At 65.0% G+C, this 57,671-nt stretch carries 46 protein-coding genes (2 of these 46 running past the window's edge); 19 read left to right on the top strand and 27 right to left on the bottom strand.

What is annotated here, in order from left to right:
- The 4 genes from AC07P1_RS19865 to AC07P1_RS19880 form a co-directional block, all read left to right on the top strand.
- Positions 1-336: the final stretch of an FAD-dependent monooxygenase gene (locus tag AC07P1_RS19865; RefSeq protein WP_494697428.1), read on the top strand. Its footprint begins 1,260 nt before the window's first position; 336 of the gene's 1,596 nt are visible here — the last part of the coding sequence; its start codon lies beyond the left edge, outside the window; its stop codon occupies positions 334-336.
- A 150-nt stretch (positions 337-486) separates the two neighbouring features.
- Complete coding sequence (locus AC07P1_RS19870) at positions 487-2,364, top strand: DUF885 domain-containing protein (protein WP_494697429.1); 1,878 nt, start codon at positions 487-489, stop codon at positions 2,362-2,364.
- Positions 2,365-2,372: 8 nt separating this feature from the next.
- The gene (locus AC07P1_RS19875; protein WP_494697430.1) at positions 2,373-3,632 is read left to right on the top strand and encodes a D-amino acid dehydrogenase; all 1,260 of its coding nucleotides are present in this window, start codon (positions 2,373-2,375) and stop codon (positions 3,630-3,632) included.
- Positions 3,633-3,673: 41 nt separating this feature from the next.
- On the top strand, positions 3,674-4,654 hold the full coding sequence (locus AC07P1_RS19880; protein ID WP_494697431.1) for a tetratricopeptide repeat protein: 981 nt from the start codon (positions 3,674-3,676) through the stop codon (positions 4,652-4,654).
- Positions 4,655-4,715: 61 nt separating this feature from the next.
- On the opposite strand, the gene AC07P1_RS19885 is transcribed toward AC07P1_RS19880, so the two are convergent.
- Complete coding sequence (locus AC07P1_RS19885) at positions 4,716-5,714, bottom strand: LysR family transcriptional regulator (RefSeq protein WP_494697432.1); 999 nt, start codon at positions 5,712-5,714, stop codon at positions 4,716-4,718.
- A 263-nt stretch (positions 5,715-5,977) separates the two neighbouring features.
- Between AC07P1_RS19885 and AC07P1_RS19890 the strand changes: the two genes are divergently transcribed.
- A complete protein-coding gene (locus AC07P1_RS19890) occupies positions 5,978-6,610 on the top strand; it encodes a response regulator (RefSeq protein WP_494697433.1) in 633 nt (210 codons plus the stop codon).
- Here the strand turns inward: AC07P1_RS19890 and AC07P1_RS19895 are convergent.
- The 6 genes from AC07P1_RS19895 to AC07P1_RS19920 form a co-directional block, all read right to left on the bottom strand.
- Positions 6,607-8,550, bottom strand: coding sequence for a diguanylate cyclase (locus tag AC07P1_RS19895; protein WP_494697434.1), 1,944 nt, complete (start codon positions 8,548-8,550; stop codon positions 6,607-6,609). The genes AC07P1_RS19890 and AC07P1_RS19895 overlap by 4 nt on opposite strands.
- A gap of 13 nt (positions 8,551-8,563) precedes the next feature.
- Entirely contained in the window at positions 8,564-10,690 is a 2,127-nt protein-coding gene (locus AC07P1_RS19900; protein WP_494697435.1) for an EAL domain-containing protein, read from the bottom strand.
- A 250-nt stretch (positions 10,691-10,940) separates the two neighbouring features.
- Positions 10,941-11,597 (bottom strand): YoaK family protein, encoded by a 657-nt coding sequence (locus AC07P1_RS19905; protein ID WP_494697436.1) that lies wholly within the window; start codon positions 11,595-11,597, stop codon positions 10,941-10,943.
- On the bottom strand, positions 11,584-11,994 hold the full coding sequence (locus AC07P1_RS19910; RefSeq protein ID WP_494697437.1) for a DoxX family protein: 411 nt from the start codon (positions 11,992-11,994) through the stop codon (positions 11,584-11,586). The genes AC07P1_RS19905 and AC07P1_RS19910 overlap by 14 nt, the downstream gene beginning before the upstream one ends.
- Before the next feature lie 2 nt (positions 11,995-11,996).
- Positions 11,997-13,937, bottom strand: coding sequence for an amidohydrolase (locus tag AC07P1_RS19915; protein ID WP_494697438.1), 1,941 nt, complete (start codon positions 13,935-13,937; stop codon positions 11,997-11,999).
- Positions 13,937-14,212, bottom strand: coding sequence for a DUF1427 family protein (locus tag AC07P1_RS19920; RefSeq protein ID WP_494697439.1), 276 nt, complete (start codon positions 14,210-14,212; stop codon positions 13,937-13,939). The genes AC07P1_RS19915 and AC07P1_RS19920 overlap by 1 nt, the downstream gene beginning before the upstream one ends.
- Before the next feature lie 231 nt (positions 14,213-14,443).
- Between AC07P1_RS19920 and AC07P1_RS19925 the strand changes: the two genes are divergently transcribed.
- The 5 genes from AC07P1_RS19925 (at position 14,444) to AC07P1_RS19945 (ending at position 20,130) form a co-directional block, all read left to right on the top strand.
- Complete coding sequence (locus AC07P1_RS19925) at positions 14,444-14,851, top strand: hypothetical protein (RefSeq protein WP_494697440.1); 408 nt, start codon at positions 14,444-14,446, stop codon at positions 14,849-14,851.
- Between the two features lie 26 nt (positions 14,852-14,877).
- Entirely contained in the window at positions 14,878-15,579 is a 702-nt protein-coding gene (locus tag AC07P1_RS19930; RefSeq protein ID WP_494697441.1) for a response regulator transcription factor, read from the top strand.
- A gap of 99 nt (positions 15,580-15,678) precedes the next feature.
- The gene (locus AC07P1_RS19935; protein ID WP_494697442.1) at positions 15,679-16,005 is read left to right on the top strand and encodes a hypothetical protein; all 327 of its coding nucleotides are present in this window, start codon (positions 15,679-15,681) and stop codon (positions 16,003-16,005) included.
- A gap of 150 nt (positions 16,006-16,155) precedes the next feature.
- Positions 16,156-18,327 carry a TonB-dependent receptor gene (locus AC07P1_RS19940; RefSeq protein WP_494697443.1) on the top strand — a complete coding sequence of 724 codons (2,172 nt, stop codon included), beginning with the start codon at positions 16,156-16,158 and terminating at the stop codon, positions 18,325-18,327.
- Between the two features lie 345 nt (positions 18,328-18,672).
- Positions 18,673-20,130, top strand: a complete 1,458-nt coding sequence (locus AC07P1_RS19945) for a serine hydrolase domain-containing protein (protein ID WP_494697444.1) — start codon at positions 18,673-18,675, stop codon at positions 20,128-20,130.
- Between the two features lie 6 nt (positions 20,131-20,136).
- Here the strand turns inward: AC07P1_RS19945 and AC07P1_RS19950 are convergent, their stop codons facing one another.
- The 5 genes from AC07P1_RS19950 to AC07P1_RS19970 all read right to left on the bottom strand — a co-directional run bounded on the left by AC07P1_RS19950 (position 20,137) and on the right by AC07P1_RS19970 (position 27,545).
- Positions 20,137-20,577, bottom strand: coding sequence for a hypothetical protein (locus AC07P1_RS19950; protein ID WP_494697445.1), 441 nt, complete (start codon positions 20,575-20,577; stop codon positions 20,137-20,139).
- Between the two features lie 25 nt (positions 20,578-20,602).
- Positions 20,603-21,649 carry a GGDEF domain-containing protein gene (locus AC07P1_RS19955; protein WP_494697446.1) on the bottom strand — a complete coding sequence of 349 codons (1,047 nt, stop codon included), beginning with the start codon at positions 21,647-21,649 and terminating at the stop codon, positions 20,603-20,605.
- A 37-nt stretch (positions 21,650-21,686) separates the two neighbouring features.
- Entirely contained in the window at positions 21,687-24,764 is a 3,078-nt protein-coding gene (locus AC07P1_RS19960) for an efflux RND transporter permease subunit (protein ID WP_494697447.1), read from the bottom strand.
- Between the two features lie 13 nt (positions 24,765-24,777).
- Complete coding sequence (locus AC07P1_RS19965; protein WP_494697448.1) at positions 24,778-25,926, bottom strand: efflux RND transporter periplasmic adaptor subunit; 1,149 nt, start codon at positions 25,924-25,926, stop codon at positions 24,778-24,780.
- A gap of 71 nt (positions 25,927-25,997) precedes the next feature.
- Positions 25,998-27,545: an efflux transporter outer membrane subunit gene (locus AC07P1_RS19970; RefSeq protein ID WP_494697449.1), complete on the bottom strand. Its 1,548-nt coding sequence runs from the start codon at positions 27,543-27,545 to the stop codon at positions 25,998-26,000.
- Positions 27,546-27,758: 213 nt separating this feature from the next.
- Between AC07P1_RS19970 and AC07P1_RS19975 the strand changes: the two genes are divergently transcribed.
- Complete coding sequence (locus AC07P1_RS19975; protein ID WP_494697450.1) at positions 27,759-29,054, top strand: glycoside hydrolase family 6 protein; 1,296 nt, start codon at positions 27,759-27,761, stop codon at positions 29,052-29,054.
- A 91-nt stretch (positions 29,055-29,145) separates the two neighbouring features.
- Here AC07P1_RS19975 and AC07P1_RS19980 read toward each other — a convergent pair whose 3' ends face one another.
- Positions 29,146-29,766, bottom strand: coding sequence for an EF-hand domain-containing protein (locus AC07P1_RS19980; RefSeq protein ID WP_494697451.1), 621 nt, complete (start codon positions 29,764-29,766; stop codon positions 29,146-29,148).
- 443 nt (positions 29,767-30,209) lie between these two features.
- Between AC07P1_RS19980 and AC07P1_RS19985 the strand changes: the two genes are divergently transcribed.
- Both AC07P1_RS19985 and AC07P1_RS19990 read left to right on the top strand, forming a co-directional pair.
- Positions 30,210-30,824 carry a PEP-CTERM sorting domain-containing protein gene (locus tag AC07P1_RS19985; protein WP_494697452.1) on the top strand — a complete coding sequence of 205 codons (615 nt, stop codon included), beginning with the start codon at positions 30,210-30,212 and terminating at the stop codon, positions 30,822-30,824.
- A gap of 28 nt (positions 30,825-30,852) precedes the next feature.
- A complete protein-coding gene (locus AC07P1_RS19990; protein ID WP_494697453.1) occupies positions 30,853-34,449 on the top strand; it encodes a pectinesterase family protein in 3,597 nt (1,198 codons plus the stop codon).
- Positions 34,450-34,452: 3 nt separating this feature from the next.
- On the opposite strand, the gene pcaD is transcribed toward AC07P1_RS19990, so the two are convergent.
- The 8 genes from pcaD to AC07P1_RS20030 form a co-directional block, all read right to left on the bottom strand.
- Positions 34,453-35,217 (bottom strand): 3-oxoadipate enol-lactonase, encoded by a 765-nt coding sequence (pcaD, locus tag AC07P1_RS19995; protein ID WP_494697454.1) that lies wholly within the window; start codon positions 35,215-35,217, stop codon positions 34,453-34,455.
- 3 nt (positions 35,218-35,220) lie between these two features.
- Positions 35,221-36,006 carry a 1,6-dihydroxycyclohexa-2,4-diene-1-carboxylate dehydrogenase gene (locus tag AC07P1_RS20000; protein ID WP_494697455.1) on the bottom strand — a complete coding sequence of 262 codons (786 nt, stop codon included), beginning with the start codon at positions 36,004-36,006 and terminating at the stop codon, positions 35,221-35,223.
- Positions 36,003-37,028 (bottom strand): benzoate 1,2-dioxygenase electron transfer component BenC, encoded by a 1,026-nt coding sequence (gene benC, locus AC07P1_RS20005; RefSeq protein ID WP_494697456.1) that lies wholly within the window; start codon positions 37,026-37,028, stop codon positions 36,003-36,005. Before benC ends, AC07P1_RS20000 begins: the two co-directional genes overlap by 4 nt.
- A gap of 15 nt (positions 37,029-37,043) precedes the next feature.
- Positions 37,044-37,523, bottom strand: a complete 480-nt coding sequence (gene benB, locus AC07P1_RS20010; protein ID WP_494697457.1) for a benzoate 1,2-dioxygenase small subunit — start codon at positions 37,521-37,523, stop codon at positions 37,044-37,046.
- On the bottom strand, positions 37,520-38,890 hold the full coding sequence (benA, locus tag AC07P1_RS20015; protein ID WP_494697458.1) for a benzoate 1,2-dioxygenase large subunit: 1,371 nt from the start codon (positions 38,888-38,890) through the stop codon (positions 37,520-37,522). The genes benB and benA overlap by 4 nt, the downstream gene beginning before the upstream one ends.
- Positions 38,891-38,904: 14 nt before the next feature.
- Entirely contained in the window at positions 38,905-39,825 is a 921-nt protein-coding gene (gene catA / locus AC07P1_RS20020) for a catechol 1,2-dioxygenase (protein ID WP_494697459.1), read from the bottom strand.
- A gap of 30 nt (positions 39,826-39,855) precedes the next feature.
- Positions 39,856-40,146: a muconolactone Delta-isomerase gene (gene catC, locus AC07P1_RS20025; protein WP_494697460.1), complete on the bottom strand. Its 291-nt coding sequence runs from the start codon at positions 40,144-40,146 to the stop codon at positions 39,856-39,858.
- A 129-nt stretch (positions 40,147-40,275) separates the two neighbouring features.
- The gene (locus AC07P1_RS20030; RefSeq protein WP_494697461.1) at positions 40,276-41,385 is read right to left on the bottom strand and encodes a muconate/chloromuconate family cycloisomerase; all 1,110 of its coding nucleotides are present in this window, start codon (positions 41,383-41,385) and stop codon (positions 40,276-40,278) included.
- 113 nt (positions 41,386-41,498) lie between these two features.
- Between AC07P1_RS20030 and AC07P1_RS20035 the strand changes: the two genes are divergently transcribed.
- Both AC07P1_RS20035 and AC07P1_RS20040 read left to right on the top strand, forming a co-directional pair.
- Positions 41,499-42,413 (top strand): LysR substrate-binding domain-containing protein, encoded by a 915-nt coding sequence (locus tag AC07P1_RS20035; RefSeq protein WP_494697462.1) that lies wholly within the window; start codon positions 41,499-41,501, stop codon positions 42,411-42,413.
- 105 nt (positions 42,414-42,518) lie between these two features.
- The gene (locus AC07P1_RS20040; RefSeq protein WP_494697463.1) at positions 42,519-44,192 is read left to right on the top strand and encodes an alkaline phosphatase family protein; all 1,674 of its coding nucleotides are present in this window, start codon (positions 42,519-42,521) and stop codon (positions 44,190-44,192) included.
- A 61-nt stretch (positions 44,193-44,253) separates the two neighbouring features.
- Here AC07P1_RS20040 and AC07P1_RS20045 read toward each other — a convergent pair whose 3' ends face one another.
- Positions 44,254-44,622 (bottom strand): response regulator, encoded by a 369-nt coding sequence (locus AC07P1_RS20045; protein ID WP_494697464.1) that lies wholly within the window; start codon positions 44,620-44,622, stop codon positions 44,254-44,256.
- 166 nt (positions 44,623-44,788) lie between these two features.
- Between AC07P1_RS20045 and AC07P1_RS20050 the strand changes: the two genes are divergently transcribed.
- The 4 genes from AC07P1_RS20050 (at position 44,789) to AC07P1_RS20065 (ending at position 51,382) form a co-directional block, all read left to right on the top strand.
- Positions 44,789-46,321, top strand: coding sequence for a carboxylesterase/lipase family protein (locus tag AC07P1_RS20050; protein WP_494697465.1), 1,533 nt, complete (start codon positions 44,789-44,791; stop codon positions 46,319-46,321).
- 144 nt (positions 46,322-46,465) lie between these two features.
- Positions 46,466-48,850: a M1 family metallopeptidase gene (locus AC07P1_RS20055; RefSeq protein WP_494697466.1), complete on the top strand. Its 2,385-nt coding sequence runs from the start codon at positions 46,466-46,468 to the stop codon at positions 48,848-48,850.
- The gene (locus AC07P1_RS20060; RefSeq protein WP_494697467.1) at positions 48,847-49,353 is read left to right on the top strand and encodes a DUF6702 family protein; all 507 of its coding nucleotides are present in this window, start codon (positions 48,847-48,849) and stop codon (positions 49,351-49,353) included. The genes AC07P1_RS20055 and AC07P1_RS20060 overlap by 4 nt, the downstream gene beginning before the upstream one ends.
- Positions 49,295-51,382 (top strand): TonB-dependent receptor, encoded by a 2,088-nt coding sequence (locus tag AC07P1_RS20065; RefSeq protein ID WP_494697468.1) that lies wholly within the window; start codon positions 49,295-49,297, stop codon positions 51,380-51,382. The genes AC07P1_RS20060 and AC07P1_RS20065 overlap by 59 nt, the downstream gene beginning before the upstream one ends.
- Here the strand turns inward: AC07P1_RS20065 and AC07P1_RS20070 are convergent, their stop codons facing one another.
- The 5 genes from AC07P1_RS20070 to AC07P1_RS20090 all read right to left on the bottom strand — a co-directional run.
- The gene (locus AC07P1_RS20070) at positions 51,383-52,408 is read right to left on the bottom strand and encodes an aldo/keto reductase (RefSeq protein ID WP_494697469.1); all 1,026 of its coding nucleotides are present in this window, start codon (positions 52,406-52,408) and stop codon (positions 51,383-51,385) included.
- A 172-nt stretch (positions 52,409-52,580) separates the two neighbouring features.
- Positions 52,581-54,296 (bottom strand): methyl-accepting chemotaxis protein, encoded by a 1,716-nt coding sequence (locus AC07P1_RS20075; RefSeq protein WP_494697470.1) that lies wholly within the window; start codon positions 54,294-54,296, stop codon positions 52,581-52,583.
- A 179-nt stretch (positions 54,297-54,475) separates the two neighbouring features.
- Positions 54,476-56,095 (bottom strand): rhodanese-related sulfurtransferase, encoded by a 1,620-nt coding sequence (locus AC07P1_RS20080; protein ID WP_494697471.1) that lies wholly within the window; start codon positions 56,093-56,095, stop codon positions 54,476-54,478.
- 32 nt (positions 56,096-56,127) lie between these two features.
- Positions 56,128-56,709, bottom strand: coding sequence for a cysteine dioxygenase family protein (locus AC07P1_RS20085; RefSeq protein ID WP_494697472.1), 582 nt, complete (start codon positions 56,707-56,709; stop codon positions 56,128-56,130).
- Between the two features lie 14 nt (positions 56,710-56,723).
- A protein-coding gene (locus AC07P1_RS20090) for an LLM class flavin-dependent oxidoreductase (protein WP_494697473.1) crosses the window boundary here: on the bottom strand, positions 56,724-57,671 show its 3' portion. 393 nt of this gene lie beyond the right edge of the window; the window shows 948 of its 1,341 coding nt (coding positions 394-1,341); its start codon lies off the right edge, out of view; its stop codon occupies positions 56,724-56,726.

Consider the following 57,671-nt stretch of genomic DNA (forward strand, 5'->3'; position numbering starts at 1 on the left):
TTCGCCCCGCTGCGCAGCCTGGGCTGGCAACTGCACGTCTACGGCGAAACCGATCCCTTGCTCGCCGCCGCGGCCCAGCTGCTGCACCTGCCGCTGCACGCCTGGCCGTGGACCGAGGCCGCCAGCGAGGCCGGCCTGCTGGAGGACGCGGCCTACCTGATCCGTCCGGACATGCACGTGGCGCTGGCGCTGCCGCGCCAGGAACTGGACGCGCTGCGCGAGTTGATCGCCCGCTTCCAGCTGACTTTCCCGGCCGATCCGGACGCGTCCGCGCCGTCGCCGGCGCGCCCGCATTCCATGTCGGACCCGTCCCCGGAATCGCCGCCCCTGTATTAAATCGGCCTTAACCGGCACACAATACTCATTGACAATTTTCCGGCTGACGCGCTATGGTCAGCGTCGCGCCGGCTGCCGACCGATGAGTATCGTTGAAAACTCTCGTCCGCGGATTCGGCCCGCATTACCAACAAACAATAAAAGGAAGTCATGAGCAACAAGTCCCAGAACTTCACACGCCGCGACCTGCTGCTGTCCGCCCTTTCCGCCACTGCCGTCGGCGCCCTGCCCCTGCTGCCCGGCATGGCGCGCGCGCAGACCGCCACCCCGGCCGCCGGCGACGCCCCGTTCACCAAACTGATCGATAATTTCGCAGAGGAAATCCTGCGCTTGTCGCCAACCACCGCCACCTCGCTGGGCCTGGACAAGGGCGAGCGCGCCGGCCTGAAATCGCAGCTGGAAAACGTCAGCCGCTCCGGCGACGCCGCCTGGGCCGGCCAGGTCAAGTCCATGCTCAAGCGCCTGTCCGGCATCGACCGCGCCAAGCTGGGCGCCGACGCGCAAATCCGCTACGACACCATCCGCTACGCCGCCAACGAGGGCCTGGAGGGCTTGCGCTTCTCCTTCGGCGGCGCCGCCGCCGGCTTCAATGGCGGCACCTCGCCCTTCCCCGTCACGCAGCAGGACGGCGCGGTCACGCGCATCCCGGAATTCCTGCACTCGCAGCACCAGATCGGCGACGCCGCCGACGCCGAGGCCTATCTGGACCGCGTCACCGGCATGGCGCGCATGCTGGACCAGGAAAGCACCCGCATCGCCGACCAGGCCGGGCGCGGCATCCTGCCGCCGAACTTCATCGCCCGCGCCGCGCTGGCCCAGTTGCAGGACTACCGCAAGACCGCGATCGCGCAGCAAAAGCTGGTCACCTCGCTGACCGAGCGCACGCAAAAGCTGGGCATCGCCGGCGACTGGAACGCGCGCGTCACGGCGCTGGTCGAAACCCAGGTCTACCCGGCGCTCGAGCGCCAGATCGCCACCTTCACGCGCGCCGCGTCCAAGGCCACCGACGTCGCCGGCGTGCACCGCCTGCCGGACGGCGCGGCCTACTACGATTGGGCGCTGCGCCTCGGCACCTCCACCAACCTCAGTCCGCGCGAAGTCCACGCGGTCGGCCTGGAACAGAACAAGATGCTGCAGTCGCGCATCGACGCCATCCTCAAGGCCCAGGGCATCACGCAAGGCACCGTCGGCGCGCGCCTGCTGGCGCTGTCGAAGGACCCGAAACGCTTCTACGCCGACAACGACAAGGGCCGCGAGGAGCTGATCGCCTATTGCAACGACCGCGTCGACGCGGTGCGCGCGCTGATGCCGAAAATCTCCAACATGACCCTGAAGGCGCCGCTGGAAGTGCGGCGGGTGCCGGTCGATATCGAGTCGGGCGCGCCGCTCGGCTACATGAACTTCGCCGCGCTGGACGGCTCGCGCCCGGCGATCTATTACATCAACCTGAAGTCGACCACCCTGTGGCCGAAGTCCGAGATCGCCACCTTGACCGCGCACGAGGGCTTGCCGGGCCACGCCTGGCAAGGCGCCTACCTGGCCGAACACCACGACGAGCTGCCGCTGATCTCCTCGCTGATCGGCTTCAACGCCTTCATCGAGGGCTGGGCGCTGTACGCCGAGCAGTTGGTCGACGAATTCGGCCTGTACGTCAACGATCCGTTCAGCCAGATCGGCTACCTGCAGGCGCAACAGTTCCGCGCCTGCCGCCTGGTGGTCGACACCGGCATGCACGCGATGAAGTGGACGCGCGAACAGGCGATCCGTTTCCTGGTCGAGAGCACCGGCCGCGGCGAACAAGCCATGACCAGCGAAATCGACCGCTACACGGTGTCGCCCGGCCAAGCCTGCGGCTACAAGGTGGGCCACAACGAGATCCTGCGCCAGCGCGAACGCGCAAAGGCGGCGCTGGGGCCGAGGTTCGACCTGCCCGGCTTCAACGACGCGCTGGTGCAAAGCTGCGGCGTGCCGCTGACGGTGCTGCCGACGGTGATCGACCGCTACATCGCCGGCCTGAAAAAAGCCTGACACGCGCAATGAAGACCATCGCAGTCATCGGCGGCGGCATCACCGGGGTCACCACCGCCTACGCGCTGGCCCGGCGCGGCCTGCGCGTGACCTTGCTCGAGCGCCACCGCTATGCGGCGATGGAGACTTCGTTCGCCAACGGCGGCCAGCTGTCGGCCTCCAACGCGGAGGTGTGGAACCACGGCGCCACCGTGGCCAAGGGCTTGAAGTGGATGCTGCGCAAGGACGCGCCGCTGCTGCTCAACCCCAAACCCAGCTGGCACAAGCTGTCCTGGCTGGCGGAATTCATCGCCGCCATGCCGGACTACCGGGAAAACACCGTCGCCATCGCCAAACTGGCGGTGGCGGCGCGCGAGCATCTGTTTAGCTGGGCCGAGGAGGAGCGCATCGACTTCGACCTCAAACGCGCCGGCATCCTGCACATCTACCGCGACCGCGCCGACTTCGACCACGGCGAGGACGTCTCGCTGCTGCTGGCCCGGGGCGGCGTGCGCCGGCGCACCGTCACGCCGGAAGAGATGCGCGCGATCGAGCCCACGCTGGCGGGCGACTACTACGCCGGCCACTACACCGAGAGCGACAGCTCCGGCGACATCCACAAATTCACCACCGGGCTGGCGCAGGCGGCGCAACGGCTCGGCGTGCGCCTGCGCTTCGGCCAGCAGGTGGTGGGCCTGAGCGCGGACGCGCGTGGCGCCTGCGTCACCGTGCTGCAGGACGGCGTGCCGGACATCGGCGTCTACGACGGCGTGGTGGTCTGCGCCGGCACCGCCAGCCGCGAACTGGCGGCCATGCTGGGCGACCGGGTCAACGTTTACCCGGTCAAGGGCTATTCGATCACGGTCCACCTGGACGATGACACCAGCCGCGCCGCCGCCCCCACCGTGAGCCTGGAGGACGACGCCGCCAAGCTGGTCACCAGCCGGCTGGGCGAGGACCGCTTCCGCGTGGCCGGCACGGCCGAATTCAACGGTTTCAACCGCGACATCCGCGCCGACCGCATCGCCCCGCTGATCGACTGGGTGCGGCAGCGTTTCCCCGGCGTCTCCACGCGCAACATCACGCCTTGGGCGGGACTGCGGCCGATGATGCCCAATCTGATGCCGCGCGTCGGCCAGGGCAAGCTTCCTTGCGTTTTCTACAATACCGGCCACGGCCACCTGGGTTGGACGTTGTCGGCGGCGACGGCCGACATGATCGCCGCCACCGTCGAGGCCAATCTGCGCTCTGTGGCGCAGCGCACCGCCGTTCCCTTGAAAATGGCCTAAACTGCCATCATTATCAGAGTAGTTCCCACTGGAGATAGACCATGAAGGCAAAATCCTTAGCAAGCATCACTTTGCTGGCCGGCGCGTTGGCGCTGGGGGCACCGGTCCTTGCGGCTGCTCCCACCGTACACGATGTTTATCTCGCCGCCGAAGCGGGCAAGTTCACCGAGGCGCAGGCGATGATGGACCAGGTGCTCAAGGAGCATCCGAACAGCGCCAAAGCCCACTTCGTCGAAGCCGAACTGCTGGCCAAGCAAGGCAAGTTCGCGGCCGCGCAAAAGTCGCTGGAAACGGCCGAGCGCCTGTCGCCGGGCCTGCCGAAGGTCGACGCCACCGCCGTCAGCAAACTGCGCGCCGTGATCGCCGCCGGCGACGCCAAGACGAAGGAAAATTACACGCAGCACAAACCGGCGGCCGAGAAGAGCAGTTATAACAGCGGCGGCTATGCCAACGGCGCCAGCGCCGGCTCGGCCTCGAGTGGCGGCGGTGGCATTCCGTGGGGCACGGTCCTGCTGATGGGCGGCCTGTTGGTGGGCTTCATCTTCATCGCGTCACGCTTCATGTCGCGCCGCGCGCAGCAAGGCGGCGCGGGTGGCATGGGCGGCGGCTTCAATCAAGGCAACCAGGGTTTCAATCCGGGCGGCACGCCGCCGGGCTATCCTCCCGGCGGCGGTTATCCGCAGCAAGGCTATGGTCCCGGCGGCGGTTATCCGCAGCAAGGCTATGGTCCGGGCTACGGCCAGCAGCCCCAGGGTAACGGCATGGGTTCACGCATCATGGGCGGCCTGGCCACCGGCGCGGCGCTGGGCGCGGGCCTGGTGGCCGGCGAGGCGATCGCGCGCCAGTTCACCGGCGGCCATGAGAATGGCGGCAACGCCGCCAACGACCAGGGACGCAACGACATCGTCTACGACGATCCGGCGCAGAGCAACGACATGGGCGGCAACGACTTCGGCGTCAGCGGCGGCTGGGATGATTCCGGCGGCGGCGATGCCGGTGGCGGCAGCGACGAGTGGAACTGACCCATAGTAACGGGCATTTAAACCACCCCGGAGACACGTGGGGCGGATTACGGCGTTCCGCCTAATCCGCCCCACGTGTCTCCGCGATTACCCGGGCGTCCCGGGGCTTGGTCGCACCCGCCGCTTCCATCGCAACATCCCAATACGGCGGATCGCCGAAATACTCCCGTAAGTGACTGATCAACAGGTGCGACTTGGCCTGGTTGGAGCGCCCCGGCATGTACACCGCGTGGATCGCCGATTCGGCCGGATCGTGCTTGGCCGCCGAGGCGCCCCGCTGCAGCGGCGCCATCGGAAACACCGGCACCAGCTTGCCCGCCACGACGGACTCGCTGACCATCCAGTTGGCCAGATGAACCAGCCCCGCCCCGGCGATCGCCGCGTGCATCAACGTGTCGGTATCGTCGCAGCGCAGCGCGCTTTTCACATCCAGCGGCTGGTGTTGATTGACGCCCTCGAAGCGCCACCACGCGCGCGGCGACTTGCCCACCATGCTCAGGCACTCATGGTTCAGCAAATCCTCAGGCGAGGCCGGCCAGCCATGCCGCGCCAGATACGCCGGGCTGGCGCTGACCACGCGGTGCTGCGGCGCCAGCCGCGTCGCCACCAGATCGCCCTCCGGCAGCACGCCGGCGCGCACCGCCACATCGACCCGGCGCGAAGCCAGGTCGACGACGCTGTCGCTGACGTGCAAATCCACCTGCAGCCTGGGATAACGCCGCAGGAACGTAGCGATGGCCGGCGCCACGTGCAGCCGCCCGAAGCCGGCCGGCGCGGTGACCGTCAACAGGCCGCGCGGCTCGCTTTCGGTCTCCTGCACCGCCGCCTGCCCCTCCGCAAGCTCGGCCAGGATATTGCGGGCGCGCGGCAGGAAGCGCTGGCCGGCGTCGGTCAGCACCACATGGCGCGAGCTGCGCACCAGCAGCCGCGCGCCCAGCTGCGCCTCCAGCGCGTCGAGCTTGCGCGAAACCGACGACACGGCCATCTCTAGTTGCACCGCCGCACGCGACAGGCTGCGGTGCTCGACCACCGCGATCAGGCACTGCAAGGCATCGATCATCCATTTCTCCCCATGACGGCCGGTTTGCGGAAACTGCAAAAGACATTTGCCGGAAACGCTATTGTGCCATTTTTTGCTAAAGCGCATACTTTGTGTTGCATTGCACACCACAATCGCAGGCCCCGGGCGCTATCGCCCGAATTAGGTTAAATTCTGGGTTAAATTCCTGGGTTAATTCCTGGGTTAATTCCTGGGTTAATTCCTGGGTTAATTCCTGGGTTAATTCCTGTTAATCGGAAGATCGCATCCCCCACAACATAGAAATGAGCAACGCACCCCGTCCCATCACCGTGCTGGTCGTCGACGACCACCCGCTGCTGCGCGCCGGCCTCGGCGAGGCGATCGCCAGCCAGGACGATATGCGCCTGGTCGGCGAGGCCAACAACGGCCGCGAGGCCGTCGAACGCTATGAAGCGCTGCGCCCGGACGTGACCATCATGGACATCGCCATGCCGGAAATGTGCGGCGTCACCGCGCTGCAGCATATCCGCCGCGAGCACGGCGGCGCCCGCATCATCATGTTGACCACCTATAAGGGCGACGCCCAGATCCTGCGCGCCGTGCAGGGCGGCGCCAGCGGCTTCCTGCTGAAAAGCACCTTGCGGCGCGAACTGCTCGACACCGTGCGCGGCGTCCACATGGGGCAGCGCCGCATTCCACCGGAAATCGCCATGGAACTGGCCCAGCACATGGGCCAGGGACCGCTAAGCCCGCGCGAAATGGAAGTGCTCAATCACGCCGCCGGCGGCAACTCGAACCGCCGCATCGCCGAGCACCTGTCGATTTCCGAGGAAACCGTCAAGGCGCACATGAAAAACGTGCTGGCCAAACTGGCCGCGAACGACCGCACCCACGCGGTGACGATCGCCCTCAAGCGCGGCATCATCACCATCTAGCCCTGGCCGTCCCCGACGGCCGAAGCGCCGGCCAGCACGGCCTGGTTGCGGCCCTGCTGCTTGGCGCGGTACAGGGCCAGGTCGGCCTGCTTCAGCAATTCCCCGGCGCCGCCAGGTTCGGACGGCGCGGTGACCGCCACGCCGACGCTGATCGTCACCCGGCCCAGCGGCGACATCACGTGCTCCAGCCCCATCGCCGCCACGCCCGCGCACAGCGCCCCGGCATGCCGCCACGCGGCGTCGGCGTCCAGGTGGGTCGTGCTGATGAGGGCGAATTCCTCGCCGCCATAGCGCGCCACCATATCGCCGGCCCGCATCGCGTGCGCCGTCATGGCCCCGGCCACGTCGCGCAGGCATTCGTCGCCGGCCTGGTGGCCGTAGTGGTCGTTGTAACTCTTGAACCAGTCGACATCGATCAACGCCACCGACAGCAAGGTGCCGGCGCGCTGGGCGCCGCGCCACTCGCTGGCGAACATCTCGTCGAAGTGGCGGCGGTTGGCCAGGCCGGTCAGGCCGTCGGTGGTGCTGAGCGCGCGCAGGCGGCGGTTGGCTTCCTCGAGCGCGGAGGTGCGGTCCTGCACCTTGACCTCGAGCTGCTCGTGCGCGTCCTGGATGCGGTCGGCCATGTTGGCGAAGTCGCGCGCCAGCTCGCCGATCTCGTCGTTCGACTGGGTCGGCAGGGAATCGCGGTCCAGGCGCTCCCTCGACACGCCGAGGCGGCGCGTCGCCTGCATCAGCCGCGACAACGGAACGGCCACGTGCTTGTGCAGGATGGAGCGCAGCAGGAAAATTTCCACCAGCAAGGTCAACAGCCCGAGGGCGATCACGATGGCCAGGTTGTCCAGGATCGCCGCGCGCATCAGCACGCGCGGATAGTGGACCGCCAGCACCCACGGCGTGCCCGGGATGATGCCCATGGCGATGAGCTCGTCGCGCTCGCGCACCACCGTCGCCTTGCCCGGCGCCAGCGACGGCACCGCCGCCAGCAGCGGGTAATCGTGGGCGATCTTGAGCGAGCGGATCGAGGCCGAGCCGCCGCTGCTCTTGACCTGGTCCATGTGGCCGGGATGGTAGAGCAAGGTGCCCTCGCCGTCGGCCATCAGGATGGTGCTGTAGGCGCCGTCCATGACGGGCCGCGCGGTGCGCTTCATCAGCTCGTCCAGCGGCACGTCGACGCAGGCCAGGATGCGGTGCTTGCCGTCGGCGCCGGCCACGTCGGGCGTGGCGATGGTGGTCATCCAGACGTTGTTGGAGAAGTCCCAGTAGATGTGGGTGAACAGCGTGGCATTGCCCGGCGAGCCGAAGCCGCGCCGGTAGAATTCGTAGGTCTCGAGTTTGAGCGCGTCCGGGCCGGCGTACTTGAAGACCTTGGCGACGTCGGCGTCCTGGTAGATGGGGAAGCCTTTTTCGGGCACCACGCCATAGAAATTGAACAGGCGCCCCCTGGCGCTGGAACCGTATTTGTGGGACAGGATGTAGGACAGCGCGAAACGCGCCTTGGTGTCGTCGTCGGGCGGAATGTCGGGCGCGTAGGTGGCGGACATCCAGGCGTAACGGCGGCCGTCGGCCAGCGCCGCGCCCTCGAACAGTTGCGGACGCTGGGTGTACGAGCCGTCCTCGTGGCGATGGAAAATCAGGTCGAAGTCGCGCACCAGGCCGGCGGCCATGCCGGCGCGGGTGTACACGCCCTGGAATTCGTCGAGAAAATTCTGTTGCAGGGTGCGGATTTCGCGGAACGGCAGCGATTCGCGCTGCAAGGTCTGCTCGGTGGACAGCAGCAGTTGCCTGGTGACGGCCTCCTCGATGGAGCGCATATTGATGTAATACGAGGCCGCCCCCGCGCACAGCGACACCAGGCCGATGCGCAACAAGGCCAGGCGCAGCGCCCGCGCGGTCAGCGAGCGCTTGTCGGAGGTGTGGGCGGCATCCGGGGGCGTCATCGGTCGATCTCCTTCAAACGCACAGCGGCGTGTTGTCGGCGGCGCGCGCGGCGCCGTTGGCCAGCAGGTACTCGACGCAGGCGGCCGCCGGCAGCGCCGGGCTGTACAAATACCCCTGGAACACATCGCAGCCCAGCGCCGCCAGCACGTCGCGCTGTTCGACCGTTTCGACGAACTCGGCGACCACCTCGACATGGCGCGCGCGGCCCAGCGTGGCGATGGTGTGGATGATGTCGCGGCTGGTCGGATTGGCCAGCACGTCGCGCGTGAGCGAGCCATCGATCTTGATGGCGTGGATCGAGAAGCGCCGCATGTGCAGCAGCGACGAGTAACCCATGCCGAAATCGTCCATCGCCAGCGACACGCCCATGGCGACGATCTGCGCCAGGTTCTGGTCCACCAGCTGGCGCACCGGGATGGCTTGACTCTCGGTGATCTCCAGCTCGATCTCGCCGGGTGCGAGGCGGTAGCGCTCCAGGCAGCGGGCCAGCAGCGCCGGCAACTGCGGGTCGTCGAGCTGCAGCGGCGAGACGTTGATCGCCATCGTGATGTGCGACAGCCCGAGCGCGTTCCACTGCGCCTTGCGCGCGCACGCCTCCTCCAGCACCCAGGCGCCCAGGTTGCGGATCAAGCCCCCCTCCTCGGCCAGGGTGATGGCGACGTCGGCGCGCACCGGGCCGTGGCGGTGGTGGCGCCAGCGCAGCAAGGCCTCGACGCCGGTGGCGACGCCGCGGTGGTCGTGCTTGGGCTGGAATTCGAGCGTGATCGCGGCGCCGCCGAGGTCGCGCGTGAGCGCGGCGAACAGCCCGCGGGCGACCAGGCCCAGTTCGCCGGCGCGCGGCACCGACTGCGTCCGCGGCTGGCCCTCGGTGGCGATGGCCTTGACCGTGGCGTCGAAGGCCACCGTTTGCGCGCGCACCCGGCGCGCCTCGGCGCGGCGTACGAACGGCAGGTAGATCAAGGTGCTGACCAGCAGGCCGAGCAGCTGCAGCGCCGGGCCGCGCCACGAACCGGTGAGCAGATAGCCCGACAGCAAAGGCGGGGTGGTCCATGGCACCATCACGTCGAGCAAGGGCAGCATGCCGGCGTGCACGGCGGCCAGCGCCATCAGGGTCAGCGCCATCGGTGCCAGCAGAAAGGGCCACAGGAAGATGGGGTTGAGGGCGATCGGCAGGCCGAAGATCAGCAGCTCGCCGATGTTGAACAGCGACGGCAGCGCCGACGCGGCGGCCAGGCGCCGGAACGGTCCCTCGCGCGCGACGATGAACAAGGCCAGCACCAGGCCCTGGATGGCGCCGGCACCGCCCATCAGGCCGAAGGTGTCGAGCAGCGGCCGCCACGCCAGCGCCGGGTCGTAGGCGGCGCCGGCGAGCCCGAACAGCGATTGCGCCTGCTGGTCCAGCAACTTGTTGCCGTGGATGCCGATGAACCACAGCAGATGGCTGACCAGCAGCGCCACCATGCTGAGCAGCCAGTCGGCGTCGATCCAGGTGTGGATCGCCGACGGCAGCGCGTCCAGCCAGCCGACGCCCGGCAACGGCAGCGCCGTCGCGGCCTCGGCCGCCAGTATGACGACGATACCGAGGATCACCATCGGCACCGTCATGCGCACGGCGCAGTAGAACGTCGGATCGCCGTCGTAGTCGGGCGCCACCCGGAAGACCTTGACCAGCGGGCGCAGCAACTCGGGCGTGGCCAGGCCGATCATCAGGCCCTGCAGCATCGAGTCGCGACCCAGCGCGGCCATCGCCGGCGTGTCGCCGACGAACATCCACAGCATGAAGTTGACCAGCGCGGCCATGCCGACCCAGGCCTCCGGCAGCGCCGCGTCGGCGTCGTCGGCGCACAGGCGGCGCGCCAGCCGGACGGCCACCACCACCGCCAGCGCCAGCCCGAACACGCCATAGCTGGCGTGAATCACGCTGTCCAAAATCCCACGCCATCCGGTCCCGAGCACCGCGACCAGCAGCTGGCGTATCGCCGGGAACGGGGCGTTGGCGAGCAAGGTCGCGGTCACGCCCATGAAGGTGAGCGGCAGCAGCACGACAAAGCTGTCGCGGATGGTGAGCGTCCACAGCGCCAGGCGGCGCTTGCAAATCTTGGCCGGCCTGCACCTCGCGCCGCGACTTCCGAATAACATGGATATCCTTGGTTTGTAACTACATCCTCGCAGGTCGATATAACCGCATGGAAACTTAAATTCCAATTTGATAATAGCAAGGAAGTAATCGGCGGAATATCGGGCAATGCTGATACCGGCGTAGGGTTTTCCCTAAGGCGCGGTGGGGATGGGGATGGGCGGCGCGGAGCGCGCGCCACCGGCCCAGCGGTGGCGCGCCTTGCAGCGGAAATGCGGCGAAATTGGCGGGGAACTACGGTGACGAAATGGATCAGTCTTTGGCGGCGATGGCGAGCCACAATAACAACACACACGGCAATAACAGGCCGTTGAAGCCGACCGCGACGAACATCAGCGCGCCGCCGGTGCAGCCGAGCGCGAACGCCAGCACCGGCCAGGCCAGCTTTTTGCAGCGGCCCATGGCGTCGGGGTCGCCGCGCGCCGAGTCCACCAGGTCGATCACCAGTTGCGTGACGTTGCCGGTCATGACGGTGGTGGCGGCCGATTTGCCCAGCAGCAGCTTGCCGTAGGCGTTCTGCACCGCCATCGCGCCGGCGCACAACATGCCGGTCGCCATGCTCAGCGGGGCGTCGGCCGAGACGATGGGCGCCGCCAGCCACGCGCAGGCCACCGTCGCCACCATCAGCAGCAACTGCGTCAGGAAGCTGTTGCGCAACTGCTTGCCGCCCGAGCGCTGCCAGTGCAGGATCAGCAGACGCGCGATCGCCACGAACAGCATAAACACCGGGAACACCAGCAGCTTGAGGAAGATCTCCGGCGCCGCCTGCACCACCGAGCGGCCGATCAGCACGAAGTTGCCCGTCACGTGAGCCGTGAACAATCCGAACAGGCCGATAAAGCCCAGCGTGTCGACGTAGCCGGCCAAAAAGCCGAGCGTGACGCCTTGTTTGATATCACCGCGTTCCATCCTTACCTTTCTGAATATCGTACCAGGCGACCAGCACGAAAGCGCCGGTCAAGCCAAGGTGTTCGAAGAAGCCGTTTTCGGCCATGAAGCGCGCCGGCCCGGTCACCTCCCAAAAGCGGTTGGCCATGAAGGTCGCCATCAAGGTGAACACAGCCAGGTAGCCGGCGCCCAGCCAACGATAGAATCCGGCCAATATCATCAGCGAGGCGCCGATCTCGCCGCCGATCACCACGGCGGCCATCGGCGCCGCCGGCGACACGCCGAAATGCTGCATCTCGGCGACGGCGCCGCCGAAGTCGGCCAGCTTGTCGATGCCGCCCTGCAGATACGCGGAGCACAGCAGCAGCAGGCCGCACCAGCGCACCCGGGGCGCACGCAAAAACGCAGGAAACGCCATCGTCACACCGCCCAGCAGGCGCAACCCAGCGCGCCCCAGAAGCTTTTCAGGTCGGCGATCGGCAGCTTGCTGGTCCACGCGGTGGCATGCTGGTGGCCGTGCACGTTGCACTGCTTGGCGCAGCCGCAGGCGGCCTGCTGCTCGCGCAACTGCGCCTGCTGGCGCTTGCGCTGTTCCAGCTCCTTGAGGGCCGCGCGGTTGTTGCCGATCTGTTCACCCCAGCCGGCGTAGCCGCCGAAACGGCGCACCGGCGACCAGTCGGGCATGGCCGGCGGCGGCGCCTCGTCGTAGGCGGCGAACTCCCCGGCCGCGTAGACGATCTTGCCGCCGACGATGGTCAGGCGTGAGCTCATGTCGGAAATCTCGCTTTCGGCGCAGGCGTAGAAATCCTTGTCCGGCACGATCAGGTCGGCCAGCTGGCCCGCCTCGATGCGGCCCTTCTTGCCCACCTCATTCGAGAACCAGGTGGTGTTCTCGGTCCACATGCGCAGAGCCGTTTCGCGGTCCAGGCAATTGGCGCGGGGGTACAGCTGCATGCCGCCCACGGTTTTACCGGTGATCATCCAGGCCAGCGACACCCACGGGTTGTACGAGGCGACGCGGGTGGCGTCGGTGCCGGCGGAGACCTTGACACCGGCCTCCAGGATTTTCTTGACCGGCGGCGTGGCCTCGGCCGCGCCGTGGCCGTAGCGCTCGACGAAGTATTCGCCCTGGTAGGCCATGCGGTGCTGCACGGCGACGCCGCCGCCCAGCGCGGCGATGCGGTCGATCGACCGGTCGGAGATGGTCTCAGCGTGGTCGAAGAACCAGTTCAAGCCGGCCAGCGGGATATCCTGGTTGACCTTCTCGAACACGTCGAGCGCGCGGCTGATGGTCTCGTCGTAGGTGGCGTGCATGCGCCACGGCCAGCGGTTCTGCGCCAGCACCCGCACCACCCCTTCCAGGTCGTCTTCCATATTGTCGGCCATGTCGGGACGCGGTTGGCGGAAGTCCTCGAAGTCGGCGGCCGAGAAGGTCAGCATCTCGCCGGCGCCGTTGTGGCGGAAGTAGTCGTCGCCCTGCTGGTAGGTCACGCTTTGCGTCCAGTTGAGGAAGTCTTCCTTTTCCTGCTGCGGTTTTTGCGTGAACAGGTTGTAGGCCAGGCGTATCGTCAGCTGCTTGGCGTCAGACAGCTGCTGGATCACCTGGTAATCCTCCGGATAATTCTGGAAGCCGCCGCCCGCATCGATGGCGCCGGTCACGCCGAGGCGATTGAGTTCGCGCATGAAGTGGCGGGTCGAGTTGACCTGGTACTCCAGCGGCAGCTTCGGTCCCTTGGCCAGGGTCTGGTACAGGATGGCGGCGTTAGGCTTGGCCAGCAGCAGGCCGGTCGGATTGCCAGCGGCGTCGCGCAGGATCTCGCCGCCATGCGGCGCCGGCGTGTTCTTGTCGTAACCGACGGCGCGCAGCGCGGCGCCGTTGAGCAAGGCGCGGTCGTACAGGTGCAGGATGAACACCGGCGTGTCCGGCGCCACCGCGTTCAATTCGGCGATGGTCGGCAGGCGCTTCTCGGCGAATTGATGTTCGGTGAAGCCGCCCACCACGCGCACCCATTGCGGCGCAGGCGTGATCGCCACCTGCGCCTTGAGCATCTCCATCGCATCGGCCAGGCTGCGCACACCGTCCCAGCGCAGCTCCAGGTTGAAATTCAGGCCGCCACGGATGATGTGGCAGTGGTTGTCGATCAGGCCTGGCAGCACGCGCTTGCCCTGCAGGTCGATGACCTTGGTGGCCGGACCGGCCAGCGCCATGATCTCGTTGGCGCGGCCGACATGGGTGAAGCGGCCATCCTTGATGGCCACCGCCTCCGCGTGAGGATTGGAGCGGTCCAGGGTGGTGAACAGGCCCCGGTGCAAAATCAGGTCGGGACTGGCGTGGGTGGAGGTGGAGGGAGATGCGGTCATCATGCTTTCCTTTTCGTTTGTTCTTCCGCCTGCGCGCCCGGCAGTTGGCCGAAGCAATGCGGCTTGACGTGGTCTTCGATCCACGACACCTGTTTTTCCTGCGCTTGCGGCGGTTGCCACAGCTGGCGCAGCAACGGTGGCACCTGCTCGCCGAGCAGTATGCCCAGCAGGCCGACCAGCGCGATGACCGGCGGCGCCGGCGAGCGCACGTTCAAGAATCCGTAGATGATCCCGACCAGCAGACCGGTGGCGATCGAGACGATGTAAATCTTCATGGCTGACTCCCTAAAGCTAAAACTGTACTCCCTGAACCGCAAGCCGCGCCCCTGCCTTTGTGCCAGGGACACCCCCTGCGGCGGTGATGTTGCCCGAACAATGTCACATGCGGTGGGGTTTGAACATACCCCGATCTAGGTAGGGGTTCCACCCCGGATCGGGTCGTGGCAAAAGCCTCGAAAAAGCTTAAGCTGGCTGCCAGAAATGCAAACCAGCGAGGACCGACAGACATGCGTGGATTCAGTACCAGTTTTCCGCGCGGCGGCGCCGGCGTCGGCCTGCTGCTATTGCGCCTCGCCGTGGCGCTGCAACTGCTGTCGGAAACGCTGTTCACCGACGTTGCGCCGTGGTGGCGGGCGGCGCTGCCGGACGGTCTGGCGGCGTTGTTGTCGGTGTTGCTGGCGGCGCTGCTGGTGCTGGGCATGCTGACACCGGTGGCGGGTGCCATCGCCTCGCTTTGCCAGTTGCTCTGCCTGGGCCATGCCGGCTGGACGCAAGCCTCGCCGTGCATCGTCGGCGCCTTCACCGCCGCCGCGCTGGTGCTGCTTGGGCCTGGGGCGTACGCGGCGGACGCGCGGCTGTTCGGCCGCCGCCGGCTGGTACTGCCGGCCAGTCCGGCGGACCACAACCGATTTTAGTCAGACGTTCATTTGGGAGTAACGACATGCGACTCGATAGCAAAACCTGGCCGCAGGCGGCCATGGGAGGTAGCAATGGGACGACCGCCATCCTCCATCAGGGCGACAAAATCAATGTGCTGGTGGCGCACGCCGACGCCATCGTCAACGCCGGCCTGGCCGCCCTGCTCGGGGCAAGCGCGGACATCTCGGTCAGGAGCTCCCTGGTCGCCGATGATGCCTTGCACTGCGGCGCCGACGTCGTCATCGTCGACCACAAGGGCGCGCTGGAACATATGCGCCGCCGCGCCGACGCCCCGCACGGCCAGCTCGAACAACTGCCCAAGGTGCTGACCGTCACCCAGCTGGACCGCGAGTGGGAGGTGCGCACGGCTATGATGGCCGGCGTGCACGGCTACCTGCTGCAAAACAGCCCGGCCGACCAGCTGCTGGCGGCGGTGCGTTCGCTGAGCCGGGGCATGCGCTACCTGAGCGCGGACTTGAGCCGCTGCGTGGCCGACAGCTTTACCCGCATCGGCCTGACCAGCCGCGAAACCGACGTGCTGCAGCTGCTCGCCCAGGGCCAGTGCAACAAGTCGATCGCGCGCGAACTGGGGATCGGCGTCGGCACCGTCAAAACGCACGTCAAGGGCCTGTTCGACAAGCTTGGCGCCACCGCGCGCACCCACGCGGTGGTGCTGGCCACGCGCCGGGGACTGGTCGGCGACAGCGTCCATAGCCAGCACTGACGGCGCCCCTCCCTGCAAGCGGCGGGCAACGCCAGCTTTAAAACGAAAACGCGTTGTCTGTTTGCGCATAACCCCTGTAAAATCGCGGCTATGCACGCAATGACCCTTTCCCCAGCCACACAACATCGCAACACGCGCTACCAGCGCGTGGTGATGTTCTTCGTGCTGGTGTTCCTGGCGCTGCAACTGATCGGGGCGGTGTCGCACACGCACGCCTACACCGACGTTCACAGGGAAGATTGCGCGGCGTGCGAGATCACCGACATGCCGTTCGGCGCGCCGCCGCCACCGGCAGTGGTGGTTCCGGTGGCCTCGCTGGTCAGCTACGCCGTCACCGCGCTGCCGCACCAGGTATGGATCGCCAGCGCCGGCTACCTCACTCCCCCTTCGCACGCCCCGCCTTTCGCTGTTCTCTCCCGACCTTAGTCACGCCTGTTACCTGTACCACCCGTAACGCCCATTGCGCGAATTCGCGCAGCCGCGCGCCTGCCCGACACGTTTCGACATGTTTTGACATGCTTCGATACATTGCGGCGGGCCGGCGGCCGCACGCGCCTGAACATTGAAGGATTGAACATGCAACGCACTCCACAACTCCGCACCCTGCCACTGCTGCTGGCCGCCGCCTTTTACGCTTCCCATGCCCACGCCGACGACGCCAATGGCGCCGCCGCTGCCGCCGCCGAGGACGGCGGCGCCACGCCGATGCAGCAGGTCGACATCGTCGCCCACCTGAAAAGCGCGCGCATCGACCTTTCGCCCAACGTCGGCACCACCGTCTACTCGATCGACCGCCACATGATCGACCAGCTGGGCCAGGGCGACAACACGCCGTTCAACGAAGTGCTGCTGCGCCTTCCCGGCGTGGCCCAGGACTCCAAGGCGTCCGGCTCGATCCACGTGCGCGACGACCACGCCAACGTGCAGTACCGCGTCAACGGCGTGCAGCTGCCGGAGAGTATCACCGGTTTCGGCCAGTCGATCGACACCCGCTTCGTGCAGCAGACCGATTTCATCACCGGCGCGCTGCCGGCGCAATTCGGCCTGCGCACCGCCGGCATCGTCGACATCCAGACCAAGGAAGGCACCGGCAAATCCGGCGGCCGCGTCGGCGTGCTGGTGGGCAGTAACGATTACGTCGCGCCGAGCGCGGAATTCTTCGGCAACCAGGGCGCCTTCAACTACTACCTGTCGGGCAGCTATCTGACCAATAAGATGGGCATCGAAAACCCGCTGCCGACCCGCGACGCCATCCACAATCAAACCAAACAGGCCAAATCGTTCGGCAGCCTGTCCTGGTTCCTCGACGACCAGACCCGTTTGGGCCTGATGTTCGGCACCTATAACGGCCGCTTCCAGATCCCGAACAATCCGGACCAGGCGCCGGCGTTTTCGCTCACCGGCCAAAGCGACGCCGCCGCCGGCACCAGCACCTTGCCGTCGTCGCAGCTCGACGAGCGCCAGCGGGAGGTCAACCGCTTCCTGGTGCTGTCGCTGCAAAAGAGCCTGGGCGACCTGAATTACCAGGTCTCGGCCTTCCACCAATACTCCAAACTGCATTACACACCGGACCCGGTGGGCGATCTGGTCTACAACGGCGTCGGCTCGGACACCCTGCGCTCGAACTCCTCCAGCGGGGTGCAGTTCGACGCCAGCTACAAGCTGAACGACAGCCACACCGTGCGCACCGGCCTGGCCTACTCGCGCCAGAACACCCATAGCGACAACAACGTCTCCGTGTTCGACATGAACGCCGACGGCACGCAGGCCAGTACCGATCCCCGCACCATCGTCGACAACAGCAGCCAGATCGGCAAGCTGTCTAGCATCTACCTGCAGGATGAATGGCATATCACCGCGCCGCTGACATTGAACTACGGTCTGCGCTACGACAAGGTGTCGGCCTTCATCAACGAGCATCAATGGAGTCCGCGCGTGAACCTGGCCTATCAGCTGGCCAAGGACACTTCGCTGCACGCCGGTTATTCGCGCTACTTCACACCACCGCCGCAGGAACTGGCCGCCCAGGAGAGCATCGACAAATACGCCGGCACGTCGAACGCGCCGGAGGTACCGGTGTCGGACAACGTCAAGGCGGAACGGACCAACTACTACGACGTGGGCTTGAGCCACAAATTCAGCGAGCAGTTGACGGTGACGGCCGACACCTACTACAAGAAGATCCACAACATGCTCGACGAGGGCCAGTTCGGCCAGGCGCTGATCCTGTCGCCGTTTAACTATGAACACGGCTACGCCAAGGGGCTGGAACTGTCGGCCGTTTACAGCGAGAAGGACTGGGGCGCCTTCCTGAACGTGACGTCGCAAAAGGCCAAGGCGGAGAACATCACCTCCGGCCAGTCTCTGTTCGCACCGGACGAACTGGCGTACATCTCCAACCACTATATCTTCGTCGATCACGACCAGACCTACACCGTCTCGGGCGGGGCTCACTACCACTTCGGCGACTCGCAGGTCAGCGGCGACGTCCTGTATGGCAGCGGCTTGCGCATGACGCCGGACGGCGGCGCGCCGAATTCGGGCGCGCTGCCGGGCTACGTCACCGCCAACCTGTCGCTGACGCATAACTGGAAGAACACCCCGGTCGGCAATGTCGAGGGACGGCTGGCGGTGATCAACGTGTTCGACCGCTCATACCTGCTGCGCGACGGCTCCGGCGTCGGCGTCGGCGCGCCGCAGTACGGCGCGCGCCGCACGCTGTACGCCGGCTTATCGACCAGTTTCTGACCATGAGTGCCGGCGCCGGAAGCAACACCGGCGCCAGCGCCGAGGAGATGAGCGCGGCGCAGGCCGGCCAGTCGTCGGATTCGAAAACCGTCGCGGCGCTGCGCAAGGGCCGGCGTCGACGACGAAGCCATCGTCGAAATCATGGCCCATGTGGCGCTCAACCTGTTCACCTGTAATACGGCGCACACGCAACCGGGCCTGCCTGCTTGCGTGTGCCCGTTGTATTACGCAATCGATATAGGCATAATCAAAGCGAAGCCTTTTGCGGAAGATGACATGCCCTGCCCCATTTCTGATCGTTGTGATCACCACAACACTCGCCGGACCTTGACGGCAAGGGTTTAGATGGCGTCTCGTGCACTCCCCCGGCTGTTGCGCCGATTGCTGCTAGCCATCGGCGCCATCCTGATCATCCTGGCGATCGCCGCGTGGGCGCTGATCGCCAATCCGCCGGAGCTGCTGCGCATCGGCGCCGCCTACGCCGCCAAAACCGTCTGCTCCAACGTCTTCGTCGCCGGCCGCGATAGCGCCGGCGTGCTGGCGCACGACGTCCAGGCGCCCGGCCACCCCATCCTCGAACACCTGGAAGTACGGATCGACCAGCAGCGCAAGGTGGTGCGCGCGGACTTGTTCGGCGTGATCGGCGGCGGTGTCGCGGTCTATCGTCCCGGCACCGGCTGCGCCGTCGTGCCGGACGGCGACGTGGCCCGGGCCTCGCTCTATAATTTCGTGCCCATCAAAATCTGGTCGCCGTCTCCCAGCGTGCCGTGGCCGACCGGTTCGATGGCGGACACCGCGCCTGCGGTGCAGGCGCTGGTGAACCAGGACGTGCTGTCCGGGCCGGGGATGCGCGGCATCGCCGTGATCCATCGCGGCCGGCTGGTGGCGCAGCGCTACGGCGACGGCTTCGCGCTGCGCACGCCGCTGCCGGGATGGTCGCTGACCAAGACCGTCAATGCCGCGCTGGTGGGCATGCAGATCGCCGAAGGCAAACTGTCGCCGCAACAAAGCGGCTTCTGGCCTGCCGGCGCCGACGGCCGCTCGCAGATCGCGCTGCCCCACCTGATGGCGATGAGCAGCGGCCTGCGGTTCGACGAGACCTATGGCGGCGTCTCCGACCTCACGCGTATGCTGTATCTGGAACCGGATATGGCGGCCTACGCGGCGGCCCAGCCGCTGCTACAACCGGCGGGCACGGTATGGAGCGATTCGAGCGGCACCGCGCTGCTGCTGTCGCGCATCTGGCAGCGCGCCGCCGCCGGCGCAACCGGGAATGACGGCGCCCTTCCCGCCAAAAACGGCCCGACATCGGTGGCCGTGCTGTCGCTGCCGCACAACCGGCTGTTCGCGCCGCTGGGAATGAGCAGCGCCTTGATCGAAGCGGACGCGCGCGGCAACCTGGTTGGTTCAAGCTATATGTTCGCCAGCACCCATGATTGGGCGCGCTTCGGCCAGTTCCTGCTGCAGGACGGCGTCTGGCAGGGAAAACGCATGCTGCCGGCCGGCTTCGTGGACGCCATGTGGCAGCCGGCACCCGCGTCGGGCGGCCAATACGGCCAGGGCCAGGTCTGGCGCCACGGACCGCAAGGCGCGACGCCGCCGGGACAAAATCCCGACCTGCCATTCAAGCTGCCGGCGGACACTTACTGGATGCTGGGCCACGACGGCCAGTCCATCGCCATCGTTCCCTCCAAAGGATTGGTGTTGGTGCGGCTAGGTCTGACGCCGGAGCGGCTGCGCTATCAGCCGCAAGCCCTGCTCGCTGCCGTCATCGAGGCGCTGGAACCGGATGCCGCGAAGTAGGGATAGTCACAGGCATTTGCCGCGCAGCGCGGCGACGATCACCCACGGGAGCGCATAAGGACCGACCACGCCGATGATGCCTATCCTTGCCGGCTGGTGCTTGAGCGCGTCGGCATGCAGGCAATCGGGCACCCTGGCCTGGTCGAACGCGGAGCTCATGATGCTTTCCGTCTTGCCCGCACTCAGCGCGCCGGCATCGCGATTGATGCCCGGATTGGTGCCTGGACTGGTGCTTGGATTGATGCCGGTTTTGGAATCCGCATCCTCGGCGACTGTCTCGCGCACGGCTTTCTGGATGACCACATCGGTCAAGCCGGTTGGCTCCCCGGCGGGCGCGGTTTCCAGTGCGGCGGGCATGGGCGGCTCGGGCTCCGGCGCCTGCCGCGCGTGAACCGGAATACCAACTGCCTGCACCGCCATCAGCCCCGCCATGATCATACGCCGCATGCCGTCTCCGTTCTTATTCCGTACCTTAGACCCGTTGTATATTCTCCGCCGGTGTCGCCGGGTTGTCCACCCGAACGGTATTGCGGCCGGCCTGCTTGGCGGCGTACAGCATTTTATCGGCGCGCATCAGCCAGTCGGCCGGCTTGCCGGATTTGTCCATGCCCGCCACGCCGATCGACACGGTGATCGGATGCCCCTCCATCAGCGGTTCGTCGGCGACCGCCGCGCGCAAGCCTTCGGCCAGCCGGCTGGCCGCGCCCAGACCCGCGCCGGTGGCAATGATGGCGAATTCCTCGCCGCCATAGCGGAAGATCTGGTCGGACGAACGGGTATGGTTGCGCATCAATTCGCACAGGCGTATCAACACCTTGTCGCCGGCCGCGTGCCCGTGCCGGTCGTTGACCTGCTTGAAGTGGTCAAGGTCGAGCAGCAGCAGGCACGATCCAGGATGCGGCCTGCGTTCGGCGGCATAGGCTTCCAGTTTGCCATCCAGTGCGCGGCGGTTGCCGACGCCCGTCAGGAAGTCGCGCTCGACCTCCGTATGCAGCTCCTGGTTTTGCAAGCCTGTACGGTACGAGAAGATGTAGGCGAACAGGTTGACCAGCGAAATCGTCACCACCACCGTGAACAGGTTGAGCAACGCCAGCTCGCGCGTCAGGATCGCCACCAGCACCAGCATCGACACGCTGTTGATAGCCAGCGCCACGGCGGGTCGCAACATGAAATAGGCGGCGATCATGGTCGGATAGACCCAGTACACCAGCGACAGCCCACGCAGGTGGATGGTGGCCAGCATGCCGGCCGAATAGAACAGCGTCACCCCCAGGCTGGCGGCCTTGTAACGCCCGGTGCGCCAGACATCGACGATCACCGCCAGCATGGCCGCCACCAGCGCCAGGTCGACGGCGGCGGATATCCAGCTGCCCTGCAGCAGCCGGTAGATACCGAACGGCAGGATGCTCGGTATGCTCAATGAGCACATCAACAACAGGATGACTTCTTCCTTGCTGCGCTTGCGGCGGGCCGACACCCAGGCCAGCCGGCCGCCAAACATCTTCTCTAATTCAGGCATAAAGGTAGTCGTCGTCTCTATAATTTTTTTCTATTTTTTATGACACCGGTGCGTGCGCCGGCGCCGGCGGCGCCGGACGTTCCCCGGCAGGCGCCTCGGCCTTGTGTTCCCCCGCCAGCAGCATGTAAACGGCCGGCACCACGAACAGCGTAAACAACGTTCCGATCGACAGCCCGGTGAAAATCACCAGTCCCATCGCGTGGCGTCCGGCCGCGCCGGCGCCGGAGGCGATCACCAGCGGCACCACGCCGAATACCATGGCGGCCGTGGTCATTAAAATCGGCCGCAGACGGGTGGCGGAGGCTTCCTCGATCGCTTCGCGCTTGCTCTTTCCGGCCGCTCGCAAGTGGTTCGCCACTTCGACGATCAGGATACCATGCTTGGAGATGAGTCCCATCAAAGTCACCAGCCCGACCTGCGTATAAATGTTGATCGACGCGAAACCGAGGAAGATGAAGGTCATCGCGCCGAACAGCGCCATCGGCACCGAGAACAGGATCACGATCGGGTCGCGGAAGCTCTCGAACTGCGCCGCCAGCGCCAGGAACACGATGATCACCGCGAAGGCCATGGTCATGACGAAGCCGCCCGATTCGGTCATGAACTGGCGCGACGAGCCGGAATAGTCGATCGAGTAGCCGGACGGCGCCACCTCCCTCACGGTGTTGCGCAGGTACTCGAGGATCTCGCCCTGCGACGCCCCGCTGACGCCGGAGATCGTGGCCGAATTGAGCTGCTGGAAGCGGGTGACCGATTCCGGCTGCACGCTGTACTTGATGCTGGCCACGGTGCTGGCCGGGATCATGCCGCCGCTGGGCGTTTTGATATAAAAGTTCAGCACATCGGACGGATTGAGGCGGTCCACCTGGCGCACCTGCGGGATCACCTTGTACGAGCGGCCGGAGATCGAGAAGTAGTTGACGTAGCCGCCGCCCAGCGCCGCCGCCATGGCGTTGCCGAAGTCCTGCTGCGTCAATCCCAGGGTAGTGAGCTTGTCGCGGTCCACCTCCACCCTGGCCTGCGGCGAGTCGATCTTCAGGTCGACGTCGGCGAAGTAGAACTTGCCGTCCTTGGTGGCCTTGGCCAGCACCGCCTGCGCCACGGTGTTCAGATTCTCGAAAGGCTCGGTGGTGGTGATGACGAATTGCACCGGCAGGCCGGAGCTGCCCGGCAGCGCCGGGAACTGGAACGCCGCCACGCGCCCGCCGGCGACGTTGCCCCATTTCTGCTGCAGCTCCTGCTGGATCTCGGCCGCCGAGCGGGTACGCTTGTCCCACGGCTTGAACAGCACACCGCCGATGCCGGCGTTGGTGGTCGGCACCCCGGTGATCTGGAACATCTGGTCGTATTCCGGCAGCGCCTTGGCGATATCGAAAATCTGCTTGGCGTAGGCCTGCATCTGGTCCGAGGTGGCGGTCGGCGCCCCGACCACCTGCGACAGCACGATGCCCTGGTCCTCCTCCGGCGCCAGCTCCGACTGCGACATCGTGAACATCACGCCCAGCAGCGCGCTTAGTATCACGCCCAGCACGATCAGCACCGGCCAGGTGTTGAGCAAACTATGCAACAGCCGCAGATAGCCGTCGTGGACCTTCCCGAACACGCGGTCGATCGCCTTGACGAACTTGCCCTGGTCCTGTTTGGGGTCGAAGAAGTAGGCGCACATCATCGGCGACAGGGTCAGCGCGACGATGCCCGACACCGCCACCGCCCCCGCCAGCGTGAACGCGAACTCGGTGAACAGCGCGCCGGTCAGGCCGCCCTGGAAGCCGATCGGCACGTAGACGGCGATCAGCACCACCGTCATCGCCAGGATCGGACTGCCCAACTCGCGCGCGGCCAGGATGGCGGCGTCGAACGGCTTCATGCCGGCCTTCATGTGGCGGTCAACGTTTTCCACCACGATGATGGCGTCGTCGACCACCAGCCCGATCGCCAGCACGATGGCCAGCAGTGTCAAAAGATTGATCGAATAGCCCAGCATCAGCATCATGAAGAAGGTGCCGATCAGCGACAGCGGCATGGCGATCACCGGCACGATCACCGCGCGCAGGCTGCCCAGGAACAGGTAGATCACCACCGTAACGATCACCAGCGCCTCCACCAAAGTAACCACCACTTCGTGGATCGAGGTGTTGATGAACTCCGTCGAATCGTAGACGATCTCCCCGGTCAGCCCCGTGGGCAGCTGCTCCTTGATCGCCGGGAAAGCCTCGCGCACGCGGTTCGCGACATCGAGGATGTTGGCCTCCGGCGCCACCTTGATACCGATGAACACCGAGCGCACGCCGCTGAAGGCGACATTGAAATCGTAGTTCTCCGACCCCAGCGTGACGTTGGCGATGTCCTCCAGCCGCACGATGGCGCCGCCGCTTTGCTTGACGGCCAACGCCTTGAACTCCTCCACCGTGTGCAGGTCGGTGCCGGCGGTCAGCGGCACGCTGACCATCTGACCCTTGGTCGAGCCCAGGCCGGCCAGGTAGTTGTTCGACGCCAGCGCGGCGCTGACCTCCGCCGCCGTCACGCCGTGGGCCGCCATCTTGGCGGCGTCGAGCCAGGCGCGCAGCGCGAACTGGCGCGCGCCCAGCAGCTCGGCCGTCTGCACGCCCTGGATCGAATCGAGCTTGGGCTTGACCACCCGCGCCAGGAAGTCGGTGACGTTATTGGTGGGCAGCGTGTCGCTGTAAAAGCCCATGTACATTGCGTCCGTGGTCTGGCCCATCTGCACCGTCAGCACCGGTTGCTGCGCCTGTTGCGGCAGCTGGTTGCGCACCGAATTGACTTGCGTGGTGATCTCGGTCAGCGCCCGGTTGGAGTCGTAATTGAGCAGCAAGGTGGCGGTGATGGTCGATACCCCGCTGTTGCTCGACGAGGACAGGTAATCGATGCCCTGCGCCTGCGCGATCGCCGATTCCAGCGGTTGCGTGATGAAGCCGGCCACGGTGGCCGCGTCGGCGCCGTAGTAGGTGGTTGAAATCGTGACCACCGCGTTTTGCGTTTTCGGATACTGGTTGATCGGAAGGCTGAACAGCGAGCGCAGGCCCAGCACCACGATCAGCAGGCTGACCACGCTGGCCAGCACCGGCCGTTTGATGAAGATGTCGGTAAAATTCATGGCGCGTCCGTCCTCACTGTTCCTGCGGCGTCGGATTCGGGCTGTTGGCCGGTTGCACCGTGTTGTTGATCACGGCCGGCGTGCCGTTCTTCAGTTTCAGCTGGCCGCTGGTGACGATGGTCTGCCCTTCCTTGATGCCGGTGAGGACGGCCACCTGGTCGCCGCGCGTGGGCCCGGTGGTGACGAACACCTCCTGCGCCACCAACTGCGGATTGCCCTTGTCATCTTTTGGCGGCGGCTTGCCCTGCTCCGCCTTGGCCGGCGCCAGCACGAACACGGTCGAGCCGTACGGGTTGTAGGTGATGGCCGTCTGCGGCAGTGTCAAATATTTTTTCACCTCGCCCTGATCCAGGCTGACGTTGGCGAACATGCCCGGCAACAGCTGGCGCTTGGCGTTGGCCACCGTCGCCTGCACCTGCACGTTGCGGGTGGCCGCGTCGACTTTCGGGCTGATCGCCGTCACCTTGGCGGGAAACGCCACGCCGGGCCAGGCGTCGCTGGTCAGGTTGAGCTTCTGGCCGATCGACAGGCCGGCGATCTGCTTTTGCGGCACGAAGAAATCGGCATACACGGTGTCGATGGTTTGCAGGGTCACCAGCACGTCGCCGGGATTCAGGTACTGGCCCGGATTGACGGCGGTGATCCCCAGCTTGCCGGCGAACGGCGCGCGGATGGTTTTCTTGTCGACCAGCGCCTGCTGCTGCGCCGCCAGCGCCTTGCGGCTCTTCAGGTCCGCCTCGTCGTTGTCGACCTGCGCCTGGCTGATGGCCTGCGCCGCCAGTTGCAGCTTGTCGCGCTTGAGCACCGTCGCCGCCAGGTCGGCCGCCGCCTGCAGGGAGCGCAGCTGGGCGATGTCGGATTCGGCGTTCATCTCGAACAGCACCTGGCCGGCCTTGACCTCGTCGCCGGACTTGAAATTGACCTTGCGTACCAGGCCGGCGATTTCCGTCGTCACGTCGACGCCGCGCACCGGCACCAGGGTGCCGACGGCGGTGAGCTGCGGCTGCCATTCCACCGCCGGCACCTTGATGGCGGTGACCACCTGCGCGCCCGGCTTGGGCGAGCTGGCGATGAGTTTTTGAATCTGAAGGTATTTTCCGAATGCCAGTACGGCGATCAGTAGGATGACACACCCTACCATGATGAGCATACGCTTGGTCATGAATCAGTCTCCTGCGTTTTTGGGATGTCCGAAGAAGTACGGTGCCGCGTAAATGATGGCGTGTATGGCCGCTAAGGGCTTTTGCTGATCGACGGCGCGGCCGACACCGGCGCTGCGGCCGGCACGCCGTCGGCGCGGTTCCACCAGCCGCCGCCCAGCGCCTGGAACAGCGCCGCCGTATCGGCGTAGCGTGCGGCCTGCGCCTGCACCAGGTTGATGTGCGCCTGTTGATAGCTGCGCTGCGCGTCGAGCAGCGCCAGGTAGCTGATCGCGCCCAGCTTGTATTGTTCGGTGGCCAGCGCCAGCGATTCGGCCGCCAGCGCCTCCGCCTCGGCCTGCGCCTTGAGCGTCAGCGCGTCCGAGTCGAGCGCGCGCAGGCTGTCGGCGACGTTCTGGAACGCCGTCAGCAACGTCGCGCGGTACTGCGCCGCCGCCGCGTCGTACGCCGCCTCGGCGGCGCGGCGCTGGGCGCTCAAGGCGCCGCCGTTGAAGATGGGCGCCGCCAGGCCGGCCGCCAGGTTCCAGACCGCGCTATTGGCGTCGAACAAATTGCCGAAGGTCGGGCTGGAGGCGCCGTAGCTGCCGCTCAGGGTGAACTGCGGATATTGCGCCGCCGTCGCCACGCCGACCAGCGCGCTGGCCTGGTGCAGCAGCTCCTCGCTGGCCCGGATGTCGGGCCGCTGGCGCACCAGCGCCGATGGCAGGGACACCGGCAGCGTCTCCGGCAAGGTCAGGGAATCGAGCGCGAATTCCGGCATGCCGGCCTCGCTGGGCAGCTTGCCCGCCAGGACCGACAACTGGTGGCGGCTTTGCGCCAGCGCTTTCTCCAGCGGCGGCAAGGTGGCCGCGACCTGCGCCACCTGGTTGCGCTGGCTCAGGATCGTGGTGCGCGGGATGGCGCCGTACTCGAACTGCTTCTCGATCACGCCGAGCTGTTTGTTCAACGCGTCGAGCACTTCGCGCGTGGCCTGGATCTGCGCGCGCAGCGAGGCCTCCTGGATCGCGGTGGTCACCACGTTGGCGCTCAGGGCCAGGTAGGTCGCCTCGACCTGGAAGCGCTGGTAGTCGACCGTCGCCCGCGCCGCCTCCAAGGTGCGGCGCGTGGCGCCGAAGACGTCCGGCGTGTACGACACGTTGACCGAGGCGTTATACAGATTGAAGACACCGGGCGCGCCGCCGGTGCTGGCGGCGTTGGCCCTCTGGCGCGACACGCCGAGCTGGCCGTTGACCGCCGGCCAGACCAGGTTGCCCGCCTGCGCGGCATAGTTTTCCTGCGCCTGGCGCAGGGTCGCCTCGGCCATCGCCATGTTGGGATTCTGCTCCAGCGCGTTACGGATCAACTGGTCCAGCGCCGGCGAGCGGAACACCGTCCACCACTGGGCCGGGATGTCCTGTCCCATTGAAAACTGCTGGGCCGCGCCGCCGGTGGGGGATGCCGGCGCGGCCGCGGTGCGCGCAGCGAGCGGGGTCGGCGTGTAGCCGTCCGTGGCGGCCGCCGGCGGCGCCGGTGTCTTGAAGTCGGGGCCCAGCGCGCACGCGCTCAAGCCGGCCGCGAAGGTGACCGCCAGGGATGCCGTCCCCAGCGCCCGCGTGGCCAAGCCACTATTGTGTTTTGCCATAACAAACTCCCGTTATGTTCAATACCGCCAAATCACCGGATAGTTATCCGACCACATGTTCGCATTTTTTACGGATGTGGTGTCTTTTTTGTTATGTGTGCGGCATTGTGTTGTGCGGCTGCAATTGAAACATCTGGGTATAATTTTTTGACAACTCCCGCCAAGGTGCCGACAAGCCTGTCGCCGCGATCACGGGACGACTCCGAGGAAATTATGATTAAACACATACTGAGAAAGTCGAAGCCTGCCCTGGCCTTCATGCTGCTGATCGGCAGCGGCGCCGCCATCGCCGCCCCGAGTTGCACCGCCACCTATGCCACGCGCGACGACTGGGCGACCGGTTTTGTCGTCGATGTCGTCGTCAGGAATACCGGCACCGCCGCCGTCAGCGGCTGGAAGGTCAGCTGGACCTATGGCAGCCCGGTCACCTTGGCCAATCCACCGTGGAACGCCAATGTCAGCATCAACGGCAACACGGTGACCAGCACCGACAACGGCAGCAACCCCGGCATCGCCCCCGGGGGCAGCGTCAGCTTCGGCATGCCGCTGTCCTATTCGGGCAGCAAACCGGCGCCGGGCGCGATCACCGTCAACGGCACCAACTGCGTCGACACGACGACGCCGACCAATCCGGCGCCGCCGGCCGCCTCCTCCAGTCTGTACGTCGATCCGCAGTCGAGCGCGGCGGTCTGGGCCAGGAACAATCCGAGCGACGGCCGCTCCGCCGATATCGCCAGCCGCATCGCCAATCAGCCGGGCGCAAAATGGTTCGGCGGCTGGAGCGGCGACATCGGCAGCGCCGTCGGCAGCTACGTCGGCGCGGCGGCCGCCGCCAACAAGATTCCGGTCCTGGTGGCCTACAACATTCCCGCGCGCGATTGCGGACAGGCCAGCGCCGGCGGTGCCGGCTCGCTGGCGGCCTACCAGGACTGGATACGCGCCTTCGCCACCGCGCTCGGCAACCGCCAGGCGATCGTCGTGCTCGAACCGGACGCGCTGCCCCAGCTCGATTGTCTCGACGCGAACGGCAAGGCTGCGCGCGTGCAACTGTTCCAGTATGCGGTGACGCAGTTCAAGAACCTGGCGACGCGCACCTCGCTGTATCTCGACATCGGCAACAGCAGCTGGCTGGCGCCGGCCGAAGCGGCGACCCGGCTGGCCAACGCCGGCATCGCCAACGCCCACGGTTTTTCGCTGAACGTGTCGAACTACCGCACCGATGCGGAAAGCAACGCCTACGGCGTGGCCGTCAGCAACGCGCTGCAACAGCAAAATGGCTATGGCAAACCGTTCATCGTCGATACCAGCCGCAACGGCGCCGGCCCCAACGGCACGCAGTGGTGCGATCCCGCCGGCCGCAAAATCGGCGTGCCGTCGCGCATCAACGCGGCGGGTAGCCAGCCGGAAATGACGTTGTGGATCAAGTCGCCGGGCGAGGCGGATGGTTGCGCGGCGGCGGCCGGCACGTTCTCGCCGGACCTGGCCTATAAACTGATCTACGGCTATTGAGAGGGATAGCGGGCGCGCCCATGAGGGCGTACACGCAAAAAAAAAGGCTTTGCCACGACGGCAAAGCCTTTTTTAGGGATATTTTTGGGAATCAGGCCAGCGCGGCCGCCACCACGCCGTAGGCGCGATTGGCTTCGGTCAGCGAGAAAGCCGATGGGCCGTCGACCAGTGCGTCGGTCGAGCGCTCGCTGCTGCGATAGGTGATCGGCAGCTGATAGCGGCGGCGTTCGTCTTCGCTGATCTTGCCGTCGTTGTTGAGGTCGGCAGCGGCGTGTTCCTTGCTACGCACGCCCAACACGCCGTCTTCGCTAACGCCAGGCAACGGTTCAGGCGACACCAGGTTTTCCTGGGCGCCGTTGTCCAAGCCGTACTTGGCTTGGAAGATCTGTGTTTCCGGACGCATGGCCAGGCGTTTCAAGCCGTCGTCGAATTGTTTCAAGGCTTCTTTCAAGCCGGTGTCATCCGACTCCGTCACGGCCTTGACCATGGCGCTGGCCTTCTCGGCGGCGCTGATTGTGTTGCTGGCCTCGCTGGAATCGACTTGCGTCGGCGCGTTAAACCCCGGCAGCGACAAATAGGAGGCCACGGATGCGTTCAGCTCGAAACTTTGCGGGTCGTTCGATGGATCAGGCTTTTTGTTCGGGTCGAGCGCGGCCTCTGCAACAACTGCTGCAAACCGGGTGGCGCCACCTATGGCATTTATCATAATCATCATCGACTCCTGTTGGGAGATTCCTCACAGCACAATTCTATCAATAAATTTACCGACAGGCACCATTTTTAGCGGGCTCCAGCGGCAAATAGTTGATTTTTCACACGAAAAAACGCTGCCGTGATCATCAAAATTTATCGTTTTTCGATTGTCATAGTTTCTATTCATAGATACAACTTGCAATGTGCTAGCCGATGTTGTTTTATTGGCCAGTCCACCTTGCGGGATTGGTCAGACCACCGTAGAATTAATTGCAGGAATTGGCAAACTTACATCGCCGTCCTGTGCGCGACCTTCGCACCACTGACCTTTACGACAGATTTTTGACCAACCACGAGCTCGGCGCTTCCTGCGTCCTCCTCGCGGTGGCACGGCATACGCGAGGTGTGCCGATCGGCGACCGGCAAAGACCGGCGTTGTTGAACTCAATATCTGGAGACAAAATGCACACCTCACTACACAAAGCCGTGGCCGCCGCATGTATCGCGCTGGCCGCCGGCGCCGCGCACGCGGCCGCCGATCCGCTGCACAACGCCATCATCACCGCCAGCTACAACGGCCAACCCGGCGGCATGCTGGGCGCCGACCACCTGTTCGCCGATGAAGCGGGCAGCAATGTCAGCGGTCTCGATCCGATCGAGCCCGGCACCGAATTCCTCACCAGCGATTTCCTGCTGGGCTTCGATTTCGCGCCCGACGGCCGCCTGACCATCTTCAACAACGGCGCCCTCCCCGCCGGCGCCTATAGCGCCACCTTCGATTTCGGCACCACCTTGGCCGCGCCCATCGTCGGCTTCAGCGTGCTCGATGCGGGCATCACCACCGGCATGCCGGTGCTGAACATCGTCAACGGCCACACCATCTCGATCGACCTGTCCGACGTGACGTGGAACGGCGATTTCAGCGCGCTGGCCACCGCGATCACCTTGCAAGGACCGGTGGCGGCGGTGCCCGAACCGGCCACCGCCTGGATGATGATGGCCGGCCTGGCCGGCGTCGGCATGCTGGCCCGCCGGCGCCGCTCCAATGGCAGCGACACCAATACTGCGCCCCGCTAACAACGCCCGTCCAGACTAGGAGCTTGACATGAAACTGACTCGCTTCAGGGCCGCGTTACGCCTGTCCTGTTCACTGCCCGTCCTGCTGTCGCTGATGGCCGCCACCGCCGCCGGCGCAGCCGCCATCGATCCCGCGCTGCAAACGGCGCCGGCCGACGGCTTCGCCGGCCAGGCCGGCGGCACCATCGGCGGTTCCGCCGCGATCCCGTCGCAGATCTACACCGCCACCAATCGCGCCGAGCTGCTGGCAGCGCTGCGGCGCGGCGCCGCCAATCCCAAGATCGTCAAGCTGCGCGGCACCATCGACATGAGCGAAGGCGTTCCGTTCGCGAACACCGGCGACCAGGCCAGCCGGGGGCTGATACGCCTGCCCAGCAACACCACCCTGATCGGCGAAGGCGCCGGCGCCGGCATCGTCAACGGCCATATCGTCGTCGCCGGCGTCTCCCAGGTCATCGTGCGCAACCTGAAGATCGTCAACCCCTGCGATGTCGGTCCTGTCTGGGACCCGAACGACGGCGCGCTTGGCAACTGGAATGCGGCCTTCGACGCCATCGGCGTGACCACCTCGGATCACGTCTGGATCGATCACAACACCTTCACCGACGGCGCCATGACCGACGACAAGCTGCCGATCGAGAATGGCCAGATCAAGCAGTGCCACGACGGCGCGGTCGACATCACCAAGGCGTCGGACTTCGTGACGGTGTCGTACAACGTCTTCGGCCAGCACCGTAAAAACAACCTGGTCGGCTCCAGCGACGGCGACAGCGCGGATACAGGCAAACTGCGCATCAGCTTTAGCAACAACGTCTTCCGCGACATCGTCAGCCGCGCGCCGCGTGTGCGCTACGGCCAGATCCACATGTTCAACAACTACTTCGTCGGCAGCAAGGCGAATCCGGTCTACCCGCACGAATACTCGATCGGCGTGGGCCACGCGTCGCAGATCCTGTCGCATAACAACGTGTTCGACATCGCCGGCGCCGCCGCGCCCGGGACTCAGCCGGTTCGCTGCGACGACGTCATCGAACCGATAGGCGGCACCGTCCCCGGCGCCTTCAAGGACAGCGGATCGGCGCTCAACGGCGCAGCACTTGCCGGCTGCTCGGTGCCGAACGGCGTCGCCTTCACGGCGCCGTATGCATATGCGGCGCGTCCGCTGGCGCTGGTCAAGGCCAACGCGCTGGCGCAGGCCGGCGGCGGCAAGCTGTCGACCGCCATCAGCGGCAGCGGCGACGTCACGCCCGACGCCACCGTCACCCTGAACTGCCCGCCGTCGGGCCTTTACTTCTGCGACGACTTCCAGAACGGCGGCACCGCAAACTGGAACCTGTTGCCGGTCGCGGGCGCCAACGGCAGCTTTAGCGTCAAGGCGGAAAGCGTCGGCGCGACCAATCTGGTGATGCAGTACACCGCCGCATCGACCGGCGGCGTGCTGGCGCTGCTCAAGCCGGCCGCGCTGGGCGCCGTGCCATCGGCGGACTACTACGTCGAGGCGCGCATCAAGCCGATGACCAACAGCACCACCGGCAACAAGCAGCTGTATCTGATCACCCGCTACAAGGACACGGCCAACTGGTATGGCGGCGGCTTGAATGTGCAGAACAGCACCGCCACCACGCAGGTGGAAATCGCCCGCATGCTCAACGCCACCTTGTCCCGTCCCAAACAGGTGCGCAAGCCGATCGCGATGGATGCGCAGTTCTACACGGTGCGCTTCGAGATGATCGGCACTTCGCTGACGGTCTACCTGGACGGCGAAGCGCTGGGCACCGTCACCGACGCCTCGTTCGCGGAGCGCGGCCTGGTCGGCTTGTACACCACCAACAAGTCGTTCCAGATCGACGACGTGCGCATCGGCGATCCATCGCTCAAACCATCGCAACTGACGCTCAATCCGGCGTCGCTGAACTACATCGCCGAAGTGGGCGACACGCCGCTGACCGTCAACGTCAACGCCGTCAAGCCGGATGGCGGGGCGGACTCCTTTACTGCGGTTTCCAGCAAACCGGGCGTGGCCGCCGTCGCCACCAGCGGCGGCTTGCTGACCATCACGCCGGTCGGTGCGGGCACCGCGACCATCACCGTTACCAGCGGCTCGGATCCCACGCTGCAGCGGACCATCGCGGCCACCATCAGTCCCCGGTTCGTGCAGCCGTCGCAAGCCTACCCGTTGAACGGCGCCACGCAACCGGCCGCCGCCGCGCCCTCGGCCCACGTCGATTCCGCGCTCAAACTGACCTTCGACAGCCCGCCGACGCTGGGCGCGGGCGGCAGCATCCGCATCTTCCGCAAGGCCGACGACGCGCTGGTCGATGTCATCCGCCTGTCCGGCGAGACCGATATGCTGGGTTACACCGGCCAGGCGACGATCCGGAAGGTCAACACCACGCCGATCACCATCAACGGCAACACGGTGACCATCAAACCGCACAGCAACAAGCTGGAATACGGCACGGAATACTATGTCGCCATCTCCAACGGCGTGTTCACCGGCGCCTCGCTGGGCGGCATACCGTTCGTCGGCATCGGCAAACTGGGCGACTGGTCGTTCACCACCCGCGCGGCGGGACCGGCGCCGGGCAGCGCCAGCGTGACCGTGGGCGGGGCCGACGACGCCGACTTCAGCACCGTGCAGGCGGCGCTCAATTACGCCATGAAGGACGTGGCGGCCAACGATCCGCTGACCATCACCGTGCGCAACGGCACGTACACGGAACTGCTTTACCTGCGGGGCAAGAACAACGTCACCATCGTAGGCGAAAGCCGCGACGGCGCCGTCATCCAGTACACCAACTACGACAGCCTGAATAGCGGCACCGGCGGCAGCCAGTCGCCCGACAGCTCGGCGACCTCCGGCGGCCGTTCTGTGATGCTGGTGGAAGCGGCGGACATGCTGACCATCGACACGCTCACGCTGCGCAACACGACGCTGCGTTCCAGCGCCATCTCGGCGCAGGCGGAGACGATCTACTTCAACAACGACAGCGGCCGGCTGGTGGCGAAGAACGCCGCCTTCTTCAGCGAGCAGGATACGTTGAACCTGAAGGGCTACGCCTGGTTCTACCGCAGCCTGGTGGCGGGCAATGTGGACTTCATCTGGGGCGGCAGCCGCGCGGCCCTGTTCGAGGAAAGCGAGATCCGCTCCGTCGGCGACACCACCAGCACCACCGGCGGCGGCTACATCCTGCAGGCGCGCGTGCCCAACGCCACGGACAAGGGTTTCGTCTTCCTCAACAGCAGCCTGACACACGGACCCGGCCCGGGCCCGCTGCACGGCGACGTGCCGGACGGCGCCACCTGGCTGGCGCGCAGTCCTGGCGGCACCACCACGTGGGACAACATCGCCTTCATCAACACGAAGATGGACAGCCATGTCGCCGCAGCCGGTTGGGCCGGCGCTGGCGTCAACGGCCAGCCGGCGCCGAATCCGGTCGTGCCGACGGCCGCCAGCGGGTGGCGCGAGTACGGCAGCACCACCTTGGGCGGCGATCCGCTCAACCTGGCGGCGCGCGTGGGCGGCTTCCAACTGAGCGCCTCGGATGTCGCCGCCGGTTTCGCCAACCGCGCGCTGGTGTTCTCGGCCTGGAACGGCGGCGCGGGTTGGGACCCGCAACCTTGATAGCTAACGAAGAAACGCCGCAAGCGCCTGGTTGAAGGCTTCGGGCGCTTCGATGTTCGAGATATGGGACGCGGCCAGCGTGACGGTGGCCGCGTCCTTTATCTTTTGCTGCATGAAGGCCGCGTCAATTGTGGTCGTCACCGGGTCTTGCGATCCGGCGATGATCAGCGCCGCATTGGGTATCGTATGGATTTGCTCACGCAGGTCGGCGGCAGCCAATGCGTCGCAGCAGGCCGCGTAGCCGTCCGCGCTCCCCTGCCGCATGGTTTCGACCAGCGCCGCCACCCGCTCCGGTTCGCGGGCAGCAAAATCCGGCGTGAACCAGCGGCCGGCCGCGCCGTCGGCGATGCAGGCCAATCCATCTTCGCGCGCCGTCCGTGCGCGCTGTCCCCAGCCATCCGCCGTGCCGACGCGCGCGGCGGAATTGGCGATCACCAGTTTGTCCATCCTGTCATACGCGTACACACCGAGCCACTGCGCGGTCAAGCCGCCCATCGAGAGCCCGCAAAAGTGCGCATGGCTGATGCTCAGATAGTCCATCAGCGCCAGCACGTCGCCGCCCAGCTGCGCCAGCGTGTACGGGCCGGCGGGACTGGACGAGCGGCCGTGTCCGCGCGTGTCGTAGCGGATCACGTGATAGTTCTTGCCGAATTCGCGCGCCTGCGTGTCCCACATCTCCAAAGTCGTGCCGAGGGAATTGGAGAAGATCAGCGCCGGCAGGCCTGGCGAGCCCTCGGTTTCGTAGTGAATTCCATTTGCGACCGGCATGGGCTACCCTTGGTCGCCGCCACCGACCGGCAACACCGTGCCGGTGATGTACGACGCTTCATCCGACGCCAGGAACAGGATGGCGTTGACCTGCTCGGCGATGCTGCCATAGCGATGCATCCAGCTGCTGGCGATGGTCTGGTCGACGATGCCCTGGTACCAGCGCTGTTCCTGTTCGCTCAAAGGCTGCGGATTGCGCGGCACCTTGCGCGGCGGCGCCTCCGTGCCGCCGGTCGCCACCGCGTTCACGCGAATGCCATCCCGCGCGTGCTCCATCGCCAGCGCGGCCGTCATCGCGTTGACGCCGCCCTTGGAGGCGGAGTAAGGCACGCGATAGATGCCGGTGGTGGCGATCGACGACACGTTGACGATGGCGCCCCGCTGCCGCTCCACCATATGCGGCAACGCGGCGCGGCACGACCACATCGTCGGAAACAGCGAGCGGCGGATCTCTGCCTCGATTTGCTCGGGCGCGTATTCCTGGAACGGCTTGGCCCAGATGGTGCCGCCCACATTGTTGATCAACACATCGACCGCGCCAAACGCCGCCAGCGCGGCGGCGACCATGTTTTCCGCGCCATCCCACGTTTCCAGGTCGACGTTGACTGCAATCGCCTTCTCACCGTCCGCGCGCACCTCGGCCAGCACCTCTTCGATCAGTTGCGAACGGTCGGCCAGCACCAGTTGTGCGCCCTCCCGCGCCAACGCCAGCGCCACGCCGCGCCCGATGCCTTGCGCCGCGCCGGTGACGATCACCGTGCGGCCTTCGAAACGTCGCGCGCGCGTCATGCCGCCACCTCGCTGCTGGCCGAGAACTTCTCGAAGTAGAAGTTCGCCGGTGTCACCCCGCACTCGCCCAGCCAGCGCTTGACCGCGTCGACCATCGGCACGGGTCCGCACAGGTAGACATCGACATCGCCGCCATTGAGCCAATCCTCATCCACATGCTGCGTAACGTAGCCTTTGCGCGGATGCGCGCTTTCCCCCGCCGCCACGCAGGTGCGGTAGCTGAACTGGGGATGCGCTGCGGCGATGCGTTCGAGCGCCTCCAGCCCGACCAGGTCCACATCGTTGGTCACGCCGAACACCATGCGCACCGGCTGGGTGAAGCCGGACGCCGCCAGCACCGCCAGCATCGACAGGAACGGCGCGATGCCGGTGCCGCCGGCCAGCAGCAGCAAGGGTCGCGCCACCTCTCTCAGATAGAAGCTGCCATACGGGCCCGAGAAGCTGATGGTCTGCCCTGCCGTGGCCTGGCGCGACAGGAACTCGCTCATACGGCCGTTCGGCACATTGCGGACGACGAAATCGACCTGCCTGCCGCCCGGCGGGGAGCTGAAGGAATAGGAGCGCGTCAGCGTGGTGCCCGGCACGTCGACATTGACGTATTGGCCGGACAGGAAGTCCAGGCTGGCCGCCGCATCGAGTTCAATCGAGAAGCCGATGGTGGTGCTGGATAGCTGCCTCACTTCACCGAGGTTGCCGGTGTAGCGCGACACGCCCGTCTTGCAGGCGGCCGACGTGGCTGGAATCCGCACCACGCAGTCCGACGTCGGCTTCATCTGGCACGCCAGCACGTGGCCCTTGGCCGCGTCTTCCGGCTCCAGCGCGTCCTCGATGTAGCTCGATTCCGGCATGTCGTAGCGGCCCGATTCGCAGAAGCCACGGCAGGTGCCGCAGGCGCCGTCACGGCAATCGAGCGGAATATTGACCTTCTGCCGGTAGGCCGCATCGGCCAGCTTTTCATTCTCGTTGCATGAAATGAAGCGGGTCACCCCGTCCTCGAACTGCAAGGCGATGTTGTAGCTCATCGTCGTCTCCTGGTGTTATAAGTGGTAGATGTCGATCACCTGGTTGATGTAATCGTTCTTGAGCACCACATATTTGTTGAGTATCAGCGGGCGCCCACCGGAAAAATCGATGACGTAGCGCGACATGCCGAAGTAGCTGAAGTCCGTCTTGTAACGATGGCTCAGCGTGTGCCAGTTGAAGCGCACCGTGTAGCGGCCATCTTCGCAGGACTCGATCTCCACGTTGGCGATATTGTGGCTGGTGCGGGTGTCCGGCATCGTCGCGCTGGAGCGCTCGGTCTTGATGCGGAACACGCGGTCCTCCAAGCCCTGGCGGGTCGGATAGTAGATCAGCGAGATTTCGCGCTGGGGGTCGCTGACCAGTTCATCGTCGTCGTCCCACGCCGGCATCCAGAACTGCGCGTCCGGGTGGTAGCACTCCAGCCAATCGTCCCACTGCTTGTCGTCCAGCAGACGGCTTTCCTTGTAGAGGAAGGCGCTGATTTGGTCGATCATGCCGCCTCTCCTTCGGCCTTGATCGCCTTTTTCATCACGTCCAGCCAATAACGGTGCTGGATCGTGTACAGGCCCTCGTCCTCGGTCTTGACGCCGCTCATGACGGGCGCCAGGCCGATTTCCCTGGCCGCCGCGTCGGCGCCCTGTACCCAGTGCGTCGAGCCCCGGCACATATCGTTCCATTCCAGCGCGCGGCCGTTGTAGCCTTGCTGGCAGGCGCGGAACTCCTCCAGATCATCCGGCGTGGCCATGCCGCTGACGTTGAAGAAGTCCTCGTACTGGCGGATGCGCCGTGCGCGCGCCTCGTCCGATTCGCCCTTCGGCGCGATGCAGTAGATCGTCACCTCCGTCTTGTCGACCGCAATAGGACGCAGCAGGCGGATTTGCGAGCCGAATTGGTCCATCAGGTACACATTCGGGTATAGGCACAGATTGCGCGAGCGCTCGATCATCCAGTCGGCCGTCGCACCGCCGAACTGCTCGGCGTATTCGGCGCGTTTCGGATAGTTGGGCCGGTCCTGCGGATTGGCCCACTGGGTCCACAACAGCAGGTGGCCATGATCGAACGCATAGAAGCCGCCGCCCTGCTTGCCCCAGTTGCCGGCGTCCATGGCGCGGATATTGTCCGGCCGGACTTCGTTCAGGTCCTTGCGGCGGTTGGTGGTGGCCGCATAGTTCCAGTGCACCGCCGAGACGTGATAGCCGTCGGCGCCATTCTCGGCCTGCAGCTTCCAGTTGCCCTCGAAGGTGTAGGTGGATGAACCGCGCAACACTTCCAGCCCGTCCGCCGACTGGTTGACAATCATGTCGATGATCTTGCCCGCCTCGCCCAGGAACTCGGCCAGCGGCAGCACGTCGTCATTCAGGCTGCCGAACAGGAAGCCCTTGTAGCTCTCGAAACGCGCGACCTTCTTCAGGTCGTGCGAGCCTTCCTTGTTGAAGCAGTCCGGATAGCCTGCGCCTTCCGGGTCCTTCACTTTCAGCAGCTTGCCGCTGTTGTTGAAGGTCCAGCCGTGGAACGGGCAGGTGTAGGTGGCCTTGTTGCCGCGCTTGTGGCGGCACAGCTGCGCGCCACGGTGGGTGCAGGCGTTGATGAAGGCATTGAGCTCGCCCTGGCGATTGCGCGCGATGAACACCGGCTGGCGGCCGATGTGCGTCGTGTAGTAATCGTTGTTGTTCGGGATCTGGCTTTCGTGGGCCAGGTAGATCCAGTTGCCCTCGAAGATATGCTTCATCTCCAGTTCGAACAGCTCGGGATCGGTGAAGGCGCTGCGATGCAAGCGGTAATCGCCCTTTTCGTGGTCTTCGACCAGGTAGTTATCCAGGTTCTTCGGCCCGGCCTTCTTCTCGACGTGAATCGGGATCATGATCGCATCTCCCCTCAGGCGGCGACGCGCACGCGCTGCACTTCGGCCGCCGGTGCCTGCTGGCGTTCGGCGTACAGGCGGAAATCGAAGTCGATTTCGGAATACGGCTGATCCAGCCCCTTGGCCGCGATGGCGGCCGGCTCGGTCACCTTGCGCACGGCAGGCACCAGGCCCTCGCGGCTGGCGAAGGCAAAATCGTCCCACAGGAACTCGTCGCCGTCGATATTGATTTGGGTGGTCAGCTTGCGCTGGCCCTCCGCGCTGATGAAGAAGTGGATATGCGCGGGACGGTGGCCGTGACGGCCCAGTTGATCGAGCAGGCGCTGGGTGGTGCCGTCCGGCGGGCAGCTGTAGCCGACCGGCAGGATACTGCGGAACTGGTAACGGCCCTCGCCATCGGCGATGATGGTGCGGCGAAGATTGAAGGGCGATTGCGTCTGGTCGAAGAACGAGTAGCCGCCCATCAGGTTACAGTGCCAGACTTCGACCTTGGCGCCGGCGACCGGCTTGCCCTGCTCGTCGCGCACGGTGCCCTGCATGAACAGGACTTCGGCCTTGTCGCTTTCGGTGCCGTCGTCGAGGCGTGCGAAGCCTTTGCTTTCCGGCGCGCCGGCCACGTACAGCGGGCCTTCGATAGTGCGCGGCGTGCCGCCGGCCAGTCCGGCCCTCGCTTCGGCTTCGTCGGCGCGGATATCGAGGAAGCGTTCCAGTCCCAGGCCCGGCGCCAGCAGGCCAAGCTCGTTGCGCACGGCCGATTCGCGCAGGTATTCCAGGCCGCTCCAGAATTCGGTGGCCTGGATGTCCAGGTCTTCGATGGTTTTGCACAGCGCGCTCACCAGGCCGAACACCACCTGCTGCACGCGCGGGTTGACCGGGCCGCTGGCGGTGTCGATGATCCAGCTTTTTACCAGGGTGTCGATTTCGTTATGGGTCATGCTAGTCTCCTTGTTGTGTGATCAGATGATTCAGGCGTCGGTGTCGCGGATCGAGGATGGATGGCGGCACATGGGCGTTACTTCGATTTGCATATACGGGAACAGCGGCAGCGAGGTCAGTAGCGCGTGCAACTCGTCGACGCTGTCGACGTCGAACATGCTGACGTTGGCGTACCGCCCGGCGATGCGCCAAAGATGGCGCCATTTACCGCTGCGCTGAAGGCTCTGCGCCAGTTCGCGTTCGGTCTTTTTCAGCTCGTCCGCTTGCGCCGCCGGCATGGCCGGTGGCAGTTGGACATCCATACGGACGTGGAACAGCATATTTGTCTCCTCTAAAATTCAAGACGTAGGCACGTAGGGCGGATTAGCGCAGCGTAATCGGCCATGCATGCTCCGTCGGCGGCTCATCAATGGCCGATTACGCCGTTCCGGCTAATCAGCCCTACGTGATCACTTGCGGCGCAAGCGTTCTAGCTTGTCGGTGTCGATCTCCACGCCCAACCCGGGGCCGGTCGGCACCTGCAACATAAAATCCTTGTACACCAGCGGGGTGCGCAGCAATTCCTCCGTCAACAGCAGCGGTCCAAACAACTCGGTGCCGGCCGACAGATCGCCAAACGTCGAGAACAGATGCGCCGAGGCGGCCGTGCCGATGGCACCTTCCAGCATCGTCCCGCCGTACAGCGCGATGCCCGACAACTGCGCCACCGCCGCGACCTGCGCCGCCGGAATCAAACCGCCCGACTGCGCGATCTTGACCGCGAAAACATCGGCCGCTCCCGCATTGGCCAGCGCCAGCGCATCGTGCGGACCCTGCAGAGCCTCGTCGGCCATCACCGCCACCGCATACCGCTGCGCCAGCCGCGCCATCGCGGCGACGTTTTCCGCCCTCACCGGCTGCTCGATCAGATCCACGCCGCCCGCCTCCAGCGCGGCTATCCCCTCCACCGCTTCCAGCTCGCTCCAGGCCATGTTGACGTCGACCCGCACGCTGACCGCGTCGCCCAGGGCCTTTTTGATCGCCAGTACGTGGGCCACGTCTTCCCTGACGGCGCGCGCGCCGATCTTCAGCTTGAAGATGCGGTGACGCCTCAACTCCAGCATCATCTGCGCCTCGGCGATGTCCCTGGCGGTGTCGCCGCTGGCCAGGGTCCAGGCCACCGGCAATGCGTCGCGCACCCGGCCACCCAGCAATTCGCTGAGCGGGATGCCGAGCCGGCGCGCCTGCGCGTCCAGCAATGCGGTCTCGATCGCGCATTTGGCGAAGCGGTTGCCCTGGATGACCTTGCGGATCTTCGCCATCGCCTTCGCCACCTGGCTCGCTTCCATGCCGATCAGCAGTGGCGCGATGTGGGTGTCGATATTGACCTTGATGCTCTCCGGGCTCTCCTCGCCGTAATTCAGGCCGCCGATGGTGGTGCCCTCGCCCCAGCCCTCGACGCCATCGGCGCAGCGCACCCGGACCAGCACCAGCGTTTGCGTGTTCATCGTCGCCACCGACAGCTTGTGCGGGCGTATCGTCGGCACGTCGGCAAGGATGACTTCTATGCTCTGGATCATATTTAATTTGTATAATGAGTCGGAATAAGTACACAATATGCCGTTCAAACGGGGGCGTCCAACACTGAGTTGGTATGATCTCCATACCCAACAGGTATTAAAGAGGGTTGTCCATGGAGCTACGCCACCTGCGCTATTTCGTCGCCGTCGCCGAAGAAAAGAACTTCACGCGGGCGGCCAAGCGCCTGTTCATCGCCCAGCCTCCGCTAAGCCGGCAAATCCAGCAGCTGGAAGAGGAGCTGGGGGTGGAACTGATCGAAAAGGGATCGCGTCCGTTGCGCCTGACCGAGGCCGGGACCTTCTTCCATGCCCACGCGCAGGAACTGCTGGCCAAGGCGGCCGAGCTCAAAACCATGACGCAGCGGGTCGGCAAGATCGACCGCACGCTGTCGATGGGCTTCGTCGCATCGACCTTGTACGGCCTGCTGCCGGACATCGTGCGGCACTTCCGCGAGCAGTACCCGACGGTGGAAGTGACCTTCCACGAGATGACGACGATGCAGCAGTTGAAGGCGCTGAAGGAAGGGATCATCGACGTCGGCTTCGGCCGGGTCAAGAGCGAAGACCCGAATATCCGCCGCATCGTGCTGCGCGAGGAGAGGCTGATCGTGGCGCTGCCGGCCGGGCATCCGCTGGCGCTGTCGGAAACCCCTCTCAGCCTGGTGGACCTGCTGATGGAAACGCTGATCGTCTATCCCAAGGCGCCGCGCCCCAGCTTCGCCGACCAGGTGCTGGGGGTTTTCAACGAAAGGTCCATCCTGCCGCACAAGATCATGGAGGTGCGCGAACTGCAGATCGCCATCGGCTTGGTCGCCGCCGGCGAAGGCGTGGCCGTGGTGCCGGACAGCGTGCAGGGCATGAAGCGTAACAACGTCGCCTACCGCGCCCTCACCGACCGCCACGCGGTGTCTCCGGTGATGTTCAGCGTCCGCAAAATGGACACCTCGGAGGAGTTGCGCAATATGCTCAATACAATTTACGACGTCTACGACCGGTGCGGCATCTCGTATATACGGGAATCGCTATAACCTGGCCATCAATCCTGTCATGTCATAGTCACAAGAATCATGTAGCATACCGGGGCGCATGATAACTATGCGGTTTAGCTAACTTCCCTCACAAGACGAACCAACATGACGAAGAAACTGTCCCTGCCCGTACTCGCGATCGCGACCACCTGTTTCGCCCTGCACGCCGGCGCCATCGCCGCGCCGGCCGCCAAGGCCACCAACGCCGCCCAGCCCAAGCTGGTCGTGGTGCTGGTGGTGGACGGGCTGCCGAATGAACAGGTGCAGCGCTACCGCGACCAATTCGGCGAGGGCGGCTTCCGCCGTCTGCTGGACCAGGGTGCCTCGTTCAGCAACGCGCACCAGGCGCACGGCGTGACCGTCACCGCGATCGGCCACAGCGCCGTGCTGACCGGCGCCTACCCCTACGTCCACGGCATCGTCGGCAACAACTGGATCGACCCCGTCACCAAAAAATCGGTCTACTGCACCGAAGACACCAACTACACCTACATCGGCGAGCACACCGATCCAAGCGACGGCACCGCGCCGACCAGGCTGCGGGTCGATACGCTGGGAGACCAGTTGCGCTACGCAACCGGTGACCGCAGCAAGGTCGTCGCCGTCTCGGGCAAGGATCGCGGCGCGATTCTGCTGGCGGGTAAAACCGGCACCGCGTACATGTACATGGAACAAACCGGCAATTTCGCCAGCAGCACCTTCTATATGAAGTCGCACCCGGCCTGGGTGCAGGCGTACCAGGCGACCAAGCCGCAGGACCGCTACTACGGCAAGGCGTGGACGCCGCTGCTGCCGGAAGCGGCGTACGCCGGCGACGCCAGCGAGGAACTGACTCCGGCCAAGCCAGGTGGCCACAACCGCCTGCCCTACACCTACTACAGCGAGAGCGGCCAGATCGACGCCGGCTACTACAACAACCTGAAAACCGGTCCGTTCCTCGACCAGCTGACGCTGGACTTCGCGCAGGCCGCGATCGAGGGCGAAAACCTCGGCCGCAATCCGGCCGGCGTGCCGGATCTGCTGGGGGTGAGCCTGTCGGCGCACGATTATGTGAACCACGCCTTCGGCCCGGAGAGCAAACTGTCGCACGACCATTTGCAGCGGGTCGACCGCATGCTGGCGCAGTTCTTCACCTATCTGGACAAGCGGGTGGGCATGGACAATGTGCTGGTGGTGCTCACGGCCGACCACGGATTCGCCAACACGGCCGAATTCTCGCAGTCGCGTCATCTGGATGCGCAGCGCATCAAGGGCGATCAACTGATGAAGGATCTGGGCAAGCATCTGTCGGATAAATTCGGCGGCGCCAAGCTGCTGACCGTGTGGTCGCTGCCTAGCGTGCACCTGGACTACGCGCAGATCGACAAGAGCGGCCTGCGACGCGAGGAAGTGGAAAACGCCGCCGCGCAATTCCTGCTGCAGCAAAAAGGCATCGCCGACGTCTTTACCCGCACGCAGTTCGAAAGCGGCGCGGTGCAAGGCACGCGCATGGCGACATTGATGCGCCGCGCGTGGAACCGCGAGGCGTCGGGCGATTTGATCGTGGTCACCAAGCCATACTGGTACTTCGGCTACGGCGACACCGGCACCACGCACGGTTCGCCGTACGCGTATGACACCAATGTGCCGCTGCTGATCATGGGTAAGCGCTGGGTCAAGCCGGGTAATTACGGCCAGTACGCGGAAGTGGTCGACATCGCGCCGACCCTGGCCAACATCCTGCGCGTGCGTCCGCCAGCCGGCGCCGAAGGCCGCGTGCTGACCGAAACCCTGCGTTAAGCCGCAGGCGGCTCGTGGCGGATTACGCCGTTCCGGCTAATCCGCCCTACGTGTCTCTACCTTAGTTTAAGCTGGCCAAATACTGATTCAAATGCTCGAAATTGAGCGGTTTCGAAAAATGGTGGGTGAACCCGGCCGCAACAGCCTTGCGCGCCGACTCGCTGTCGGCCGAACCGCTCAACGCGATGATCGGCAAGGCCTGCGTCCCGGGCATGCGGCGTATCGCCCGCACCGCGCCGTAGCCATCCATCCACGGCATCCCAAGATCCATGATGATCGCCTTCGGCATCGCATCGCGCACCGAGTCGCACGCCTCGTAACCATTGTGCGCGGCCGACGTCTCATAGCCGTGGCACTGCAGCAGCGCCGATAACGACTCCACCACATCGATATTGTCGTCGACGACCAGTACTTGATTTGCGTTTGCCATGTTTGCCTCGTTATTGATGAGTTCGATGAGCCATGCTAGCAATGCCTATACGCAATGTATGTTCGCTATCGCACCCTGACCGAACGGCCGCGAAATCGAAAATCGGTCGCCAATGGAAGGGCTTCCAGCTATAGTTGCCACTCCTTCCTTTTTGGCAAAAAAAGACATGAATAAATTCGGTTTGCTGCTGATCGCCTCCGGCGTTTTCACCTCTTCCCTCACAGCCTACGCCGCGGCGGCCAGCGCGCCGCGCGCCACCACCGCCACCGGCGTGGTGCAAGGCACGCTGGAGGCCTCCGGCGTGGCATCCTATAAAGGCATCCCGTTCGCCGCGCCTCCGGTGGGCGATTTGCGCTGGAAGGCGCCGCAGCCGGCGCAGAAGTGGAAAGGCGTGCGCAAGGCCGACCACTTCGGCCCGCGCGGCATGCAGCTGCCGCTGTATAGCGACATGGTGTTCCGCGCCGACGGCATGGGCGAGGACTGCCTGTACCTGAACGTCTGGACACCGGCCAAATCCGCGAAAGATAAGCTGCCGGTGCTGGTGTACTTCTACGGCGGCGGTTTCGCCACCGGCGACGGCTCCGAGCCCCGCTATGACGGCGAGAGCATGGCCGCCAAAGGCATCGTCACCTTGACCGTCAACTACCGTCTCAACGTGTTCGGCTTCCTGGCGCATCCTGAACTGACTGCGGAATCGCCGAACAAGGCATCGGGCAATTACGGCTTGATGGACCAGGCGGCGGCGCTGAAATGGGTGAAGGATAATATCGCGGCCTTCGGCGGCGACCCGTCGCGCGTGACCATCGCCGGCGAATCGGCCGGCTCGTTCTCGGTCAGCGCGCAGATGATCAATCCGATGGCCAAGGATTTGATCGCCGGCGCCATCGGCGAGAGCGGCGCCCTGCTTGGCGCGGCGCCGCAACCGCTGGCGATGGCCGAGAAGATTGGCGCCGCCTTTGCGGAATCGGCAGGCGCGCCGACGCTGGCAGCCTTGCGCGCCATGCCCGCACAGCAGCTGCTGGATGCGACAAAAAAACCGGGAACATGGTTCTTCGCGGTGCAAGACGGCTATGTGCTGCCGAATATTCCCACCTCCATGTATGCCGACGGCAAACAGGCGCGCATACCGCTGCTGGCCGGCTGGAATTCGCACGAGGGCCACTACAAGCAGATCCTGGGCGATAGCGAGCCGACGACCGCGAACTTCGCCGCCGCACTGCAAAAACTCTACGGCGACCAGGCGGCGGCCGCGCAGCAGGCCTACAGCGGCGACGTCGCCCAAGCGGCAACCGCGCTGGCAAGTGACCGCTTCATCAACTACGGCACCTGGAAGTGGATCGATACGCACGCGCGCACCAGCGGCAAGCCGGTGTATCGTTATTACTACAGCCGCCCGCGTCCCGGCGACCAGGGCGCCGCCCACTCGGCCGAAATCGAATACGCCATGGGTAACCTGAACCTGAATAAAGTGTATGCATGGGCCGACGAAGACCGCGCGCTGTCGAGCGTGATGCAAGGCTACTTCGCCAACTTCATCAAGACCGGCAATCCGAATGGCGCCGGCCTGCCGGAATGGCCGCAGGCCAGCAGCGGCGCGGGTTCCCGCCTGATGCACCTGGACGCGACCTCGCGCGCCGTCACCGCCAACGACGACGCCCGCTTCCAGTTCCAGGACGCCCAGATGCAAAAAAAACACTGACCAAAACAGGCGGCGGCGAGCACGGTTTACGTAAACAATATAAACCGTAGCATCGATTGTATTTTATTGTATCTGCCGGTGATACTTTGAAAACTTGCTATACACTAGTTCCTTTTCTTCTGACAAAGATCAGGAACACAGAATATGCGCAAAACATTCGGCTTCGTCGCCATTTGCTTTACGGTGTCCGCATTTGCGGCGGAACCCTTCGATGACAAGTTCCGCCAGTTGGACGAGGTTCTACCCACCGCCAACACCTACCGCACCGCCTCCGGCGCCCCCGGCGCCGCCTACTGGCAGCAGCGCGCGGACTACACCATCCGCGCCACGCTGGACGAAGCCAAACGTTCGCTCACCGGCAGCGAGCAAATCCGCTACCACAACAAGTCCCCCGATACGCTCAGCTACCTGTGGGTGCAGCTGGACCAGAACATCTACAAAAAAGACTCCGACGCGCGCATGATGTTGACGCAGCCGTCACGCGAGGCGTGGACCAAGCCGCCGACGCCGGACGACAGCTACAAGTTCGAAGGCCTGCGCGGCGTGCTGGCGGGCCGCGACTTCGACGGCGGTTTCAAGATCAAGAGCGTGAGCGCCGGCGGCCAGCCGCTGAAGTACGTGATCAACCGCACGATGATGCGCATCGATCTGCCGACGCCATTGAAGCCCGGCCAGAGCTACGCCTTCAATATCGACTGGTCCTACAACATCAACGAGCAGAAGGTGTTGGGCGGGCGTTCCGGCTACGAGAGCTTCGAGGAAGACAAGAACGACCTGTTCGAGATCGCCCAATGGTTCCCGCGCATGGCAGCCTACTACGACGTGACGGGTTGGCAGCACAAGCAGTTCCTCGGCGCCGGGGAGTTCACGCTGGAATTCGGCGACTACGACGTGCAGTTGACCGTCCCGGCCGATCACGTGGTCGCCTCCACCGGCGACCTGCAAAATCCCGGCGAGGTACTGAGCGCGGCGCAGCGCGACCGCCTGGCCAAGGCGAAGACCGCCACCAAGCCGGTGCTCATCGTCACCCAGGAGGAAGCGGAGAAGGCCGAGAAGTCGGTCAGCACCGCCACCAAGACCTGGCACTACAAGGCCGCCAACGTGCGCGACTTCGCCTGGGCATCGAGCCGCAAGTTCATCTGGGACGCGCAGGGCTACAAGAAGGACGGCACCAATGTGATGGCGATGTCGTACTATCCTAAGGAAGGCAATCCGCTGTGGGGCCAATACAGCACCCAGGCCATCATCCATACCATCGAGCAGTACAACAAGTACAGCTTCGACTATCCCTACCCTGCGGCGATCTCGGTCAACGGCCCGGTGGGCGGCATGGAATACCCGATGATCTCGTTCAACGGTCCGCGTCCGACCAAGGACAAGAAGACCGGCGCGCTGACCTGGTCGCAGCAGACCAAGTATGGCCTGATCGGCGTGATCATCCACGAAGTGGGCCACAACTACTACCCGATGATCATCAACTCGGACGAACGCCAGTGGACCTGGATGGATGAAGGCCTGAACACCTTCGTGCAGTATCTGGCCGAGCAGGCGTGGGAGCAGAACTACCCGTCGCGCCGCGGCGAACCGCGCAACATCGTCGACTACATGCGCAGCCAGAACCAGGTGCCGATCATGACCAACTCGGAGTCGCTGCTCCAGTTCGGGAACAACGCCTACGCCAAGCCGGCCACCGCGCTCAACATCCTGCGCGAGACCATCCTTGGGCGTGAGCTGTTCGACTATGCCTTCAAGGAGTACGCCAACCGCTGGAAGTTCAAGCGCCCCACTCCGGCCGATTTCTTCCGCACGATGGAAGACGCCTCCGGCACCGACCTTGACTGGTTCTGGCGCGGCTGGTTCTACACCACCGACGCGGTCGACATCAGCGTCGACGGCATCAGCGAATATGGCGTGAGCACCAAGGATCCGGAAAAGGAAAAAGCCTGGAAAAAGGCGCAGAAAGAGGCGGAGCCTATTTCGGTGTCGCAGCAGTTGAACAAGGCCATGCCCAAGCGCCTGGATAGCCATCCGGAGCTGAAGGACTTCTACAACGAGCATGACGAATTCACCGTCACCAACAAGGACCGCAACAGCTACGCCGAGGAGATCGAGAAGCTGGAGCCGTGGGAGAAGAAGCTGCTGGACCAAGGCAAGCACCTGTATCTGGTGGACTTCTCGAACATCGGCGGCCTGGTGATGCCGCTGGTGCTGGAGATTGAACTCAAGAGCGGCAAGAAGTACATCGAGCGCGTTCCGGCCGAAGTATGGCGCTTCTCACCGAAGAAGATCACCAAGTTGATCGTCACCGACGAGCCGATGGTCGGCCTGGTGCAGGACCCGTATTGGGAAACCGCCGATATCGACACCAGCAACAACGCCTGGCCGCGCAAGCTGACGCAATCGCGCGTGGAGTTGTTCAAGACCGAACGTGACCGCAATAACTTGATGCGCGACTTTAATACGCCGCTCAAGGGCAAGGACGACAAGTCGGGCAAAGAGACCGGCAACAAGGACGCGGCTGGCGAATGACGCAACGCGCCTTACGCTCGTTGGCAGCTACTGTGCTGATGCTGGTGCTGGCATTCGCCAGCACGGCGGCCGGCGCCCATAATTTTCACATGGGCATAGCCGATATCAGCTACAACGACCGCACCGGTAACACGGAGATCGTGCATACGTACACGTCGCACGATGTCTCCACCTTGCTCGCCAATCTGTACGGCCGTAGTTTCGACCTGGGCCAGGCGGACAGCGAACAGCCGCTGCGCCGCTACGTCGAAAAGCAGTTCCAGCTCGCCGGTCCGGATAACAAACGCCTGCCGCTGCAATGGGTGGGCGTGAAGGCCGACGCCGACAGCGTCGTCATCTTCCAGGAGATCGCCGGCACGAAACTCAAACCCGGCACTCGCATTCACAACGCCCTGCTGATAGACTTCCTGCCTTCGCAAAAGAACACAGTGAACCTGCAGACAGATGGCGCCATCCAAACCCTCATTTTCGATCAAGACAGCATCGATCAAACCGCCCGTTAAGCGGCTCATCCCCCTGGCGTTGGCGGCGGTCGCCTTCCACGCCCCCGTCCACGCCGACGACCTGCTGCAAAGAGTGACCATCGACGGCTCGCGCGCCAACCAGCTTGGCCTGGCCGATGCCGCCAGCTCGGGTAGCGTGTCGCAAAAGGAGCTGGCCGCGCGCACCGTCTACCGTCCCGGCGAACTGCTGGAAGCGATGCCGGGCCTGATCGTCAGCCAGCATAGCGGCGAAGGCAAGGCTAATCAGTTCTACCTGCGCGGCTTCAATCTGGACCACGGCACCGACCTGCGCACCACGGTCGACGACATGCCGGTCAACCAGCGCAGCCACGCGCACGGCCAGGGTTGGACCGATCTCAATTTCCTGATACCGGAGCTGGCGGTGCGGCTCGATTACAAAAAAGGCCCCTACTCCGCCGAGGAAGGCGACTTCGCCTCCGCCGGCACGGCTTCCGTGGTGTACGCCAATCGGCTGACGCAAGGCCTGGCAAGCGTGTCGGCCGGGCAGAACGGCTATGGCCGCGCGCTGCTCGCCGACTCCGTCGAACTGCCGCGCGGCAGCCTGCTGTACGCGCTGGAAGTGCTGCACAACGACGGCCCGTATGAAAACCCGGATAACTACCAAAAGGTCAACGCGGTGCTGCGCTACAGCGAAGGCTATGCCAACAACGGCTTCAATGTCAGCCTGATGGCCTACCGCGCGGACTGGAACGCCACAGACCAGATTCCGCTGCGCGCGGTGCGGGATGGCCAAATCGGCCGCTACGGCGCCATCGATCCCACCGACGGCGGCGAGGCACACCGCTACAGCCTCTCGGGCGCGTGGCGCCGCACGACGCCGGACAGCTCCTCCAAGATCAACGCCTACGTCATCGCGAACCAGCTGGATCTGTTCTCCAACTTCACCTACTTCATGGACGATCCGATTCGCGGCGACCAGTTCGCGCAGCCGGACACTCGCGTCACCAGCGGCCTGAATGCGAGCCACAGCTGGCACCAGCACGGCGACGGCTGGAACAGCGAGACCACCATCGGCCTGCAACTGCAAAACGATAACATCTTCAACGGTTTGTATAACACGCAGGCGCGCCAACGCGTTTCCACCACGCGCCAGGACCATATCGTCGAGTCCAGCGCCGGGCTGTTTGTCGAGAACAGCACGCGCTGGGACGATGCGTGGCGCACGGTGGCCGGCGCGCGCATCGATGGCTACCGCTTCGATGTCTCCAGCGACCTGGCGGCCAATTCCGGCACCGCGAACGACCACTTGGTCAGCCCCAGCCTGAGCGTGATCTACGGGCCGTGGAAAACGGCCGAGCTGTACGCCAATATCGGCACTGGCTTCCACAGCAACGACGCACGCGGCACCACGATCACCATCGATCCGAAAACCGGACTGGCCACCGGCAAGGTCTCCCCGCTGGTGCGTTCGCGCGGCATGGAACTGGGCGCGCGCAGCACCTGGCTGCCAGGCCTGCAATCGTCGCTGTCGTTCTACCGCCTGGATTTCGATTCCGAGCTGACCTTTGTCGGCGACGCCGGCACCACCGAGGCGGGTCCGCCGAGCCGCCGCTACGGCGTGGAATTCTCGAACTACTACAAGCCGCTGAAATGGCTGTCGGTCGATCTGGATTTGGCCTATGCGCGGGCGCGCACGCGCGGCGACGCGCCGGAAGGCAACCGCATCGCCGGAGCGATCGAAGGCACCGGCCAGCTGGCGGTGACGGTGGACGATGGCGGGCCGTTTTCCGGCTCGCTGAAGCTGCGCTACTTCGGCCCGCGCCCCCTCGTCGAGGACAACAGCGTACGTTCCAATTCCAGCATGACCCTGAACGGCCGAATACGCTGGAAGATCGGCAAGGACCTGTCGCTGGAACTGGAGGCGTTCAACCTGACCAACCGCCGCGATTCCGCCATCGACTACTACTACGCCTCGCAGTTGAAGGGCGAAGCGGAGCCGGTGACCGACATCCACTTCCACCCCATCGAATCGCGCTCGCTGCGGGCGACACTGATCAAGACGTTCTAATCAGCCCGCGCGTTCGTTCAGCATCGGGAACCCGCGCTGATGCCACACCGGATAGGCCGGCGAGACCTCGCTGGCCGCTTCCAGCAACGCGTTCTGCTCCGCGCTCAAACGCCAGCCGGTGGCGCCGATATTATCGATCAATTGCTGCTCGTCGCGGGCGCCGATGATGACGCTGGAGATGGTCTTCTTCCCCAGCAGCCAGTTCAGCGCCACCTGCGGCACCGTCTTGCCGGTTTGTTCGGCCACCACGTCCAGCGCGTCGACAATGCGGAACAGGCGCTCTTCCTCGAAATGCGGGCCGGTGCCGGCGATGTCATGCGCGCGGGTGCCCGGCCTGGCCGGCTGTCCGCGCCGGATCTTCCCGGTCAACTTGCCCCAGCCCAGCGGGCTCCAGACCATCGCGCCGACGCCCTGGTCCTCGGCCAACGGCATCAGCTCCCATTCGTAGTCGCGGTTCAACAGCGAGTAATAGATCTGGTGCGCGACGTGGCGCGGATAGCCGTAGCGGTCCGACACCGCCAGCGATTTCATCATGTGCCAGCCGGAGAAATTGGAGCCGCCGATATACCGCACCTTGCCTTCGCGGACCAGCTGGTCCAGGGTGGACAGCGTCTCTTCGACCGGGGTGTTGTTGTCCTGGCCGTGCAGCTGCAGCAGGTCGATATGCTCGACGCCCAGGCGCCGCAGGCAGTTGTCGACGGAATCGATCAGATGCTGGCGCGAGGAGCCGAAATCGTTGGCGCCGTCGCTGGTGGGGAACGTGACTTTGGTGGAGATGAGCAGGCGGTTGCGCTTGCCCTTGATGGCTTGGCCCAGCACTTCCTCGGCCAGGCCATCGGAATAGACGTCGGCGGTGTCGAACATCGATACGCCGTGTTCAAGGCACACATCGATCAGGCGCGTGGCCCCGCCGGCATCGGTGCTGCCCCAGGCTTTGAAGAAGTCGTTGCCCCCTCCAAAAGTCGCCGTGCCAAAACTGAGCTCCGGCACGCGCAAACCTGATTTTCCCAAACGATTGTGATTCATGGCTACCCTCCAGAACATTGGTTCTCGATTGTAGCCCGTACAAAAAAAACACGTAGGGCGGATTAGCGTAGCGTAATCGGCCATGCATGCGCCACGTTGACGCATGCATGGCCGATTACGGCGTTCCGCCTAATCCGCCCTACGTGGTTATACGGTCAAGCCGCTTCTACGGTCAGAACTCTTCCCACTCCCCGCTCGACGTCGCGGCGGCGGTGGTTTTGGCCTTCTGCGTCGGCGATGCCAACGGCTTGGCGACCGCCTTCACCACCGGCTTCGGAGGCGCCTTTTTCGTCACGGGCGCGCTGCGCGCGACCGGACGCGCCGGCGGCGTGTAGCTGGCCTGTTGCGCGCCGATCGTGAACGCGTTGACCACACGCTCCAGCGCATCCGCCTGATCGCGCAAGGTTTGCGCGGCTGCCGCGGTCTGCTCCACCAGGGCCGAATTCTGCTGCGTGGTCTCGTCCATCTGCGTGATCGACTGGTGCACCTGGGCGATACCCTCGTTCTGTTCCTGCGTCGCGGCGCTGATTTCGCCGACAATGTCGGTCACCTGCTTGATGCTGGAGACAACTTCGTTCATCGTCGAACCGGCCTGCTCGACCAACTTGGTGCCGGAACCGACTTTCTCGACCGAGTCGTCGATCAGTGCCTTGATCTCTTTTGCCGCCGCCGCCGAACGCTGCGCCAGATTGCGCACTTCGGTCGCAACGACGGCGAAACCACGGCCCTGTTCACCGGCGCGCGCCGCCTCGACCGCCGCGTTCAGCGCCAGGATATTGGTCTGGAAGGCGATGCCGTCGATGACCGAGATGATGTCGACGATCTTGCGCGACGATTCGTTGATCGAGCCCATGGTCACGACGACTTGCTCGACCACGCTGCCGCCCTGCGCCGCGACGTCGGAAGCCGAACGCGCCAGTTGGTTGGCCTGGCGCGCGTTGTCCGCGTTCTGGCCGACGGTGGACGTCAATTGCTCCATGCTGGCGGCGGTTTCCTCGAGCGAGGCCGCCTGCGACGAAGTGCGGTTCGACAGGTCGCCGGTGCCCGATGCGATCTGCTGCGAGGCCGTGCCGACCGCGCTGGTGGCGGCGCGCACGGTGTCGATCACGCCGGCGATCTGCTCCAGCAGCTTGTTGAAGGCGACGGCGGTGTGGCCGATTTCGTCCATGCGCTGGACCGGAATCTTCTGGGTCAGGTCCAGCGACTGGCTGACATTGACCAGGGTGCTGCGGATGCTTTCAAGGCTGTTCTTGATGATGCTGTACAGCTGCCATGCGAGCGCGCCGGTCACCAGCAGGCCAACCACGATCACCGACAGCATCAGGCGGAACGCGAAGGCGTAGGCGGCGGTGCTCTCGGTGCGGATATCGTCACTCAGCTTGTTGTTATAGGCGATGTGGTCGTCGAAGCCTTTTTTAAGGGCGCCGGCGGTCAGGGCCAGCGGCGTGCCGGGCATGAGGGTGGCGCGCACCGCATCCATGTCGCCGGCGTGGGCGCCGGCCAGGAACGGAATCAGCGCCTGGCGATAGGCCGCCATGTTGGCCTTGTCCGCCTCCAGCAGCTTGCGGTCGGTCTCGTCGAAGATGCGTTCTTTTTCGTAGGTCGCGATGACCGTGTCGAATTTGGCATGGGCGTCGTTGTAGGCCTTGTCCAGCGCCGTTTTATCGGTCAGGTTGGAGAACACCGAAAGACGGTAGCCGGCCAGGCGGCTGTCTGCGAGGTAGCCTTTGGCCTCGTTCAGGCCCGCGATGCTAGGGTCTAAACGGGTTTGCACCAGGTCCAGCCGCGCTTGGGCGCGCGACAGTTGATTCAGTCCGGTGAAGCCGACAAAGATCAGCGCCAGCAGCGCCAATGACAGGGTCAGAATCAAGCGCTTGGTAATAGTCATGGTGACTTTTCTCATAGAAGTGTTAAAAGATTCGATTGTTGCTCGGCCACATTTAAGTATACCGGAACCCTGTTACCACACGACAACAATGAGGAAATTTACGCTGCGCCGCAACCAAAACGCAACGCATGCATCCATTAAGTGACACATTGCGTTGCGCTTGTTACAAGGAAGATTAGTTAAACCACCACGAACCCGTGCGTGCCGTCGCGGCCGAGTTGTTCGACCAGTCCGAACTCCCAATCGAGATAGGCCTGCATGGCCTCGTCCTGATTGTCCGTGCCCTCGTATGGACGGCGATATCGGTCGATCAACGGCGACGCCAAGCGGGTCGGCCCCTCTTCCAGCGGCAGTCCGGCGGCGGCCCACGCCGAAGTTCCGCCGGTGAGCACATGCACCGGCAGATCGGTCAGCGCGCGCACGTCGCCGGCGACATAGCGCGCCAGCAGGCTGCTGCCGCAGGTGAGCACATAGCGTTTGGCGCCGGGCGAAAGCTTCGATACGACAGCCGGCAATTCGGAGCGCAGCGCGAACCAGGCGCCCGGAATATGACGCTTTTGATAATTGACGCCGGAGGTGAAGTCCAGCAGCACCGTCTCTTCCGGCGCGTCTGCGAGCCATTGCGCAAGGGCCTCCGTGCCGATCTCGCGTACTTCCGGATGCGGCGGAAGTTCGTCGGTCCATGCCTCCGCCACGTTGAAATCGGCGGTTTGCAGGCCGTCGATCACGTAGACCTCGTGGTTCATCTGCGCCAGCCAGTGCGCGGTCAGGTTGGCGCGAACGCCGTCGCTATCGGCCAGCACGATACGCGCGCCGCGCACCGGCGCAAACTGTTCGGTTTCCTGCACCAGCTGGCCGCCCGGCGCGGAGCGAAAACCAGGCAGGCGGCCGTCGCGGAATTCCGCCGGGCCGCGCACATCGAACAGATAGGTCGTGCGGGTGACGTCGGCCCGCAACCGGTCCAGTCCCGCGTAATCGAGGCGGCGCACACCGGCACGATCGGCCAGCGCTCTGGCGTCGGCGGCGGCTGTCAGACGGTTGGTTTCGGACGCGGGCGGGTAGCTTCGCGACTGGCCGTGTTCCAGTTTTTGGCGAGCCAAGGTCCAGCCGATCGTGCCGTTGCGCAGTGCAGCAACCGGATTGGGAATTCCGGCGTTAATCAGCGATTGCGTGCCGATGATGCTGCGGGTCCGGCCGGCGCAGTTGACGATAATTTGTGTCTTCGGGTCCGGCGCGAGTTCGCGCGCGCGCAGCGCCAGCTCGGCGCCGGGAACGCTGAAACTGCCCGGGATGCTCATGGTCTGGTATTCGTCGTAGCGGCGCGCGTCGAGGACGACAATGTCCCCGCCGCCGTCGATCAGCGCTTTCACCTCCGGCGCGGACAGCGATGGCGTGTGGCGCTTCGCCTCGACCAACTCGCCGAAGGCCTTACTGGGTACATTCACGTCGCGGAACAACTCGCCGCCGGCGGCCTGCCAGCCGGCGACGCCGCCGGCGAGCAGCGAAACGTCGGTGTAACCCAATTGGCGCAGACGGCTGGCGGCGGATACGGCCAGGCCCTCGCCGCCATCCAGCACGACGATGTGCACATCGCGGCGCGGCAGCTTGGCGTAGGCATCGAGCTCGATGCGGCCGTACGGCAGGTTGGCGGCGAACAGCGGATGCGCCTGCGCATGCGGATCCTCCTCGCGCACGTCGAGCAGCGCGATCTCTCGTCGCGCCAGCAGGTCTTCGCGCACTTGCTGCGGGCTGCGGTAAGGGAAGCCAAGCAGGCCGGTTTGGAGCGGATTTTTAGTCATGGCTTTCGGATTCCTTGGATTGTGTGTGACGATCAGGCGGCATTGGCGTAGCCGGAGCGGAAAGGCTTGACCGCGCCTTCCGGCGTGAACACGCTGCGGTCCACGGCGCCGATGTCGGCGCCATAGACGTGGATGCCGATCGAGATGCGGTCGTCGTAGGCGTTGAAGACCTGGTGGATGTCGCCCAGCGTTGGCGATACGGCCGTCACCACGCCCGTTTCAAGCCGCTGCGGCTCGCCCACCTTTTCGAGCACGCCATCGGCGCGGCGGCGGTAGTCCTGCGAGATCTCGGCGCCGCGCAACAAGCCGATCAGGCCCCATACCGTGTGGTTGTGGATCGGCGTCGACTGGCCCGGTCCCCAGACGAAGCTGACCACCGAGAACCGCGCCGCCGGATCGCGGTACAGCAGATATTGGCGGTAGTACTGCGGGTCGGGCAGCGCTGCCTGCTGCGGCAGCCAGTCGTCATGGGCGATCAGTTCGCGCAGCAGTTTGGAGCCCTGCGCGACGATGCGCGTTTCGTCCGTTTCGTGGCCCTGCCCCAGCAGGGAGTCCAGCGCCTCGACGAAATGCCGCAGGCGGGCCGGCGTTTCAAAATCTGGTGATGCACTCATTTACATCTCCTGTATCAGGCGGCCTGCCGGCGCGCGGCGGTGTTGCGGTTTTCCGGAACGTCCAGCCCGAGGTTGCCGCGCAAGGTGGTGTGTTCGTAGTCCCGGCGGAACAGGCCGCGCTGCTGCAGCACCGGCACCACCTCGGCGACAAAGGCGTCGAGCTGGCGTGGCAGCGACTCAAACAGTATAAACCCGTCGGCGGCGCCGCCATCGAACCAGTGCTGGATCGCGTTGGCCACCTGTACGCCGGTGCCTACGAACTCCTTGCGCGGGCTGGCGTAGCGCAGCGCGGTCTCGCGCAAGGTCAGGTTTTCGTCCCGCGCGGTGCGGATGATGCGCTCGGACGCGCTTCGATTGCTCTCGGCGCCGTATTGGGCGATGTCCGGGAATGGGCCGTCGAGCGGATACTGCGTCAGGTCATGTTCGTTGAACGAGCGCGCCAGCGCCACCAGCGCATCCTCGATGCGGATCAGCGCCACCGCTTCCTGGTAGAGGCGTTGCGCATCCTCCTCGGTTTTTCCGACGATGGCGCGCAGCGCCGGCAGCACCGCCAGCTTGCCGGCCGGCCGGCCGAAGGCAGCGGCGCGCTTCTTGATGTCCGCGTAGTAGGCCTGCGACGATTCGAAGTTCGATCCCTCGGTGAAGAAGGCCTCGGCGTGGCGCGCCGAGAAATTGCGTCCGTCCTCGGAGGCACCGGCCTGGAAGATCACCGGCTGTCCTTGCGGCGAGCGGCTGATGTTCAAAGGACCGCGCACCGAGAAGAACTCGCCCTGATGGTGCAACGTGTGCAGCTTGTCGGCGTCGATGAACTGGCCGCTGGCCTTGTCGTGCACCAGCGCGTCGTCCTCCCACGAATCCCACAGCCCCTGCACGGTTTGCAGATGCTCGGCGGCGATCCGGTAACGCACCTCGTGCGGCGGGTGCGTTGGCTTGCCGTAGTTCTCGGCGCTGCCCGACAGCCA

It is taken from the genome of Duganella sp. GW821-FHT07F09, from assembly GCF_059418705.1.

Bases quoted from the DNA above. Each gene is read 5' to 3' on its own strand.
- AC07P1_RS20035 (WP_494697462.1), top strand. From the start codon at position 41,499: ATGGAGCTACGCCACCTGCGCTATTTCGTCGCCGTCGCCGAAGAAAAG.
- AC07P1_RS20060 (WP_494697467.1), top strand. From the start codon at position 48,847: ATGACGCAACGCGCCTTACGCTCGTTGGCAGCTACTGTGCTGATGCTG.
- AC07P1_RS20030 (WP_494697461.1), bottom strand. From the start codon at position 41,385: ATGATCCAGAGCATAGAAGTCATCCTTGCCGACGTGCCGACGATACGC.
- AC07P1_RS20075 (WP_494697470.1), bottom strand. From the start codon at position 54,296: ATGACTATTACCAAGCGCTTGATTCTGACCCTGTCATTGGCGCTGCTG.
- benC (WP_494697456.1), bottom strand. From the start codon at position 37,028: ATGAGCTACAACATCGCCTTGCAGTTCGAGGACGGGGTGACCCGCTTC.
- AC07P1_RS19890 (WP_494697433.1), top strand. From the start codon at position 5,978: ATGAGCAACGCACCCCGTCCCATCACCGTGCTGGTCGTCGACGACCAC.
- AC07P1_RS20040 (WP_494697463.1), top strand. From the start codon at position 42,519: ATGACGAAGAAACTGTCCCTGCCCGTACTCGCGATCGCGACCACCTGT.
- AC07P1_RS20045 (WP_494697464.1), bottom strand. From the start codon at position 44,622: ATGGCAAACGCAAATCAAGTACTGGTCGTCGACGACAATATCGATGTG.
- AC07P1_RS20055 (WP_494697466.1), top strand. From the start codon at position 46,466: ATGCGCAAAACATTCGGCTTCGTCGCCATTTGCTTTACGGTGTCCGCA.
- AC07P1_RS20080 (WP_494697471.1), bottom strand. From the start codon at position 56,095: ATGACTAAAAATCCGCTCCAAACCGGCCTGCTTGGCTTCCCTTACCGC.
- AC07P1_RS19960 (WP_494697447.1), bottom strand. From the start codon at position 24,764: ATGAATTTTACCGACATCTTCATCAAACGGCCGGTGCTGGCCAGCGTG.
- catC (WP_494697460.1), bottom strand. From the start codon at position 40,146: ATGCTGTTCCACGTCCGTATGGATGTCCAACTGCCACCGGCCATGCCG.
- AC07P1_RS20065 (WP_494697468.1), top strand. From the start codon at position 49,295: ATGGCGCCATCCAAACCCTCATTTTCGATCAAGACAGCATCGATCAAA.
- AC07P1_RS19935 (WP_494697442.1), top strand. From the start codon at position 15,679: ATGACCCTTTCCCCAGCCACACAACATCGCAACACGCGCTACCAGCGC.
- AC07P1_RS19925 (WP_494697440.1), top strand. From the start codon at position 14,444: ATGCGTGGATTCAGTACCAGTTTTCCGCGCGGCGGCGCCGGCGTCGGC.
- AC07P1_RS19990 (WP_494697453.1), top strand. From the start codon at position 30,853: ATGAAACTGACTCGCTTCAGGGCCGCGTTACGCCTGTCCTGTTCACTG.
- AC07P1_RS19985 (WP_494697452.1), top strand. From the start codon at position 30,210: ATGCACACCTCACTACACAAAGCCGTGGCCGCCGCATGTATCGCGCTG.
- AC07P1_RS19915 (WP_494697438.1), bottom strand. From the start codon at position 13,937: ATGACCGCATCTCCCTCCACCTCCACCCACGCCAGTCCCGACCTGATT.
- AC07P1_RS19910 (WP_494697437.1), bottom strand. From the start codon at position 11,994: ATGGCGTTTCCTGCGTTTTTGCGTGCGCCCCGGGTGCGCTGGTGCGGC.
- AC07P1_RS19970 (WP_494697449.1), bottom strand. From the start codon at position 27,545: ATGGCAAAACACAATAGTGGCTTGGCCACGCGGGCGCTGGGGACGGCA.
- benB (WP_494697457.1), bottom strand. From the start codon at position 37,523: ATGATCGACCAAATCAGCGCCTTCCTCTACAAGGAAAGCCGTCTGCTG.
- AC07P1_RS19870 (WP_494697429.1), top strand. From the start codon at position 487: ATGAGCAACAAGTCCCAGAACTTCACACGCCGCGACCTGCTGCTGTCC.
- AC07P1_RS19930 (WP_494697441.1), top strand. From the start codon at position 14,878: ATGCGACTCGATAGCAAAACCTGGCCGCAGGCGGCCATGGGAGGTAGC.
- catA (WP_494697459.1), bottom strand. From the start codon at position 39,825: ATGACCCATAACGAAATCGACACCCTGGTAAAAAGCTGGATCATCGAC.
- AC07P1_RS19880 (WP_494697431.1), top strand. From the start codon at position 3,674: ATGAAGGCAAAATCCTTAGCAAGCATCACTTTGCTGGCCGGCGCGTTG.
- pcaD (WP_494697454.1), bottom strand. From the start codon at position 35,217: ATGCCGGTCGCAAATGGAATTCACTACGAAACCGAGGGCTCGCCAGGC.
- AC07P1_RS19980 (WP_494697451.1), bottom strand. From the start codon at position 29,766: ATGATTATGATAAATGCCATAGGTGGCGCCACCCGGTTTGCAGCAGTT.
- AC07P1_RS19905 (WP_494697436.1), bottom strand. From the start codon at position 11,597: ATGGAACGCGGTGATATCAAACAAGGCGTCACGCTCGGCTTTTTGGCC.
- AC07P1_RS20050 (WP_494697465.1), top strand. From the start codon at position 44,789: ATGAATAAATTCGGTTTGCTGCTGATCGCCTCCGGCGTTTTCACCTCT.
- AC07P1_RS19965 (WP_494697448.1), bottom strand. From the start codon at position 25,926: ATGACCAAGCGTATGCTCATCATGGTAGGGTGTGTCATCCTACTGATC.
- AC07P1_RS20085 (WP_494697472.1), bottom strand. From the start codon at position 56,709: ATGAGTGCATCACCAGATTTTGAAACGCCGGCCCGCCTGCGGCATTTC.
- AC07P1_RS19940 (WP_494697443.1), top strand. From the start codon at position 16,156: ATGCAACGCACTCCACAACTCCGCACCCTGCCACTGCTGCTGGCCGCC.
- AC07P1_RS19885 (WP_494697432.1), bottom strand. From the start codon at position 5,714: ATGATCGATGCCTTGCAGTGCCTGATCGCGGTGGTCGAGCACCGCAGC.
- AC07P1_RS20070 (WP_494697469.1), bottom strand. From the start codon at position 52,408: ATGAATCACAATCGTTTGGGAAAATCAGGTTTGCGCGTGCCGGAGCTC.
- AC07P1_RS19955 (WP_494697446.1), bottom strand. From the start codon at position 21,649: ATGCCTGAATTAGAGAAGATGTTTGGCGGCCGGCTGGCCTGGGTGTCG.
- AC07P1_RS19950 (WP_494697445.1), bottom strand. From the start codon at position 20,577: ATGCGGCGTATGATCATGGCGGGGCTGATGGCGGTGCAGGCAGTTGGT.
- AC07P1_RS20000 (WP_494697455.1), bottom strand. From the start codon at position 36,006: ATGACGCGCGCGCGACGTTTCGAAGGCCGCACGGTGATCGTCACCGGC.
- AC07P1_RS19975 (WP_494697450.1), top strand. From the start codon at position 27,759: ATGATTAAACACATACTGAGAAAGTCGAAGCCTGCCCTGGCCTTCATG.
- AC07P1_RS19895 (WP_494697434.1), bottom strand. From the start codon at position 8,550: ATGACGCCCCCGGATGCCGCCCACACCTCCGACAAGCGCTCGCTGACC.
- AC07P1_RS19900 (WP_494697435.1), bottom strand. From the start codon at position 10,690: ATGTTATTCGGAAGTCGCGGCGCGAGGTGCAGGCCGGCCAAGATTTGC.
- AC07P1_RS19875 (WP_494697430.1), top strand. From the start codon at position 2,373: ATGAAGACCATCGCAGTCATCGGCGGCGGCATCACCGGGGTCACCACC.
- benA (WP_494697458.1), bottom strand. From the start codon at position 38,890: ATGATCCCGATTCACGTCGAGAAGAAGGCCGGGCCGAAGAACCTGGAT.
- AC07P1_RS19920 (WP_494697439.1), bottom strand. From the start codon at position 14,212: ATGAAGATTTACATCGTCTCGATCGCCACCGGTCTGCTGGTCGGGATC.
- AC07P1_RS19945 (WP_494697444.1), top strand. From the start codon at position 18,673: ATGGCGTCTCGTGCACTCCCCCGGCTGTTGCGCCGATTGCTGCTAGCC.